Origin of the sequence: Micromonospora sp. NPDC047557, from assembly GCF_043205095.1 — a bacterium.
Taxonomy (GTDB): Bacteria; Actinomycetota; Actinomycetes; order Mycobacteriales; family Micromonosporaceae; genus Micromonospora.
This window is the reverse complement of sequence record NZ_JBIDDK010000004.1, coordinates 191,328-248,184: the sequence shown is the minus strand read 5'-3', so window position 1 is coordinate 248,184 and position 56,857 is coordinate 191,328. Positions and strand designations below refer to the sequence as shown.

At 72.4% G+C, this 56,857-nt stretch carries 50 protein-coding genes (1 of these 50 running past the window's edge); 27 read left to right on the top strand and 23 right to left on the bottom strand.

Features of this window, described 5'->3' with window-relative positions:
• The 4 genes from ACGGAQ_RS13945 to ACGGAQ_RS13930 form a co-directional block, all read right to left on the bottom strand.
• Positions 1–957, bottom strand: partial view of a lytic polysaccharide monooxygenase gene (locus ACGGAQ_RS13945; protein WP_393048415.1) — the 5' portion only. 177 nt of this gene lie to the left of the window's left edge; 957 of the gene's 1,134 nt are visible here — the first part of the coding sequence; its start codon is at positions 955–957; the stop codon falls past the left edge of the window.
• Positions 958–1,075: 118 nt separating this feature from the next.
• A complete protein-coding gene (locus ACGGAQ_RS13940; protein WP_393048414.1) occupies positions 1,076–1,531 on the bottom strand; it encodes a GNAT family N-acetyltransferase in 456 nt (151 codons plus the stop codon).
• Between the two features lie 24 nt (positions 1,532–1,555).
• Positions 1,556–2,500 (bottom strand): DMT family transporter, encoded by a 945-nt coding sequence (locus tag ACGGAQ_RS13935; protein ID WP_393048411.1) that lies wholly within the window; start codon positions 2,498–2,500, stop codon positions 1,556–1,558.
• A gap of 179 nt (positions 2,501–2,679) precedes the next feature.
• Positions 2,680–2,940 carry a hypothetical protein gene (locus tag ACGGAQ_RS13930; protein WP_007456992.1) on the bottom strand — a complete coding sequence of 87 codons (261 nt, stop codon included), beginning with the start codon at positions 2,938–2,940 and terminating at the stop codon, positions 2,680–2,682.
• Positions 2,941–3,096: 156 nt separating this feature from the next.
• On the opposite strand from ACGGAQ_RS13930, the gene ACGGAQ_RS13925 reads away from it, so the two are divergent.
• The 3 genes from ACGGAQ_RS13925 (at position 3,097) to ACGGAQ_RS13915 (ending at position 4,878) form a co-directional block, all read left to right on the top strand.
• On the top strand, positions 3,097–3,372 hold the full coding sequence (locus ACGGAQ_RS13925; protein ID WP_393048409.1) for an isoamylase early set domain-containing protein: 276 nt from the start codon (positions 3,097–3,099) through the stop codon (positions 3,370–3,372).
• A 109-nt stretch (positions 3,373–3,481) separates the two neighbouring features.
• Positions 3,482–4,228: a lytic polysaccharide monooxygenase gene (locus ACGGAQ_RS13920; protein WP_393048406.1), complete on the top strand. Its 747-nt coding sequence runs from the start codon at positions 3,482–3,484 to the stop codon at positions 4,226–4,228.
• 62 nt (positions 4,229–4,290) lie between these two features.
• Entirely contained in the window at positions 4,291–4,878 is a 588-nt protein-coding gene (locus ACGGAQ_RS13915) for a DUF305 domain-containing protein (RefSeq protein WP_393048403.1), read from the top strand.
• Positions 4,879–4,887: 9 nt separating this feature from the next.
• Here ACGGAQ_RS13915 and msrB read toward each other — a convergent pair whose 3' ends face one another.
• Positions 4,888–5,292, bottom strand: coding sequence for a peptide-methionine (R)-S-oxide reductase MsrB (gene msrB, locus ACGGAQ_RS13910; RefSeq protein WP_139582112.1), 405 nt, complete (start codon positions 5,290–5,292; stop codon positions 4,888–4,890).
• Between the two features lie 47 nt (positions 5,293–5,339).
• Between msrB and ligD the strand changes: the two genes are divergently transcribed.
• Complete coding sequence (gene ligD, locus ACGGAQ_RS13905) at positions 5,340–6,365, top strand: non-homologous end-joining DNA ligase (protein ID WP_354858123.1); 1,026 nt, start codon at positions 5,340–5,342, stop codon at positions 6,363–6,365.
• Between the two features lie 192 nt (positions 6,366–6,557).
• Positions 6,558–7,808: a DUF222 domain-containing protein gene (locus ACGGAQ_RS13900; protein WP_393048400.1), complete on the top strand. Its 1,251-nt coding sequence runs from the start codon at positions 6,558–6,560 to the stop codon at positions 7,806–7,808.
• A gap of 150 nt (positions 7,809–7,958) precedes the next feature.
• Here ACGGAQ_RS13900 and ACGGAQ_RS13895 read toward each other — a convergent pair whose 3' ends face one another.
• Positions 7,959–8,471 carry a DUF402 domain-containing protein gene (locus ACGGAQ_RS13895; protein WP_393048397.1) on the bottom strand — a complete coding sequence of 171 codons (513 nt, stop codon included), beginning with the start codon at positions 8,469–8,471 and terminating at the stop codon, positions 7,959–7,961.
• Between the two features lie 96 nt (positions 8,472–8,567).
• Between ACGGAQ_RS13895 and ACGGAQ_RS13890 the strand changes: the two genes are divergently transcribed.
• The 7 genes from ACGGAQ_RS13890 to ACGGAQ_RS13860 all read left to right on the top strand — a co-directional run bounded on the left by ACGGAQ_RS13890 (position 8,568) and on the right by ACGGAQ_RS13860 (position 18,393).
• Positions 8,568–9,047 carry a DUF2975 domain-containing protein gene (locus tag ACGGAQ_RS13890; protein ID WP_393048394.1) on the top strand — a complete coding sequence of 160 codons (480 nt, stop codon included), beginning with the start codon at positions 8,568–8,570 and terminating at the stop codon, positions 9,045–9,047.
• The gene (locus tag ACGGAQ_RS13885) at positions 9,047–9,262 is read left to right on the top strand and encodes a helix-turn-helix transcriptional regulator (protein WP_030336216.1); all 216 of its coding nucleotides are present in this window, start codon (positions 9,047–9,049) and stop codon (positions 9,260–9,262) included. The genes ACGGAQ_RS13890 and ACGGAQ_RS13885 overlap by 1 nt, the downstream gene beginning before the upstream one ends.
• A gap of 143 nt (positions 9,263–9,405) precedes the next feature.
• A complete protein-coding gene (locus ACGGAQ_RS13880; RefSeq protein WP_393048391.1) occupies positions 9,406–12,603 on the top strand; it encodes an FtsX-like permease family protein in 3,198 nt (1,065 codons plus the stop codon).
• A complete protein-coding gene (locus ACGGAQ_RS13875) occupies positions 12,600–15,305 on the top strand; it encodes an FtsX-like permease family protein (RefSeq protein WP_393048388.1) in 2,706 nt (901 codons plus the stop codon). Before ACGGAQ_RS13880 ends, ACGGAQ_RS13875 begins: the two co-directional genes overlap by 4 nt.
• A 1-nt stretch (position 15,306) precedes the next feature.
• Complete coding sequence (locus tag ACGGAQ_RS13870) at positions 15,307–16,302, top strand: ABC transporter ATP-binding protein (RefSeq protein WP_393048385.1); 996 nt, start codon at positions 15,307–15,309, stop codon at positions 16,300–16,302.
• Between the two features lie 11 nt (positions 16,303–16,313).
• On the top strand, positions 16,314–17,039 hold the full coding sequence (locus tag ACGGAQ_RS13865) for an ABC transporter ATP-binding protein (RefSeq protein ID WP_393048881.1): 726 nt from the start codon (positions 16,314–16,316) through the stop codon (positions 17,037–17,039).
• Between the two features lie 142 nt (positions 17,040–17,181).
• On the top strand, positions 17,182–18,393 hold the full coding sequence (locus ACGGAQ_RS13860) for an acyltransferase family protein (RefSeq protein WP_393048383.1): 1,212 nt from the start codon (positions 17,182–17,184) through the stop codon (positions 18,391–18,393).
• 46 nt (positions 18,394–18,439) lie between these two features.
• Here ACGGAQ_RS13860 and ACGGAQ_RS13855 read toward each other — a convergent pair whose 3' ends face one another.
• From ACGGAQ_RS13855 to ACGGAQ_RS13840, 4 genes are all read right to left on the bottom strand, one after another.
• Positions 18,440–20,449, bottom strand: a complete 2,010-nt coding sequence (locus tag ACGGAQ_RS13855; protein ID WP_393048381.1) for a PIG-L family deacetylase — start codon at positions 20,447–20,449, stop codon at positions 18,440–18,442.
• A gap of 163 nt (positions 20,450–20,612) precedes the next feature.
• A complete protein-coding gene (locus tag ACGGAQ_RS13850; protein ID WP_393048378.1) occupies positions 20,613–21,065 on the bottom strand; it encodes a GNAT family N-acetyltransferase in 453 nt (150 codons plus the stop codon).
• Positions 21,066–21,087: 22 nt separating this feature from the next.
• Positions 21,088–22,659, bottom strand: a complete 1,572-nt coding sequence (locus tag ACGGAQ_RS13845; protein ID WP_393048878.1) for an alpha/beta hydrolase — start codon at positions 22,657–22,659, stop codon at positions 21,088–21,090.
• A 58-nt stretch (positions 22,660–22,717) separates the two neighbouring features.
• Positions 22,718–23,833, bottom strand: coding sequence for an ATP-dependent DNA ligase (locus ACGGAQ_RS13840; RefSeq protein ID WP_393048375.1), 1,116 nt, complete (start codon positions 23,831–23,833; stop codon positions 22,718–22,720).
• Between the two features lie 135 nt (positions 23,834–23,968).
• Between ACGGAQ_RS13840 and ACGGAQ_RS13835 the strand changes: the two genes are divergently transcribed.
• A complete protein-coding gene (locus ACGGAQ_RS13835) occupies positions 23,969–24,181 on the top strand; it encodes a hypothetical protein (protein WP_039905709.1) in 213 nt (70 codons plus the stop codon).
• A 134-nt stretch (positions 24,182–24,315) separates the two neighbouring features.
• Positions 24,316–24,738, top strand: a complete 423-nt coding sequence (locus ACGGAQ_RS13830; RefSeq protein WP_393048372.1) for an SRPBCC family protein — start codon at positions 24,316–24,318, stop codon at positions 24,736–24,738.
• On the opposite strand, the gene ACGGAQ_RS13825 is transcribed toward ACGGAQ_RS13830, so the two are convergent.
• Entirely contained in the window at positions 24,713–25,207 is a 495-nt protein-coding gene (locus ACGGAQ_RS13825) for a GNAT family N-acetyltransferase (protein WP_393048369.1), read from the bottom strand. The genes ACGGAQ_RS13830 and ACGGAQ_RS13825 overlap by 26 nt on opposite strands.
• A 95-nt stretch (positions 25,208–25,302) precedes the next feature.
• Here ACGGAQ_RS13825 and ACGGAQ_RS13820 point away from each other — a divergent pair, with 95 nt between their 5' ends.
• Entirely contained in the window at positions 25,303–25,806 is a 504-nt protein-coding gene (locus ACGGAQ_RS13820; RefSeq protein WP_393048367.1) for a DUF1990 family protein, read from the top strand.
• 27 nt (positions 25,807–25,833) lie between these two features.
• Here the strand turns inward: ACGGAQ_RS13820 and ACGGAQ_RS13815 are convergent, their stop codons facing one another.
• Positions 25,834–26,754: a DNA-3-methyladenine glycosylase 2 family protein gene (locus tag ACGGAQ_RS13815; protein WP_355139207.1), complete on the bottom strand. Its 921-nt coding sequence runs from the start codon at positions 26,752–26,754 to the stop codon at positions 25,834–25,836.
• 488 nt (positions 26,755–27,242) lie between these two features.
• Between ACGGAQ_RS13815 and ACGGAQ_RS13810 the strand changes: the two genes are divergently transcribed.
• The 4 genes from ACGGAQ_RS13810 (at position 27,243) to ACGGAQ_RS13795 (ending at position 34,951) form a co-directional block, all read left to right on the top strand.
• Entirely contained in the window at positions 27,243–29,042 is a 1,800-nt protein-coding gene (locus ACGGAQ_RS13810; protein ID WP_393048364.1) for a stealth family protein, read from the top strand.
• 69 nt (positions 29,043–29,111) lie between these two features.
• Entirely contained in the window at positions 29,112–30,884 is a 1,773-nt protein-coding gene (locus ACGGAQ_RS13805; protein WP_393048362.1) for a stealth family protein, read from the top strand.
• A 177-nt stretch (positions 30,885–31,061) separates the two neighbouring features.
• Complete coding sequence (locus tag ACGGAQ_RS13800; RefSeq protein ID WP_393048359.1) at positions 31,062–32,111, top strand: hypothetical protein; 1,050 nt, start codon at positions 31,062–31,064, stop codon at positions 32,109–32,111.
• Positions 32,108–34,951: a stealth conserved region 3 domain-containing protein gene (locus ACGGAQ_RS13795; protein ID WP_393048356.1), complete on the top strand. Its 2,844-nt coding sequence runs from the start codon at positions 32,108–32,110 to the stop codon at positions 34,949–34,951. Before ACGGAQ_RS13800 ends, ACGGAQ_RS13795 begins: the two co-directional genes overlap by 4 nt.
• Before the next feature lie 87 nt (positions 34,952–35,038).
• Here the strand turns inward: ACGGAQ_RS13795 and ACGGAQ_RS13790 are convergent, their stop codons facing one another.
• The 9 genes from ACGGAQ_RS13790 to ACGGAQ_RS13750 form a co-directional block, all read right to left on the bottom strand.
• Positions 35,039–35,689 (bottom strand): hypothetical protein, encoded by a 651-nt coding sequence (locus tag ACGGAQ_RS13790; protein WP_354863145.1) that lies wholly within the window; start codon positions 35,687–35,689, stop codon positions 35,039–35,041.
• 207 nt (positions 35,690–35,896) lie between these two features.
• The gene (locus ACGGAQ_RS13785; protein ID WP_354863144.1) at positions 35,897–36,679 is read right to left on the bottom strand and encodes a zf-HC2 domain-containing protein; all 783 of its coding nucleotides are present in this window, start codon (positions 36,677–36,679) and stop codon (positions 35,897–35,899) included.
• Positions 36,676–37,365, bottom strand: a complete 690-nt coding sequence (locus ACGGAQ_RS13780) for a sigma-70 family RNA polymerase sigma factor (RefSeq protein WP_355063923.1) — start codon at positions 37,363–37,365, stop codon at positions 36,676–36,678. Before ACGGAQ_RS13780 ends, ACGGAQ_RS13785 begins: the two co-directional genes overlap by 4 nt.
• A gap of 136 nt (positions 37,366–37,501) precedes the next feature.
• Positions 37,502–38,359: a fused MFS/spermidine synthase gene (locus ACGGAQ_RS13775; protein WP_354863142.1), complete on the bottom strand. Its 858-nt coding sequence runs from the start codon at positions 38,357–38,359 to the stop codon at positions 37,502–37,504.
• Positions 38,360–38,375: 16 nt separating this feature from the next.
• Positions 38,376–39,335 carry a hypothetical protein gene (locus ACGGAQ_RS13770; RefSeq protein WP_393048352.1) on the bottom strand — a complete coding sequence of 320 codons (960 nt, stop codon included), beginning with the start codon at positions 39,333–39,335 and terminating at the stop codon, positions 38,376–38,378.
• A gap of 55 nt (positions 39,336–39,390) precedes the next feature.
• Positions 39,391–41,865 carry an AAA family ATPase gene (locus ACGGAQ_RS13765; RefSeq protein WP_393048349.1) on the bottom strand — a complete coding sequence of 825 codons (2,475 nt, stop codon included), beginning with the start codon at positions 41,863–41,865 and terminating at the stop codon, positions 39,391–39,393.
• Positions 41,865–43,013, bottom strand: coding sequence for an exonuclease SbcCD subunit D (locus tag ACGGAQ_RS13760; protein ID WP_393048346.1), 1,149 nt, complete (start codon positions 43,011–43,013; stop codon positions 41,865–41,867). The genes ACGGAQ_RS13765 and ACGGAQ_RS13760 overlap by 1 nt, the downstream gene beginning before the upstream one ends.
• A gap of 18 nt (positions 43,014–43,031) precedes the next feature.
• Positions 43,032–44,792: an ATP-binding protein gene (locus tag ACGGAQ_RS13755; RefSeq protein ID WP_393048344.1), complete on the bottom strand. Its 1,761-nt coding sequence runs from the start codon at positions 44,790–44,792 to the stop codon at positions 43,032–43,034.
• A gap of 148 nt (positions 44,793–44,940) precedes the next feature.
• The gene (locus ACGGAQ_RS13750) at positions 44,941–45,687 is read right to left on the bottom strand and encodes a pyrimidine reductase family protein (RefSeq protein WP_393048341.1); all 747 of its coding nucleotides are present in this window, start codon (positions 45,685–45,687) and stop codon (positions 44,941–44,943) included.
• A gap of 150 nt (positions 45,688–45,837) precedes the next feature.
• Here ACGGAQ_RS13750 and ACGGAQ_RS13745 point away from each other — a divergent pair, with 150 nt between their 5' ends.
• The 6 genes from ACGGAQ_RS13745 to ACGGAQ_RS13720 all read left to right on the top strand — a co-directional run bounded on the left by ACGGAQ_RS13745 (position 45,838) and on the right by ACGGAQ_RS13720 (position 52,529).
• Positions 45,838–46,383 carry a plasmid pRiA4b ORF-3 family protein gene (locus ACGGAQ_RS13745; protein ID WP_393048338.1) on the top strand — a complete coding sequence of 182 codons (546 nt, stop codon included), beginning with the start codon at positions 45,838–45,840 and terminating at the stop codon, positions 46,381–46,383.
• A 266-nt stretch (positions 46,384–46,649) separates the two neighbouring features.
• On the top strand, positions 46,650–47,957 hold the full coding sequence (locus ACGGAQ_RS13740; RefSeq protein ID WP_393048335.1) for an ABC transporter substrate-binding protein: 1,308 nt from the start codon (positions 46,650–46,652) through the stop codon (positions 47,955–47,957).
• A 110-nt stretch (positions 47,958–48,067) separates the two neighbouring features.
• Entirely contained in the window at positions 48,068–49,054 is a 987-nt protein-coding gene (locus ACGGAQ_RS13735) for a carbohydrate ABC transporter permease (protein WP_393048332.1), read from the top strand.
• Between the two features lie 13 nt (positions 49,055–49,067).
• Positions 49,068–49,970: a carbohydrate ABC transporter permease gene (locus ACGGAQ_RS13730; protein WP_387184078.1), complete on the top strand. Its 903-nt coding sequence runs from the start codon at positions 49,068–49,070 to the stop codon at positions 49,968–49,970.
• Positions 49,967–51,400 (top strand): GH1 family beta-glucosidase, encoded by a 1,434-nt coding sequence (locus tag ACGGAQ_RS13725; protein WP_393048329.1) that lies wholly within the window; start codon positions 49,967–49,969, stop codon positions 51,398–51,400. The genes ACGGAQ_RS13730 and ACGGAQ_RS13725 overlap by 4 nt, the downstream gene beginning before the upstream one ends.
• A gap of 82 nt (positions 51,401–51,482) precedes the next feature.
• The gene (locus ACGGAQ_RS13720; protein WP_393048326.1) at positions 51,483–52,529 is read left to right on the top strand and encodes a LacI family DNA-binding transcriptional regulator; all 1,047 of its coding nucleotides are present in this window, start codon (positions 51,483–51,485) and stop codon (positions 52,527–52,529) included.
• A gap of 10 nt (positions 52,530–52,539) precedes the next feature.
• Here the strand turns inward: ACGGAQ_RS13720 and ACGGAQ_RS13715 are convergent, their stop codons facing one another.
• Together ACGGAQ_RS13715 and ACGGAQ_RS13710 are read right to left on the bottom strand one after the other, a co-directional pair.
• Positions 52,540–53,748: an acyl-CoA dehydrogenase family protein gene (locus ACGGAQ_RS13715; protein ID WP_393048323.1), complete on the bottom strand. Its 1,209-nt coding sequence runs from the start codon at positions 53,746–53,748 to the stop codon at positions 52,540–52,542.
• Positions 53,748–54,827, bottom strand: a complete 1,080-nt coding sequence (locus ACGGAQ_RS13710; RefSeq protein WP_393048320.1) for a phosphotransferase family protein — start codon at positions 54,825–54,827, stop codon at positions 53,748–53,750. Before ACGGAQ_RS13710 ends, ACGGAQ_RS13715 begins: the two co-directional genes overlap by 1 nt.
• Positions 54,828–54,972: 145 nt before the next feature.
• On the opposite strand from ACGGAQ_RS13710, the gene ACGGAQ_RS13705 reads away from it, so the two are divergent.
• On the top strand, positions 54,973–55,674 hold the full coding sequence (locus ACGGAQ_RS13705; RefSeq protein ID WP_393048317.1) for an amino acid-binding protein: 702 nt from the start codon (positions 54,973–54,975) through the stop codon (positions 55,672–55,674).
• Between the two features lie 90 nt (positions 55,675–55,764).
• Positions 55,765–56,829: a GNAT family N-acetyltransferase gene (locus ACGGAQ_RS13700; RefSeq protein WP_393048311.1), complete on the top strand. Its 1,065-nt coding sequence runs from the start codon at positions 55,765–55,767 to the stop codon at positions 56,827–56,829.
• Positions 56,830–56,857: the final 28 nt, after the last annotated feature.

The following is a 56,857-nucleotide window of genomic DNA, read 5'->3' as shown; positions in this document are numbered from 1 at the left end:
CCCGTTGTTGAAGTTCCAGCTCACCGACCAGCTCTGGGTCGGCGAGCTGGCCCCCGCTGTCACCTTCACCTCGGCCTGGAAGCCGCCGGCCCACTGACCGGTGATCGTGTACGTGGCGTAGCAGGCGCCGGCCGGCGCGGGAGTGCCCGGCGGCGGCGTGCTCGGGGGCGGCGTGCTCGGGGGCGGGGTGGTGGGCGGCGGCGTGGTGGGCGGCGGGGTCGTCGGCGGCGGCGTGGTGGGCGGCGGCGTGCTCGTGCCGCCGGAGAAGTCCACGTCACTGCACAGGTAGTAGGACTGGTCCAGGTGGCTGGCCTGCCAGACGGTGTAGACGATGTGCCGCCCGGTGCGGCCCGGCGCGCTGACCGGGATCTGGATGGAGACGCCACCGGTGTCCGGGTTCCACTGCGACGCCGGGGTGTTGCCGATCTGGCCGGCCAGCTCGAGGTCGTCCCAGCCGAGCGCCTCGGTCGACGAGTTGAAGCCCTGCTTGGTCACGTACACCCGGATGTAGTCGGCGCCGTGGCTGGCCTGGTCGAAGAAGCGCAGCCGGAAGTTGTTCGACACCGGGGTGGCCTTCCACGCGCCGACGGTGTCGAGGGCGTTGTAGCGACCGTTCTGTGTGCGTCCGCCGCTGCACAGTTGACCGTTGGGGACGGCGGCCTGGTGGTTGCCGGCCACACCCTCGCGGAACAGCCCGTTCCAGTTCCACATGGCCTGCGGGTCGGCCTGCCAGGCCTGCCAGCACATCGGGTCCTCGGTGGCCATCCGGGGATTCTGGAAATCGCTGCCCCAGCGTTGCCAGCAGCTGTAGTTGCGCGAGGCCGGGTCGACGACCGAGCCGTGCGCGGAGGCGGGCTGGACCAGCGCGACGCTCAGCGCGGTGGTCAGCAGGAGCGTGGCGGCCGCCGCGATGGCGAGTGGCCGGAGCACGCGTGGTGATCGGGCGAGAGTGGACATGGAGCCCCCGGGGGGATGAGGTCGGACGACGACACCCGGACAGCCGGGAGTTGCCCGCTCCCGTGCCTACTGCGTTGCTCCCGCGCTGGCTCTACCCGGCACGATGCCAGGTCGATCGTCAGACGTCAATGACCTTGCGGCGCATCGGGGTGTGCCCGATGCCGTCCTCGACGTACTCCGGGCCGCTCACCGCGAAGCCGTGCCGGGCGTAGAAATCGACCAGGTGCGACTGGGCGTCCAGCACGCAGGGCCGGTTGCCGACCAGATCCAGCGCCGCCGTCATCAGCCGGCCCGCCTGCCCGCCGCCGCGCGCCTGCGGGGCCACCACCACCCGACCGATCCGGGCGGTGCCGTCGGGGTCGGCGAGGATCCGCAGGTACGCCAGCGGCGCGCCGCCGTCGGTCAACCAGAGGTGGCGGGTGCCCGGCTCGACGTCCCGCCCGTCGAGCTCGGGGTAGGGGCAGTTCTGCTCCACCACGAACACGTCGATGCGCAGCTTGAGCAGGTCGTGGAAGGTGCGGGCGTCCAGGTCGGCGAACCCGGCCGCCCGGATCTCGGTGGTCTGCTGGGGCACGCACCGATGGTAGGCCGGGTCGGCTCACGCGGCGTCCCCGCGGGTCGGTGCGAGGTACGTGGCGGCCACGGCGGTGAGCAGCAGCGCGCCGCCGACGAGCACCGGCAGCGGCAGTGGCTCGTGCAGCAGCGCCACGGCCAGCGCCGCCGCCGTCAGCGGTTCGAGCAGGGTCAGGACGGCCGCGACGCTGCCCGCGGTCGTGCGCAGCCCGGCGTAGAACAGCGCGTACGCCACGGCGGTGGTGACGACGCCGAGGTGCAGCAGCAGCGCCAGGGTGTCGAGGCGTACGTCGACGGCGACGCCGGCGACAAGTGCCATCGGCGCCAGGGTCAGCGCGCCGACCACGGTGGAGATGGTGGTCAGTGTCATCGGTGCGGTGTGCTGCGACACCTGGCGGCTGATCAGGGTCGTCACCGCGTACCCGAGGCCGGACCCGGCGGCCGCGAGCAGGCCCAGCAGCGGGGCCGGCGCGGCCGTGGTGGGCTCGGCGGTGGCCCCGGTGATCAGGGCGAGCCCGGCCACGGCGGTGACCAGGGTGCCGAGGCGTACCGGGCCGGGGAGCCGGCGGGCCCGCAGCGACTCCCAGGTCGCGGCGAGCACCGGCGCCAGGCCCAGGCTCACCACGGTGGCCACGCTGACCCCGGCGAGCGCCACGGCGGCGAAGTAGAGCGCCTGGTAGAGGCCGAGGCCGACGCCGGTGAGCAGCAGCGGTACGGGTGCCGCGCGCAGGGCGGCCGGGAGCGTGCGGAGCCGGCCGGCGGTGCACGCCAGCAGGACGAGCGCGGCGATCGCGAGGCGGAAAAAGCCGATGCTCACCGGGCTGAGCCCGGTGCCCTCGCGCAGCAGTTGCACCGCCACGCCTGTGGTGCCCCACAGGACTCCGGTGACGGTGATCTGGATCAGGCCGGTGCGGGCCTTCAGGGCGGCCGGGGCCGGGGCGGCCGGCGGCGCGGTACGGGACGTGGACACGGGTGCGCTCCGGTGGGGTGACGTTGACGGGGACGACGTCGACGGAGCGCGTACGGCGAACTGGCCGGCCCGGGTCGGTCACCCGGTCGGCGTGGGGCGCGGCGCTCCGCTCAGGAGCGCGGCGGGGGCAGGACGCCCAGCAGTGGCCGCATCGGGCGACCGTACCGCAGGACGCGCGGTCAGGCGGGGCGGGCGCCGACGGCGTCGCGGATCTCGGCGCCCTCGGCGCCTTCGACCGCGCGGGCGCAGTGGCCGCAGCAGAAGAACCGGCCGTTGACCTCCACGCCGTGCCCGACGATCTTGATCTGGCAGTGTTCGCAGATGGGTGCCATGCGGTGGATCGCACACTCGAACGAGTCGAAGGTGTGCACGTCACCGCTCACGGTGTGCACCTCGAACGCCATCCAGTAGTCGTTGCCGCAGACCTCGCAGGTTGCCACCGAAAAACCCCCCGTATCAGGACATGTGTCCCCAGAGTGCCCCAGGGAGGGCGGCGGCGGGCGAATTACCGCCAGCTGGTCGGGCCTGGCGGCGTGTCGGCTCCGGCGTGTCGTCCGTTAGGTCCGATGAACCGCCGTGACCCCCGGAGGATCGCCATGATCAAACGCAACAAGCTCTTCGGCAGCCAGACCCGGGTGACGTTCTGCCTCCCACGGGACGCCCCGCCCGGCCCGGTGAGCGTCGTGGGCTCCTTCAACGACTGGGAGCCCGGCCGGCACGAGTTGGTGGCCCGCCGTGACGGCACCCGGACGGTGACGGTGAAGCTCGGCCCGGGGGAGTACCGGTTCCGCTATCTCGCCAGCGGCGGGGTCTGGCTCGACGACGAGACGGCCGACGTGGTCGACGACGGCGGCAGCCTGCTACGACTCTGAGGAGCGAAGTCGTCACCATCGATGTATTTATCGACGGCGCTCTTTACTGTTAATAAAGTTTAAATTACCTTGGGGGCACCTCACCGCACCTGGAGAAGGAGCTGCCCCCATGCGTCGAAGAATCACCGTCCCGCTGGTGGCGGCGGGCGCTGTCGCCGCCACCCTCACCGTCGCCGCGCCCGCCCAGGCGCACGGCTACGTCTCCGCCCCACCGAGCCGCCAGGCGCTCTGCGCGCAGGGCCGAGTGCCCGACTGCGGGCAGATCAAGTACGAGCCGCAGAGCGTCGAAGGGCCCAAGGGTCTGAAGAGCTGCAACGCCGGCATCGCCCAGTTCGCCGTCCTCAACGACGACAGTCGGGGCTGGCCGGCCACGTCGGTCGGCAGCTCACTGACCTTCACCTGGGTCAACACCGCCCGGCACGCCACCAGCAACTGGGAGTACTGGATCGGCAACACCCGCGTCGGCGTGGTCAACGGCAACGGGCAGCAGCCGGGCGCGACGGTCTCGCACACCGTCAACCTGGGCGGCTTCTCCGGCCGGCAGAAGATCCTCGCCGTGTGGAACATCGCCGACACCGCGAACGCGTTCTACTCCTGCATCGACGTGCAGATCGGCGGCGGCGGGTCGACGCCCACCCCCACGCCGACCACCTCACCCACGCCGCGGCCGACCACCAGCCCGACCACGGCGCCGACGACCCCGCCCCCGGCGGGTGGCACCTGGGCTGCCGGCCGGGCGTACCAGGTCGGCGACCAGGTCACCTACGGCGGACTGACGTACCGCTGCCGGCAGGCCCACACGGCGATCCCCGGCTGGGAGCCGCCGAACGTGCCGGCGCTCTGGCAGCAGGTCTGACCGCACGGGTGCGGCCCCGGCCGCACCCGTGTCGCCGTCCCCGGATGATCGGAGCCCCCGGCATGCCCCGCGCAATCCTGCTGACGTGCCTGGTCGCCGCGTCGCTGCTCACCGCCTGCGCCGGGCCGTCCCCGGTCCCGCCGGCCCCCGCGTCCCCGGCCGCGTCGGCGGCGGCCGGGCCCGCGGCGGCCGGAGCACCGCCGGCCGGAGCCGAGATGAGCGGCATCGACGTGGTGTTCCTGAGCACGATGATCGGGCACAGCGAACGCACGGTGCAGATCGTCCGGCTGGTCCGGGACCGGCTGCGCGACGACGCGCTGCGCACCCTGGCCGCCGCCATCGAGGCGACCGAGGCCGACGAGCTGTCGGCCATGCGCGGTTGGCTGCCCACCAGCGGGCCGGGCGTCAGCGCGGCCGGGCACGACCACGCCGGGCACGGCGACGACACCGCGCTCGACCGGCTGCGGGCCGCGTCGGACGCCGACGTCGACCGGGTGCTGCGCGAGGTCCTCGCCGACCACCAGCGGGCCGCCGCCGACCTGGCCCGGGCCCAGGTCGGCGTCGGCCGCAACGAGCGGGTCCGCGACCTGGCCCGGCGGATCGACAAGTCCCGCAGCGCCGAGGTCGAGCTGCTCAGGGGTACGCCCTGAGCGCGCTAGTCAGCGCGGTTCCAGCCGTACCGAGATCGAGTTGACGCAGTGCCGGGTGTCCTTCGGGGTGAAGCCCTCGCCGTGGAACACGTGCCCGAGGTGGCTGTCGCAGCGGGCGCAGCGGATCTCCGTACGCGCCATGCCGAGGCTGCGGTCCTCGATCTCCTTGACCCGGCCCGGGATGGCGTCGTCGAAGCTCGGCCACCCGCAGTGCGAGTCGAACTTCGTGTCGCTGGAGAAGAGTTCCAGACCGCAGGCCCGACAGTGGTAGACGCCCTGGGTCTTGGTGTCCACGTACTCGCCGGTCCACGGGCGTTCGGTGCCGGCCTCCCGCAGGACGTGGAACTCCTCGGGGCTCAGGCGGACACGCCACTCGTCCTCGGTCTTGGGCAGGTTGTTGTCGTCGAGACTCACCCGTCAACGGTACGTCGAACGTCGGGGGCGTGGCATATGGTCGCGGGATGGGTGGCACCAAGGCAGCGGTCGCCGAGGTCGAGGTGGCCGGGCGCAGCGTACGGCTGAGCAGTCCGGACCGGGTGATCTTCCCGCAGCGGGGGTTCACCAAGGCGGACGTCTTCCACTACTACCTGGCGGTCGGCGACGGCATCATGCGCGCCCTGCGGGACCGGCCCACCACGCTGCAACGCTTCCCCGAGGGCATCGAGGGTGAGGCGTTCTTTCAGAAGCGGGTGCCCACCCGGGGCGTGCCGCCCTGGGTGACCACCGCCCAGATCACCTTCCCGAGCGGTCGCAGCGCGGCCGAACTCTGCCCCGCCGACCTGGCGCACGTGGCCTGGGCGGCGCAGATGGGCACGATCGTCTTCCACCCGTGGCCGGTGCGCGCCGCCGACGTGGATCGCCCCGACGAGCTGCGCATCGACCTCGACCCGCAGCCCGGCACCGACTTCGCCGACGCGGCGCGGGCCGCTGGGGAGGTCCGCGCGCTGCTCGACGAGCTGGGCGCGACCGGCTGGCCGAAGACCTCCGGGGGTCGCGGCGTGCACGTCTACCTGCGCATCCAGCCCCGCTGGACGTTCACCGAGGTGCGTCGCGCCACCATCGCGCTGGCCCGGGAGGTGGAGCGCCGCAACCCCGACCTGGTGACCACCGCCTGGTGGAAGGAGGAGCGCGGCACCCGGGTCTTCGTCGACTACAACCAGATGGCCCGGGACCGGACGATCGCCTGCGCGTACTCGTTGCGGGCCAACCCACGGGCCACCGTCTCCACCCCGGTCACCTGGGACGAGCTGCCCGACGTCGACCCGGACGACTTCGACCTGCGCAGCGTCCCGACCCGCCTCGCCGAGCAGGGCGACCCGCACGCCGGCATCGACGACGCCCCGTGGGACATCACGCCCCTGCTGGAGTGGGCCGAGCGCGACGCCGCGGCCGGCCAGGGCGACCTGCCGTACCCACCGGACCACCCCAAGATGCCCGGCGAACCCAAGCGCGTGCAGCCCAGCCGCGCCAAGCGCGAGAGCGCCTGACCAGCCACCGGAACTTCCCGGAGCCGGTGGCCGATCTGGTGCAGAGAAAGGTCTGGCGGACGTCGGACGTGATGGCCTGGATCCGGGAGCATCGGCCGGGGTTGGCCGACGGCTGAGGACGTTGCTCGCTCGGGCGGCGTTCGGTCCGGCGAGGAACCCGAAGTTGTCGTACACCCGTTCTAAAATTTGCGGGTGATCGATGAGTTGGCGCGGGCGGAGAGTGCGGTGGCGACCTGCACCGACGCCGCCACGTGGGCTCTCTCCGAGCACGATCTGATCGCGGCGCTCGATGCCGCGCACCGGCTCGCGCAGCGGCTGGCGTCGGTGCAGTTGGCGGTCGTGCGGGAGTTGGACGGTCGGGGCACCCCGGTAGCGCAGGGCGCGTCCTCGACGGCGGTGTGGCTGCGCCACCGCCTGCGCCTCGACGTCGCCGCCGCCCGTCGACTGGTCGGGCTCGCTGCCTCGCTCGACGTGGCACCGCCCGGCGTGCGGGCCGCCCTGGCGGATGGGGCGGTCAGCGTCGAGCAGGCCCGGGTCATCGTCGACACGGCCGCGACCGTGTCGGCCTCGGCGGGCGTGGAGGTCGCCGACAAGGCCGTCGGCGTGCTGGTGGAGTGGGCCGAGCAGTTCGATCCCACCCTGCTGCGCAAGATGGGCACTCGGATCCTCGACCACGTCGCCCCCGACCTCGCCGATGCCGCCGCTGCGGCGGCCTTGAAGGCCGACGCCGCCCGAGCCGCCCGCGACCGGCACGTCACCATCTCCGAGCAGACCGGCGGTCGGCTGCGGGTCGCCGGCACGCTCGACGCGGAGGCCGCCGCGCTGCTGCGCGCCGCCATAGACCCGCTCACCGCGCCCTCCGGGCCCGACGACAGCCGAAGCCCCGGGCAGCGCCGCCACGATGCTCTCGCCGACGTGTGCCGGCTCGCACTGCGTACCGGTGAGTTGCCCGAGCACGGCGGCGATCCCGCCCAGGTCGTCGTCACCACCACTTACGACGGCCTGACGCGGCAACTGGATGCCGGTGCCCTCGACATCGGCCCGCACCTCACCCCCGAGTCAGTGCGTCGACTCGCCTGCGATGCCGCCATTCTGCCCGCCGTGCTGGGCGGCGCCGGCCAGGTTCTCGATGTGGGTCGACAGCGCCGTCTCATCTCTGGTCCGCTGCGTCGAGCCCTGGTCCTCCGGGACGGCGGCTGCGCGTTCCCGGGCTGCGACCGACCACCGCGCTGGTGCGCCGCCCACCACATCCGGCACTGGGTCGATGGCGGCCCGACCAGCCTCGACAACGCCGTCCTGCTCTGCGGCCACCACCACCGACACGTCCATCAGAGCGACTGGGCCGTCCGCCTCGGCGGCGACGGGCACCCGGAGTTCGTGCCGCCGGCCTGGCTCGACCCCGACCAGCTCCCACGCCGCAACCACTACCACCGACGAACGTAGCCAATCGGTTCCCACGGCTCCTCGTCGCCGCGAACGGCGGACGTGACGTCCGCGAGGCCGATGCGCGCGTCCCCTCGGGCAAGGGGGCAGATCCAGCACGCCGAGGCGGGTTCACGGCGGGTCGAAGCGCGCACACCGGATCGCGCGGATTCACGGCGACTGGCTAAGCATGTCCCACCCGCGCCTCAGCCAGGGATCCGTCCCCTGCCGAAGCACCTCCGCGCAGCGCTCGGCCGTGGTCTGCGCAAGCGTCGCGTCGTCCGGCGTCATCCAGCCATGCCGGCACGCCTGTTCGAACTCGTCCCAATCCTCGATCTCCACACGCCCGTCGCGCTCGTGACGCACGGGATCCAGCTCAAGATCGACATATCGCCAACCCGCTTCGACGGCCTCCGGCGGAAGGCACACGTCGATCTCCAGCCGCCGATCGGCGGGGTCGCCGACCCACCATGCCACCCACGGGCGACCCTCGGCCAGCAGCACCACTATCGGCACGGACAGGCCGCCACCGTCGCGTGGAGCGGCCCACGGCGAACCGACCGGGCCTCGTAGCCACGTTCCCGCATCGTCCTGCGCGACCTGTTGGAGATCGAACCAGAAGACCCCACCCGGACGCTTGACCTTGCTGAGCCGCACGCTGTCGCGGGTCTCTCCGATGCTCACGGACGCACCCTAGCTAGGTGACAGTGGTGCCGCCGGAAGCCGGGCGCGCGTGCGCGAACGATTGACTTTCGATAGGTAACGAGCGAAACTCGATGCATGGCTGTTGAACGTCGAGCGGTAGCGGCTCTCCGAGTCGTCCTTGTGGTGCTGTTCGTGGTCCTGATCGGATTCCAGACCTTCTCGCTGCCCGGGCAGTTCGCGCACCTGGCCCAGGAGTCGCCGGAGCACGCCTACCTGCGGTGGCCGCTGACCGCCGTGGCGGTGTTCTGGGTGCTGTGCGTCCAGGTGGTGATCGTATGCACCTGGAAGTTGCTCAGCCTGGTCAAGGACGACCGGATCTTCACCGAGGCGTCCCTGAGGTGGGTCGACCTGATCGTGTGGGCCATCGGCGCGGGCTGGTTGGTGCTGGTGGGCGTCTTCCTCTACGTCGGGTTCAACGCCGACGACCCGGGCGGCCCGATCCTGCTGTTCCTGTTGACGATGGGCGTCACGGTGCTCGGGCTCCTCATGGTCGTGATGCGCGCGCTGCTGCGGCAGGCCACCACGCTGCGCACCGACATGGAAGCGGTGATCTGATGCCCATCGTCGTCCGCATCGACGTCGAGTTGGCCAAGCGCAAGATGAGCGTCGGCGAGTTCGCCGAGCGCGTCGGGCTCACCCCGGCGAACGTGGCGGTGCTGAAGAACGGCCGCGCCAAGGCCGTCCGCTTCAGCACCCTGGAAGCGATGTGCCGAGTGCTCGACTGCCAGCCCGGAGACCTGCTCGAGTGGGTCGAGGAGGAGACCCCATGAGGTACGTCATCGCCGCTGTCTTGTGCGGAACGTGACCGCACCGACCGTACTCGTAATAACGATCATGTAACGGGCGCGAACCTTTCCCCGTAGGTGACCTGTCTTGAAGGTCGTCGGCCCGCCAGGGCCCGGGGAGGCGTCGGATGAAGCTGGTGTGGAGGCGGGCCCGCGAGGCGCGGGGTCTGCTGGTTGCCGCGGTGATCGCCGCCCTGGTGGCCGTAGCGTTGGTCACCGGCCTGTCCGACTACAACCGCCGGGCGGTGGACGCCGGGCAGCGGGCGCTGGTCGCCGCGTCGCCGGCCGAGGAGCGCGGCCTGTTGATCAGCGGCGCCGGCGGGCGTGACGCCGCCGAGTTCGCCACCCGCGACCAGGCGGCACGGGCCGAGTTCGCCGACGGGCTCGCCGGGGTCCCGGTCACCGTCGCCGGGGCCCGGTACGGCACCGGCCGGGAGCTGACCGGCGACCTCGGCTCGGTGCCGCGCACGGGCGACGAGCCGATCTTCGCGAACCTGGCCACCCTCGACGACCTGGCCGCGCACGCCGAGTTGACCAGCGGAGCGTGGCCGCGTCCCGGAGTGAAACCCGTCCAGGTGAGTCTGCCGGAACGGGTCGCCACGACACTTGGCTTGACCACCGGCGAGCGGATCCCGCTGCGGGACCGCTCCACCGAGAAGGCCAGCGAGGTGGTGCTCGCCGGCACCTGGCGGCCCCGCGACCCGACCGAGGCGTACTGGCTGCTGGCCCCCGGTGTGGGTGCGGGCAGCGCCGGGTCGGCCACCTCGTACGGGCCGTTCGCGCTGGACCCGGCCGACTTCGCGACCGCCTTCCCAGGCTCGGTGACGGCGTCCTGGCTGGCCGAACCGGACCTCGGCGGCGTCGACGCCGGTGACCTGCCCGCGGTGCGGGCCGCCGTGAACGCGGCCTCGACGGCGGTGCCGGAGGCCGCCCAACTCGGCAGCTCGGCGCAGTCCCTGACGAAGATGGACCAACTGCTCGACCGGATCGCCCGCGCCGACCTGGTGGGACGCTCCGCGTTGGCCACCCCGCTGCTGCTCATCCTGGTGCTCGGCGGCTACGCGCTGGTGCTGGTCGCCGCACTGCTGCACGAGGACCGTCGGCCACAGACCGCGCTGCTGCGCGCCCGGGGCGCTGCCCGGAGCCAACTCGCGGGCCTGGCCGCCCGGGAGGCGACCCTCGTGGTGGCTCCGGCCGCCCTGCTCGGGCCGGTGATCGCCGGGGAGGCGCTGCGGTTCGTCCGGCCCGGCGGGGCGGCGGAGCTGTCTGCCGCGGGGGGCAACACCACCCTGATCTGGGCGGCCGCCGCGGCGACCGCCGCCGGATGCCTGGTGGCCATGGTCGCGCCGACGCTGCGGGGGGCCGGCACGTACGTGGCCGACATGGCCGCCCGGTCCCGACCAAACCGGTCGGCGAGCATCCAGCGGGCCAGTGTCGACCTGGTGCTTGTCGCACTCGCCGTGCTCGCCTGGGTGCAACTGCGCCGGTACGCCTCACCGCTGGCCGGCTCGAACGGCCGCCTCGGGCTCGACCCGCTGCTGGTGGCCGCCCCGACCCTCGGTGTGCTGGCCGGGGCCGTGCTGGCGCTGCGGGTGCTCCCGCCGCTGACCCGGTTCGCCGAGCGGTTCGTCGACCGGCGGCCGTGGACGGCCACCATGTTCGGCATGTGGCAGGCCGGCCGTCGTCCGCACGCCGGGCCCGTGCTGCTGCTCGCCCTCGCCGTCGGCGGGAGCACCCTGGCCTGGTCACTGGTCAGCACGGGGGAGCGGTCCCAGGTCGAGCAGGCCGGCCACACGGTCGGTGCCGACCTGCGGGTGACCGAGCGGGCCGGCGCCGCCCCGTCGACCCGGGCCGGTCAGCTCGCCGCGCTGCCGGGTGTGCATCGGGCAGTGCCGGCGTGGCGCGACGAGGTACGCGTCGGCCGCGCGGACCTGCCCGTCACCGTGATCGGATTCGACCCGGCCAGCGCGGCAGGCGTCGTCCGGCTCGCCGACCGGCTCAGCGACGAGCCGGTGTCGACGCAGTACCAACGGATGGTCGCCGCCCGCGGCGCCCCCGCCGGCGTCGAACTGCCAGTCGGCACCCGTGCGATCACCGGCACGGCTCGCACCCCCGTCGACCAGGCCGTGCGGCCGCTGCAGATCGCGGTGGCGCTGCTGGTCACCAGCACCGACGGGCTGGCCTTCCGGCTGCCGGCGGTCAACGCCACAAGCGACGGACGGGCCGCGCCGTTCACCGTGCGGTTGCCCGACGTGGGCCCGGCACGGCTGCGCCTCGCCGGCTTCGAGGCCGACGGCGGGGCGGCGGCCGGGAACTCGTACCGGCTCCAGGTGGACGGGCTGACGCTCGTCGCTGCGGACGGCACCAAGCGACCCGCCGAGCTGACCGGGGACTGGAGCACGACGACCGGCCGTCAGGATGGCAACCAGGCGCCCGCTGCGGCGCGGGTCACCGCGACGGGGGTCGCCGCGAGCTTCCCGGTGGAGGTGATCCCCGGCGGGCAGTTCGCCTACCAACCGCCCACCCGGTTCGCCATCGTGCCCGCCGGGCAGATCGCACCCGTTCCGGTGCTGATGACCGCCGGAGTACGGGACGCGTTGAGCCTGCACACCGGCGACACCTTCACCCTGACCCTCTCCGGCGCGTCCGTGCCGGCCCGGCTGCTCGGTGAACTGGACTCCGTGCCGACCACCACCGGCGAGGGCGTGCTGCTCGACCTGCCCACGGCGGTCGACGCGCTGATCCGCTCCGGCGGAACCATCCGGCCGGTGCCAGAGTGGTGGATCGGCGCCGACGACCCGGCGGCTGCGGCCCGCGCCACTGGTGAGCTGGCCGGCGTCACCGTCCTCGACCGGCGTGCCGTGATCGAGGCCGCCGCCGACGACCCGTACTGGCGCGGGTCGCGGACGGGGATGCTCGCCGCCGCGCTCGGGGCGGTGCTGCTCGCCCTGGTCGGTCTCATGGTCGACGTGTGGGCCACCGCCCGGCGCCGGCTCGGCGAGTTCGCGGTGCTGCACACCCTCGGCGCGACACCTCGGCTGCTGGCCCGGGCGTTGCTGGCCGAGCAGACCTTCCTGGCCGGCATCGGCGTCGGGGTTGGGCTGCTGCTCGGCGCCGCGGTCGGGGCCACCATGGCTCCGCTGGTCATCCTCACCCCGGCCGCCGGCCGGCCGGTGCCCCCGGCGGCCTTCGCGCTGCCCTGGGTGCCCATCGGCCTGACGGCGGTCGGCCTGCTGCTGGCGGCGCTCGCCTTCAGCGCGTTCATCGCCGCCGGCATCCGTCAGCGGGTGGCGGCGGTGCAGCTGCGAATCGGGGGAGAACGATGAGCGTCGGCGCGGCCGCCCGCCGGGTCCGGGCGTACGGCGGGCAGTTCCTGCTTCTGGCGGTGCTGACCCTGGTGGTCACCCTGCTGGTCAGCGGAGTGCCCCGACTCGTCAACCGGCTCGCCGAACAGGGGTTGCGGGCGCAACTCACCAGCGAGCCTGCCGCCCGCCGGGACCTTTCGTACACGTCGAACTCCGCCGTTCCCACGACGAAGACGGCACTGGCAGAAGCGCAGGAGCGATTCGACGCCCTGGTCGCGGCGATGCCGCCGCAGGTGCGCTCGGCGGTCACCGAGCGGTGGTACCGGGTGGACCTTCCGCCGACCCGCCTGGTCGGGCCGGACCTCGCGGCCCGCAACCTGCTGGTCGACCTGGGCCTGCGGGCCATGCCCGGCGTTCAGGACGCCAGCACCCTCGTCGAGGGCGCCTGGCCCAGTGAGACGTACATCCCGGACCGGCCGATCGAGGTCGCGCTCGACGTCGACGTGGCCCGCAAGCTCAACCTGCGTGCCGGCAGCCGGCTGCGCATCGGCACGGTCGACCTCGCGGGTACCTTCGGCAACCCCAAACCTCTGGTGGTGTCCGGCTTGTTCCGACCCGTCGACAGCGCGGGCGGGATGTGGGACGGACTGCCGCAGCTGCTACGGATCATCGAACCGGAAGGCGACGGTGACCCGTTCACCATCACCGGCGTGATCGCCCAGTCCGCCATGAACAAGCGGGCCACGGAGGGCTGGCCGATCCAGTCCGAGTGGCGGTACCGACTGGGCGTCGACCGGATCGACGCACGCGCTCTGGACCAGCTGATCGGCGGCCTGCAGGAGATGCAGCGCACCGTTCCGCCGGGCTTCGCGTTGACCATCGGCGTCGACGTCCCGCTGCGGGCGTTCGCCGCCCAGGTGGACGCCGCCCGCACCCTGCTCGCGGTCATCGGCGCGGGTGTGCTGGCCACCCTGGCCGGTTTGATCGTGCTCGCGGCCATCCTGGCCACCCGCCGGCGCCGCTCGGAGTTCGCGTTGATCCGTGCCCGTGGTGGCGCCGCCACCGCCGGCGCCCGGCGCAGTCTGGCCGAGTCACTGCTGGTGGTGCCGGTCGCCGCCCTGGTCGGCTGGTTGCTCGGCACCCTGTTCCCCGGCGCTCCGGATCCGACCGCCCGGTACGCCGCGGCGGCGACCGTGCTGGTCACCCTGGCGCTGCCGCTGGCGACGCTGGCGACGCAGGGCGGCGGTGTCGCTCGCCGGGACCTGGTCCGGGTGCGCCCGTCGGCGCGCCGGCTCACCGTCGAGGTCTTCCTGCTGCTGCTGGCCGGGCTCGCCGCGGTGCTGTTGCGCCGACGCGGGCTCACCCTCGGCGAGGTGGACCCGCTGCTGGTGTCCGTGCCGGTGCTGCTCGCGGTCGCCGCGGCGGTGCTCGCGCTGCGCGCGTACCCCTGGCCGTTGCGGTTGGTCAGCCGGCTGGCCGCGCGGACGCGCGGCAGCGTGACCTTCCTCGGCACCGCGCGGGCCGGGCGATCCGCCGTCGCCGCGCCGCTGGTCGTCGTGGTGCTGGCGATCGGCACCGCGGCGTTCTGCGCGGTCGTCGCCGCCGGCGTCGCCGCCAGCCGCGACCGGGCCGTGGAGCGGATCGTTCCCGCCGACGCGGTGATCCGAGGGGAACGTTTCGCCCCGGACACGGTCGAGGCGCTGGCCGGTCTGCCCGGCGTCCAGGCCGCCACCCCGGTGCTGATCGAGCCGGACCAGCGGCTGGCGACCGACGAGGCCGGCACCGACGCGCGGGTCGGGCAGACCACGGTGCTGCTGGTCGACGGCCCCGGACTGGCCAGGGTGGCCGGCGACGCAGAGGTGGACGTGACGGTGCCGGACGCGTTGCGCGCCGCCCGGGCCGAACCGGGGCCGCTGCCCGCGATCGTGTCCCCGGCCGTCGCCGCCGACCTGTCGCGGACCGGCCTGCAGGGCTCGGCGTTCGTGTCGGTGCAGGGGCAGCGGTACGAGTTCCGGGTGGCCGGCGCCCAGGACAGCTTCCCGCTGTTGGCGGCGAGCACCAGCCGGTTCGTCATCCTGCCCTGGCAGGCGTTGCCGCCGCGGAACACCACACCGGTGCCGACCAGCCTGCTCGTCGCCGGGGACCGGCTCGACGCGGAGGCGCTGCGCCAGGCCGGTGACCAGGGCCAGCTGCGCTACCAGCAGCAGGGTGCGGTGACCGGCCGGGAACGGCCGCTCGGGGTCACCGTCGACACCCGAGCGGGCGTACGACGGGACCTCGGTGACGGTGGCGCCAACGGCGTGCTGGCCTTCGGGTTCGTGGCGGGCGCCGCCGGCGGCACCGTGCTCGGACTGCTGGCCATCGCGTTCACCGTGCTGGCCGGCGCGCGGGCCCGGGGGCAGGTGCTGTCCCGGCTGCGCACCCTCGGCCTGTCCCGCCGGCAGTGGCGAGGGCTGCTGCTGGTCGAGCTGGCCCCGCTCGTCGGGGCGTCGGTGCTGACCGGCGCGCTGGTCGGCGCGGTGCTCCCGCTGGTGCTCAATCCGGTGCTCGGCCTGTCCGCGTTCACCGGCGGAGTGCCGGTCCGGGTGGCGTTCGAACCCGGCCTGGTCGTCGCGGTGTTCGCCCTCGGGGCGGTCGCCCTCGGCTTCGCGGTCGCCGTCGAGGCCCTGAACAACCGCCGGCTGCGCCTCGGTGAGGTGCTCCGGCTCGGAGAGGAGAGCTGAGATGACCGTTACCGCACAGACTCCACTGGTGCCCGACCTGGCCGCCCTGCAGCAGCGGGCCGCGCAACGCGCTGCCGAGCGGGCCGGCGGGCAGGACCGACTGCGCGGACACATCGTCTGCGATGGTCTGGTGCGCATCTTCAAGACCGAGGGGGTGGAGGTCGTCGCCCTGCAGGGTCTGGACCTGGTCATCGACCGGGGTGAGCTGGTGGCGATCGTCGGCGCGTCCGGCTCGGGCAAGTCGACCCTGCTCAACATCCTCTCCGGTCTGGACACGCCGACCGCCGGCATCGCCCGGGTGGCCGACTACGACCTGCTCTCGCTGTCGGCCAAGCGGCGGCTGAGCTACCGGCGGGAACTGGTCGGTTTCGTCTGGCAGCAGACCGGCCGCAACCTGCTGCCGTACCTGACCGCGCTGGAGAATGTCGAGTTGCCGATGCAGTTGGCCGGCAGGCGCGGCGGTAAGGCCCGCCGGGAACGGGCCCGGGAACTGCTCGACATGGTCGGCGTGGGCTACTGCGCGGACCGCCGGCCGGGTCAGCTCAGCGGCGGTGAGCAGCAGCGGTGCGCGGTGGCGGTGGCGGTGGCCAACGACCCGGAGGTGCTCTTCGCCGACGAGCCGACCGGTGAACTGGACGAGGCCACCGGTGCGGAGGTCTTCGCGGCGCTGCGCACCATCAACGCCGAACTGGGCGTGACCATCGTCGTCGTCACCCACGACCACGCCGTGGCCACCCAGGTCCGCCGGACCGTCGCGATCCGCGACGGCCGAACCGCCTCCGAGGTACGCCGGACCGCGCGCGTCGGCGCGGACGGCAACACCGAACTGGTCAGCGAGGAGTACGCGGTGCTGGACCGCAACGGCCGGATGCAGTTGCCGGCCGCGTTCGTCGACGCGCTGTCGCTGAAAGAGCGGGTCCGGCTCGATCTGGAGCCCGACCACGTGCAGGTACGGCCCGGTGACCGGGCCTCGGACGAGCGGGAGGCACGGGCGTGAGCCCTCGGGACATGGTGGTGGCCGGAGCGGCCGGGTTCAGCGGTGGCTCCGGAACGCCTGCGGACGAGGTGGTGCGGGTCAGCGGCGTGAGCCGGACCTTTGGCCGAGGCGAGCACGCCGTGCAGGCGGTACGGGACGTCTCGTTCAGCGCCAACCGTGGTGAGCTGGTCGCCATCCGGGGTCGCTCCGGCGCCGGCAAGACCACGTTGCTGAACATCATCGGCGGGTTGGACCGGCCGGACAGCGGCCAGGTCATGGTGGCCGGGCACGAGGTGACCTCGGCCGGGGAGGCCGAGCTGCTGCGGCTGCGCCGAGGCACCGTCGGCTTCGTCTTCCAGACCTTCGGGTTGGTGCCGATCCTCTCCGCCGCCGAGAACGTGGGTGTGCCGTTGCGACTGGCACAGGTGCCGGCCGCCGAGCGGGAGCAGCGTGTGGCGGTGCTGCTGGAGCTGGTGGGTCTGGGCGGGCACGCGGCGCAGCGCCCGTACGAGTTGTCCGGCGGGCAGCAGCAGCGCGTGGCGGTCGCCCGCGCGCTCGCCAACGAGCCGGACCTGCTCATCGCCGACGAACCCACCGGACAGCTGGACTCGGAGACCGGCCGCTCCATCATGGACCTGCTGCGCGCGGTGGTGCACGCCCGTGGCATGACGGCCCTGGTGGCCACGCACGACCCGGCCCTGATCGACCTCGCCGACCGGGTGCTCGTCCTGCGCGACGGCCGCCTGGTCGACGCGTGACCCGACTGCGGCGCACGCGGCGGCTCGCGCGGCGCGGCTCGGGGCGCGGGCCGTGGACTCGGGTTCGGCTATCATGTCGAAACTTCAGCGCCCACGATCGATGGGGCCTCAGGGAAACACCTCACGGGGAGCTCCGCGAAACGTGCTCGACGCCAGCAGTCCCACCAGTTCAGCGGCCCCCTCGACGCCGCCACCGGCGAAGCGCCCTCGCCTCGCCGTCCTCGACGGCTTGCGCCTGGTCGCCGCCGTCGCTGTGGTGTTCTGCCACTACACGGCGTCCAATGACGCCTGGGACCAGAACGCCAAGCAGCTGTTTCCCTTCCTGCACCGGTTCTCCCAGTACGGGTGGCTGGGCGTCGAGGTGTTCTTCCTGATCAGCGGATTCGTCATCTGCATGACCGCCTGGAACAAGTCGCTCGGTGACTTCGTGGTGTCCCGGGTCGCCCGGCTCTATCCGGCGTACTGGATCGCCATCGCCCTGGCGGTGACGGTGATCAGCATCTGGCCGTCCGTGCGGTACGTCCGGTCCTGGACCGACGTCGCGGTGAACCTGACGATGCTGCAGGAGGGCCTCGGCGTGAAGAACGTCGATGGCGTCTACTGGACCCTCTTCGTCGAGCTGAAGTTCTACCTGCTTTTCGCGATCGTGGTCGCCTTCGGCGTCACCTATCGGCGCTGCGTGCTGTTCTGCGGCCTGTGGACTGTCGCTTCGCTCGCGGCTACGGTGGCGGGCGGTGACCTGCTCGTCATGTGGGCCGAGCCGCTCTACTCGCCCTACTTCATAGCGGGAATCGCCCTCTACCTGATCTACCGCTTCGGGCCGACCGCGGTGCCGGTCGGAATTCTCGGGCTCTCGTTCATCCTGGCGGAATTGACCGTGACCCGTCGGGTAGCGCGGCTGACGTTCGACACGACGAACGAGCACCACCCCATCGCCAGTTGGCCGGCGCAGGCCATCGTCGCCGTGGCGTTCTGCTTCATGACGCTGCTCGCTCTCGGCGCCTTCAACCGCATCCAGTGGCGTTGGCTGACCGTCGCCGGCACGCTCACCTATCCGCTGTACCTGCTCCACCAAAACATCGGGTTGACGGTGCTGCACGCGCTGCGCGACGACGTGCCGCCGTATGTCCTGGTGTTCGGCACCCTGCTCGCCATGCTGCTGCTCGCCTGGCTGGTGCATCGGTTGCTGGAGCGGCCGTTGGCCCGCCTGGTGGAGCGCGTCATGCGCAACGGCATGGCGGATCTTCGCCGCCACTCCACCGATCCGGCGCCCCGGCGCGACCGCGTCACGGTGCCGCCGGTCGCTGTCCCGCAACCGGAGCCGGTCGGCTCCGGATCGAGCCTCCGGTCCTGAGCAGCCGGCGCCCAGGCCGACATGCCCCGGGCGCCGGCCGTTCTGGTCAGGCGGTGACCCACTCCTGTGGGGTGAGCACACCCTTGGCCACCGAGAGGCGGATCGAGCGGAGCCGCCCGTCGGCGCCGACCACCGCCACGGTGGGCAGCCCCGTCGCGTCCGTCTCGATCGCCGGTGTACGTAGCACGGGGCCGCCGCCCAGATCGACCCATCGAGTGTGGAAGGCGTCGCCGGACGCGGGCTGCAGGCATACGCTGATCCGCCCGGCATCGTTGCGCTGCGCGATGACCACGCCCTGGTCGTCGTTCAGCGACAGGGCAGCCAGTAGTCCGATGCCGCCGTCCCCGCCGAGGAAATGCGCCGTCGGGTCCCAGCGGCCGCCCGGCCTCTCCTGGCGGTACGCCACGACCCACGCGGTGTTCGGCTGCCGTACCAGCAACAACAGTCGGCCGTCCGGCAGCTCGACCACGGTCGGCGGCCCGGCCGGCGCCGGCAACAGCGTGTTGTACGCGGGTTGGATGTTGTCCTCGGCGTTCTGCTGACTCCATCGCACGATGCCCGGCTGGACGCCGTCGCCGACGGAGCCGCCGTAGAGCTCGATGGTCCCGCGACTGGTCCGGATCGCGTGGTAACCGTCCTGGGATCGGCCACCGTGATCCAGCCAGGGACCCCAGGTGCCGTCGAGCTCGCGGACCCGGGCGCTCATCCCGGAACCGAAATTGCGGACGAAGAAGCGAAGCCGGCCCTTACCGTCCACGACCGCCGCCGGTGAACCGATCTCGCGGCGCTTGATCGGATTGGTGCCCGAGCCGTTGTACGGGTTACCGAGGTTCTCCCAGTCGGCGAACTCGCCCGGACGGTCCGTCTCGCTGGCCAGCACGACGTCACGGACGTGGCCGTAGATGTTCGCGGAGAAGGTCGCCCGAATCCCGAAGGCGTGCAGTCTGCCGTCGGTGTCTCGGACCACCTCCAGCAGCGGGAGAAACGCCTCCTGGTCGGCTCCGGCGGAGCCGCCGAATGTTTCCGGACCGGTCCAGGTCCCGGAGCCGGCGGCCGACTCGAGCCAGCGGGCCGGGCGCCCGTCGAGCACGCCGAATGCGGCCAGCCGACCGTCGCGCATGCGGCGCAGCCAACTTGTCGAACCGTGGTACCGGTAGGTGGTGCTCTGGCCGTAGCCGCGGTTGTACGAACGGTCGCCCAGCTGCCGGTCCCCGCACAGCAGGGGCTGGCCGCACTCGTGGCCGTCCTCACCGCCGTAGATGCTCAGGTACTTCACCTTTTCGGCGAACGCCGCGCCGCTGAGGTTGAACGGCCACAGCTTGTTCCAGTAACCGCGGTAGCTCTCGGTCGTCACCCGCTGGGGATGGCCGGCCACGTCGTAGCGCCGCAACGCTTCCATGGCGAACAACGCGGCGGCCGTGTGGTCCTCGTTGTCGCAGTAGTGCGTCGGCCCGTCGCCGTACTTGGTGTGATCGGGATCAGGGTCCATCACCCGGACCACGCTCGGCTGGTTCGCCTCGAGCAGGTCGACAAGCGTGGTGAGCAGTCCTTCGCGGGTGAAGCGATAGGAACCGCTCGCGGCCGGAATGGGGCTGTCGGTCGGCCGCAGGGTCTCCTGTGCCTCAGAGTCGCCGGTCCACAACGTCCGCAGGCGAACCCGCGCGTCCCCCGGACCCATGCGCAGATTGAGGAAGATCAGAGTGACCGGCGCGCAGCCCTCCTCAAGGGTGTTCACCTCGGCGACCACGCCGTCGCGGACATCGAGCGTGGTGCGCTTCCAGACCGCGTCCCGGTGACCGGTGACGATCGCGGAATAGGCAGCTCGCAGGCCACTCTGGCGGCCCGTCGTGTAACCCTCAAAATCCTGCGGGTAGTCCAGCCGGTTGGGGTCCGAGGTCGGCGCGTTGCGGCCGTCCGCCTCGCCGGCCGTAAGATAGACGCAGACGACCGCGATGCCGGACCGAAGCGTCTGCAGCAGGTCGGGGACCATGAAATACAGGTCGTCGTCGGTGTGGGCGAGGATCTGCAGGTGGGTCAGCTGGCGCGCAGGGCTCACCGGAGGTTCGCCCTTTTTCGATGCGCCTCGAAACAGCCTCATCGAATTCCCCGCAATCGTCGGTGGCCGGCCAGCTCCTACGGCCCGGGAATCTACCAGCCGACCGGATCTTGGTCCTTGACCAACCGTCGATGCGACAGCAGCAGCGGACTCCGGCGGGCGGTCAGATCGCGAGCTTCATGCCCTCGTGGCTGGCCACGAATCCGAGCCCCAGGTAGAAGCGGTGCGCGTCCGCGCGGGACTTGTCGGTGGTGAGCTGCACCAGGGCGCAGCCGCGCTGCCGGGCCTGGTCGACGGCCCAGGTCATCAGGTCCCGGCCCAGCCCTTGGCCGCGCCGGTCGGAGCGGACCCGGACCGCCTCGATCAGGGACCGCTCGGCGCCGTGGCGCCCGAGCCCGGGGATGTAGGTGATCTGGAGGCAGCCGACCAGCTCACCGCCCTGCTCGGCGACGATCAGGTGGTTGCGCGGGTCCGCGCTGATCTCCGCGAACGCCCGCTCGTACGCCTCGTCAACCTCGGTGAAGTCGCGGGTCTTGCCCAGGACGTCGTCGGCGAGCAGGGCGATGACGGCGGGCAGGTCGGCCCGCACCGCCTCTCGGAAGATCACGTCGGTCATGCCGGTCAGCCTGGCACACCGGTCACTTGGCCGGACAGCGCAGGCCCTCCCGGGGCACGGTCAGGTCGAGCAGGTACGCGTCGACGGCCCTGGTGATGCAGGAGGTCTGCGGGTACGCGGTGTGCCCCTCGCCCTCCCAGGTGAGCACCCGGCCGACACCCAACATCGAGGCGAGGCGGCCGGTCTGCTCGTACGGCGTGGCGGGGTCGCCGGTCGTGCCGACCACCACGATCGGCGGTGCGCCATTCGCCCGGCCGGTCGGGTACGGGTCCCGACCACCCGGCCACTCGACGCAGCTCAGCATGCCGACCGCGAGCGCCGGCCCGAACAGCGGGTACTTCGTCCGCCACTGCGACTGCAACTGGCGGATCTGCTCCCGGCTCGGCTTCTCGGTCTCGTCCGCGCAGTTGATGGCGAGGTTGGCGTCGAACAGGTTCGAGTAGTGCCCGTCGCTCTCCCGGCCGGCGTACGAGTCGGCGAGGCGGAACACGTCCTTCGGGTCGCCCTCGGCCAGCCGGTCGATGGCCCGGGCCAGTTCCTGCCAGCCGGCCTCGGTGTAGAGCGAGGAGATGACCGCGTAGAAGACCCAGCCCGGCGTGGCCTCCCGCCCGTCGTCGCCGCGGACCGGGGAGACCTTGGCCTTGTCGATGGCCGAGGTCACGGCGGCGCGGGCGTCCGGGGCGATCGGGCAGCGCGCGGCGTTGGCGGCGCACCAGCGGGTGAAGTTGTCGAAGGCCCGTTCGAACCCGCGGGCCTGGCTCTCCGAGCCGGCGATCAGCCGCTGCTGCGGGTCGACGGCGCCGTCGAGCACCAGCGCGCGCACCCGCTGTGGGTAGAGCTGGGCGTAGATGGCGCCGAGCAGCGTGCCGTAGGAGTAACCCAGGTAGGTGAGCTTGTCGTCGCCGACCGCGGCGCGGACCGCGTCCATGTCCCGGGCGGCCTGCTCGCTGCCGTACAGCGGCAACTGGTCGCCGTAGCGGTCCCCGCAGCCCCGCCCGATGCGCTGGCTCAACCCGGCGAAGCCGTCGAACGCCGCCTGGCTCGCCGGATCCGGGTCGTAGCCGAAGCTGGCGTCCAGGTCGGCGTCGGAGATGCACTTCACCGGACTCGACCGGGAGACACCGCGCGGGTCGAAGCCGACGATGTCGAAGCGTTCGGTGATTGAGGCGGGCAGCCCACCGAACTGAGGGCCGAAGGAGAGGTAGACGGCGGTGTCCACACCGGAGCCGCCGGGGCCGCCGGGGTTGACCACCAGTGAGCCGATCCGGTCCCGCTGTTTGGTGGACCGGGCCCGCAGCAGGGCGATCTCGAAGGTCTGCCCGGCGCCCGGCCCGGCGGTCGCCCCGCCGCCGGTGCCCCAGTCCCGGGGAACCGTGATCCGGGCACACTCGTAGCGCATGTCCGGCGCGCTCCGCCCGACCAGGTCCTCGGCCGCCTCCGGGCAGGCCCGCCAGTTCGCCGACGAGCCGGCCGGCGCCGCCGCACCCTCCACGTCGGTGCGCGGCGCGAACGCCGGCAGCGTGCAGCCGGCGGTGAGCAGCGCCGCGACGGCGAAGGCGACGAGGCTGCGACGGACCCGGCGAGTGGTCGCCATCCGAGGCTGGTCGGCGGTGCGGCTCACGTGATCCTCCGGGGTCGGGTCGACGGCCAGGCTACGCCGGACCGGTGGCGGCCCGATCGAGGGTGACCGCCGGATCGCCGCGCAGCACCTGGTCCACGTCGAAGCGGATCGGGCGGTCGAGCTGGTCGTAGCGGCAGGAGCGGGGGTCGCGGTCCGGCCGCCAGCGGACGAACTGGGCGGTGTGCCGGAACCTCTCGCCCTCCATCGCGTCGTAACCCACCTCGACCACCAGCTCCGGGCGCAGCGGCTCCCACTCCAGGTTCTTGGTGCCGGTCCACCGGCTCACCCCACCCGGAATACGCTGGCCACGCTCGTGGTCGCCGTGCACCCACGGGTGCTCGCCGCCGGTGTCCCGGTATGGGGCCAGCTCGTCGAGCAACTCGGCGCGACGGGCCATGCTGAACGACGCGCTCACCCCGACGTGGTGCAGGACGCCCGCGTCGTCGTAGAGGCCGAGCAGCAGCGAACCCACCACCGGGCCGGACTTGTGCCAGCGGAAGCCGGCGACCACCGCGTCGGCCGTTCGGGCGTGCTTGACCTTGAACATCAACCGCTTGCCCGGCTCGTACGGCAGGTCGGCCGGCTTGACGATCAGCCCGTCCAGCCCGGCGCCCTCGAAGACGTCGAACCACCGGCGTGCGGTCTCCGGGTCGGTGGTGACCTGGGTGACGTGCACCGGCGGGCGCATTCCGGCCAGCGCCTGCACCAGGCGCTCCCGGCGGCGCGGGTACGGCTGGTCGAGCAGCGCCTCGTCACCGATCGCCAACAGGTCGAAGGCGACGAAGTCGGCGGGGGTGGTCTCGGCGAGCAGCTTCACCCGCGACGCCGCCGGGTGGATGCGCTGGGCCAGCAGCTCGAAATCAAGCCGGGGTTGGCCGGACGGCCCGTCCCGCCGGATCACGATCAGCTCGCCGTCGACGGCGCACCGCTCGGGCAGCTGACGGCGGGCCTGCTCGACCACCTCGGGGAAGTAGCGGGTCATCGACTTGCCGCCCCGGCTGGCCAGCTCGACCTCGTCACCGTCACGGAACACGATGCACCGGAACCCGTCCCACTTGGGCTCGTAGGTCACCCCGGGGGTGGTGGGCAGCTTCGCCACGCTCTTGGCCAGCATCGGCTCGACGGGCGGGTTGATCGGCAGGTCCACGGCGACCAGTCAATCAGACCAGGCCGACAGTCGTGAGGCAGATCACCGTGGGTACGGCGGTGGCGTGTCCGCCCGCGCGCCGCTCGTCCTGCCTGGGCGAATCAGATAACCCCAGGTCAGAGCTACTTTCGCGAGGTGTCCGAGTGGGTCTGCGACTGCTGCGGGCGGTGGCGGGTGAGCGTCGAGCTGATCCGGGGCCGCTACCGCTACCGGCTGACCCGCCGTTACCCGCAGCGGTTCGGCGGTGGCCGCAACGTGCTCGGCGAGGTCGGTTCGGTGGCGGAGCTGGAGGAGCTGCTGCGTCGGCGTACCCCATTGAGCCTGGCGGACCTGCGCGAAGCCGCCTGATCCCGCGCGGCCGGCGGACCCACGGCCCGATCGACGGATCGGACTGGCCGGTGGATGCCGCCGTCACATTCCACCGGGCAGCGTCGTCGGCAGGGCGTGGCGGCGCCGGCCGGCGCCGCCGGGGAGGGGATGCGATGCGGTTCGAAGCGGACACGGAGATCGCCGCCGATGCCGAGCGGGTCTGGGCGCTGCTGGTCGACGTGGCGCGGTGGCCAGAGTGGACGGCCTCGGTGAGTCGGGCCGACCGGGGTGAGTCGGGGCCCCTCGCGGTGGGCGCGACCGCCCGGCTGACCCAGCCGAAACTGCGGCCGGCGGTGTGGCGGGTCATTGAGCTGACCGAGGGGCGGGAATTCACCTGGGTCTCCGACACCCCGGGCGTGCGCACCCGTGGCGAGCACCGGTTGCTGCCGCTGCCCGACGGGCGTACCCGGGTCGAGGTGGCCATCGAGCAGGCCGGGCCGCTCGCCGGGCTGATCGGCCTGCTGTACGGCGGCCTGCTGCGCCGCTACGTCAGGCTGGAGGCCGACGGACTCAGGGCCCGAGCTGAGCGGAGCTGACGGCCGGCTTCTCCAGCACGGCCAACCGGACGCCGTTCGGGTCCGGGCGGTGCGCCACGACCCGGTAGCCGCGCCGTTGGTAGAGCCGGAGATTGCGGGTGCTGTCCGCGCCGGTGAACAGCGTGAACAGGGCCACCTCGGCCGGGCAGGCCGCCTCGATCGCGGCGAGCAGCCGAACGCCGATGCCCCGTCCCTGCTGGTCGGGGGCGACCGACAGACGCCCGATGTGCGAGGTGTCCCCGTCCAGGCGGGCCCGCACCGAGCCGACCAGCCGGTGGCCCAGCCGGGCGGTGAGGACTGTCATCGGGCCGGCCAACACCGCCCGGACCTCGTCCAGCGTCTCGGTCAACGGCGGCAGGAACGGGTCGGCGTAGTGCTGCGCCTCGGTCAGGTACGCGGCGCGCTGCACGGTGAGGATCTCGCCGGCGTCCGCGACGGCGGCCGGGGCGATGCGGGGCTCGACGCTCATCCATGCAGCACACCACAGCGGCCCGCCTCGTCCACCGGCGACCCGTTCGCGCCGGCCGTACCCTGGCCGGTGTCCGACGATGGTGAGGGGGAGCGGTGGCCGAGCTGACGTACCCGGAGGTGGGACGGACCCGGCATGGCGCCCTGCCCGGCGGATACCACCACCTGCGCCACCGGACCCCGTTGCCGAACGGCTGTTTCGAGACCGCGGCCGAGGCGGTGCTGAGCTGGCGGCTGCACCGCGCCGCCGGGGTCCGGATGCGCACCGACGCGGCACGGGCCACCGAGGGTGTGCTGGTCACGGCCGGTCTCGGGATCGGGTCGGCCCGCGTGTGGGGGCCCTGCCGGGTGGTCTGGAGCGACGAGTCGCCCACGCTCGCCGGCTTCGGCTACGGCACCCTCGCCGGTCACCCGGAGCGGGGCGAGGAGGCGTTCGTGGTCGGCCAGGACGACAGCGGCGCGGTCTGGTTCGAGGTACGCGCGTTCAGCCTCCCGGACCGCTGGTTCACCCGCGCCGCCGGCCCGGCCGTCCGGGCGGTGCAGCACGCGTACGCCTGGTGGCTCGGTCGCACTCTGCGCCGGCTCTGCGCCGGCCACTGACTCGGCCGGCCGCTGACCCGGCCGGCGTCAGAAGCGGGCGAACGAGCGGATCGGGGCGCGCGGGCCGTACTTCGGCGCCTGGATGCCGGCGGCCTCCAGCAGCAGACACACCCGACCCCGATGCCCCCGGAACGGCTCCAGCAGGGCCAGCATCCGAGCGTCGTCACCCCTCGGTTCGCCGGCGAGCGCCCAGGCCACCGTGTTCGGGATGTGGTAGTCGCCGACGCTGACCGCGTCCGGGTCACCGTAGGCGATCCGGACCACCTCGGCGGCGGTCCACGGGCCGATGCCCGCGATCGCGGTCAGCCGGCGGGTGGCCTCGGTGGCGTCCACGCAGCGCTCCAGCCGATCGGCGAGCGCGGCGGCGCGGCGCAGCGTGTCGGCCCGGCGCTGCTCCACGCCGAACGGGTGGAACACCCAGTACGGGGTGGCGGCCACCGCGGCGGCCTCGGGCGGCAGCAGCAGCGGTTGCAGCGGGCCGGGCGCCGGCTCCCGGAAGTGCCGCACGGTCGCCGCGTACGCCCGGTACGCCTCCTTGCCGGTGACCTTCTGCTCGAAGACCGCGCGCAGCAGCCGGGGGAAGACCTGCCCGGTGGTGGGCATCCGCAGCCCCCGGTGCTCCCGGGCCAGCCGGGCGACGAGCGGGTGCGCCGCCGCCAACTCGGCGAAGCCGGTCAGGTCGTCGTGCAGCCCGGCGATCTTGTCGGCGCGGGCCACCACGTGCTCGGCGCCCGGTCCGTAGCCCTCGGCGAGCAGCTCACCGCCCGCCGGCCGCAGCGCGAGGGTGGCCGGCCCGTCCGGGGTGCGGGTCGCCCACCAGAACGTGCCGGCGGCGACGCGCGCGCACGGGTCGTACGGGCTGAAGGTCAGGCCGCGGACCGACGCGGCCAGCCGGTAGCCGACGGGCGGGTGCAGCACCCTCGTCGCGGCGGGCTCGGTCTCGGTCACCCTCCCACTCTGCCAGGTCACGGTGCCGTGCCGGTCACCCCCGTACCGGGTCGGCCGCCGGTTGGGCAGATCCAGCCAGCCCTACCGGTGTGGTCTGACCGCCTGAACGGCCAGGATTCTTACCGAATACCGGGGCAGAACATACTTATGCGACTCTCGCCGGTAGGCCAGGTATCGATCATGTGGTTGTTTGATTGCCTGCAGGTAAACGCACTGCTTCGGGCGCACCTGCGGCGGCCACCACCTTCGCTGCGCGCGAGCGTGTGCGCCGGCCCGGAGATCTGGCCCACCACCGCCCGCCGCCGCGGGGCGCGTGGTCGGAGCGCCAGATCGTCGCGCGGTGCCAACGGGGGATAGCGAAAGGCATTCGGTGATGGCTGCACCAGTGTGTGTCACATCCGCGCGCGTGGGGCTCCACGACGCCGCTCACCAGCAGAGCTGACGGTGGCCGCCGACGAGCGGGCCGTCCCGAGCGGACGGCCGGGCGCGTGATCGCCCTGAAGATCTACCGACTGCTGCCCCCACCCGTGCGACGACGCCTGCTGGGTCTGCTGCCCGCACACCGCCGCATCGGCCTGGTGCAGACGTTTTCCCGCCCACGTGGCGGCGACACCGTGCACCCGTTGGGCGCCCGGGTGACAGTGCCCGACGGTGGTGTCCGAACCCGGGCCGAGGTGGTCGCCAGCGCCACGCCGTTGCAGCTGTGGCACCGCAACCTCGCCGCGGTCACCGCCGCCCTGGAGGCGGCCGGCATCGACTACCACTGCCTGCGTAACGACGACTACCTGCGCAGCACCGTCGCCGTCCTCGACGACCAGCGGTCGGCGGTGCGCCGCCTGGTCCGGTCCGCGCCGGCGCTGTCCGGCGCGCACGTCCGGGTGGTCACCGTCCAGCCCGGCCGGAATCAGCCGGATGCCGCCCCGGCCGAGGTGTTCCAGATCTGGTTCCCGGTGACCGACGCGAAGGCGGGTGTGGTTCTCGGCGCGCAGTTCGCCTGCGAGATCGAGTTCTGGACCCGGCACGGCGACGTGGTGCGCGCCCCCCGGCACAACGCGGTAGTCGACGAGGCACCGGCCGAGGCGGAGAAGGTCCGGGTCGCCGCCGCTCTCATCAGCCATTTCGTTCCCGAGGCGGACGACCACACCTACCGCACCCGCCGTGACCTCACGGTCCGGGCCCCCGACCGGGTCGGCTTCCCCATCGACGCCGTCTACACCTGGGTGGACGGGTCGGACCCGGAGTGGCTGAAGCGCAAGATGGCCGCGCTGGGGGCGCCCGACGGCCCGCTGCACGCGGTGGCGGCGAACACGTCGCGCTACCACAATCGGGACGAGCTGCGGTATTCGATGCGCTCGCTGCACAGCTTCGCGCCGTGGCTACGCCGGATCTTCCTGGTCACCGACAGTCAGTTGCCGAGCTGGCTGGACCCGCACCATCCGATGGTCACCGTCATCACGCACTCCGAACTGTTCGCCGACCTCGGCGGCCGTTCGTCGTTCAACTCGCATGCCATCGAATCCCGGTTGCACCGTATCGAGGGCCTGGCCGAACACTTCCTCTACCTCAACGACGACGTCTTCCTGGGTCGGCCGTTGCTGCCGACGCACTTCTTCCACGCCAACGGGATCGCCAAGTTCTTCCTCTCCCCGGCGCAGTTCGGGCTGGGCGAGGCGAAGCCCGACGACCCGCCGGTGAACGCCGCCGGCAAGAACAACCGCCGGCATATCCAGCGGCAGTTCGGTGTCACCATCACGCAGAAGATGAAGCACACCCCGTTCGCGCTGCGGCGCAGCATCATGCAGCAGATCGAGGGCATGTTGGCAGCGGATGTGCTGGCCACCGCTCAGCACCGCTTCCGCCACCAGGGCGACCTCTCCATTCCGTCGTCCTTGCACCAGTACTGGGCGTATCTGACCAGCCAGGCGGTGCCGGCCGACATCGAGTACGAATACGCGGACCTCGGCCACCCCTCGACGCCCGCCCGCCTCGCGGAGCTGCTGGCCCGCCGGCATCGCGACGTGTTCTGCCTCAACGACACCGACTCGGACTCCCGGGCGTTCGAGGAGCAGGAGAAGATGCTGGCCGGTTTCCTGCCGCGCTACCTGCCCTTCCCGGCGCCCTTCGAGCTGCCCGATGACGTCGTGGCCGAGCGCCGGCGGTTGGGTGCCACCGCCCTGTGGCGGACCTCCTTCCGGCCGGTGCCGGGAGTCCGTCGGGCCGCTCCCGTCGACGCCCCGACCCTGCCGAACAACCGGCTCAACACGGCCGCCGGCCGCACATCGCTATGACGGGGCCGGACGGCTGATCGGCCGCGTCTCTCCGCCCGTGTTCCCGTAACCATCCCCAGTGGAGCCCAGTTGGTACGCCCCGCACCCGAGCCGTCCCCGTCCGAGTCACCCTCGGCGCTCGCCGAGCCGTCGGGGCTCGTCGACGTCTACCGTCGGGTGCTGAGCGCGCAGACCCGTCGTGCCATCGCGACGAAGGTGAGCCCGCGAGCGCGCCACCAGCTGAAGCAGTGGGTCGCGCGGGCTTCCCGGGACGCCCGGGGCGCGGGGCGTCGGGGGGAGCGGCTGACCCGGCGGCAACCGGAACTGCTCGCCGGCGGCGACCGGGCCGTGGTGACGGCCGACCGTGGAGCACGCATCGCCCGCGTCGATCCGGCCGCCACCGGGCTGCGGGCCCGCGCGGCGAACCTGGCGGCCGTCACGGCGGCGCTGGACGAGGCCGGGGTGGAGTACTTCCGGGTCCACGGGCGCTCACACCGTACGTCAGTGGTGGCCGTCGACGCGGCCGACCGCACTCGGGTGTACGCCGCCCTCGCGGCGGCCTGCGCCGGGGTGCCCGGCTACGTCCACGTACCCCGCCGCGACGGCGAGCGGCCACCCGCCGCCGGGTTCGAGCCGAGGACCTGGGACCGGCTGGCGGACGCCCGGGTGGTACGCCTGACCTGGTACGTGACGGACCCCCGGCACCGTCTGGTGCTGGGCCCGGAGTACGGCTGTGACGTCGAGTTCTGGACCCGGCAGGGCGACACGCTCGTCGCCCCGCGCCGTAACCCGGTGGCCGAGCAGGTGCAGGTGTCCTTGCCCGTGGTCCCCGTGCCCGAGTCGTCGTTCACCGCGCTGGTGCCACCCACCCACAGCGCGACCGTGCGCAGCCGGCCGGAGTTCGCGGGACGGCGTCCCGAGGACGTGGCCTTCCCCATCGACATCGTCTACACGTGGGTCGACGGCACCGACCCGGACTGGTTGCGCCGACGCGCAGCCGTGACCGGGGACCCGTACCACGCCGAGGCGGCGAGCCCGGCGCGGTTCCTCAGCCGCGACGAGCTGCGCTACTCACTGCGGTCGGTGCACCTGTTCGCGCCCTGGGTCCGCCACATCTACCTGGTGACCGACGACCAGGTGCCGCCCTGGTTGGAGCAGTCGGCACCCGGAATCCGCGTGGTCAGCCACCGGGAGATCTTCACGGACCCGTCGGTCCTTCCGACCTACAACTCGCACGCGATCGAGAGTCAGCTGCACCACATCGACGGGCTCTCCGAGCACTTTCTCTACTTCAACGACGACGTCTTCCTCGGCACCGAGGTGCTGCCCCAGGACTTCTTCCTGGCCAACGGCATCTCCCGGTTCTTCCCGTCGCCGGCGCTGGTGCCGCCGGGCGCCCCGAGCGCCGACGACATCCCGTCGTCGGCTGCCGGCAAGAACAACCGGGCACTGATCGCCGAACGCTTCGGCACCGTGCTCAACCAGAAGATGAAGCACATGCCGCACGCGCTGCGGCGCAGCGTCCTTTACGAGATCGAGCAGGAGTTCCCGCTGCCGCACCACGCGACCGCCGCCAACCGGTTCCGCGGCCTGACGGACATCTCCATCGCCTCGTCGTTGCACCACTACTACGCCTTCCACACCGGCCGTGCGGTGCCCGGCGAGTTGGAGTACGCCATCGCCGAGCTGTCCCACCCGGACACTCCCGCGCGCCTCGCGCATCTGCTGGCCCGCCGGGACCGGCACGTCTTTTGTCTGAACGACGCGTTCTCCGCCGAGGCGGACCTGGCCGCCCAGGTCGCGCTCCTGACGCCCTTTCTGGACACCTACTTCCCGGTGCCCAGCCCGTGGGAGAAGTCCTGACATGGTCATCGCCCCCGTTCCACGCCGCGTCGCGGCGACCCGTCGTCGTTCTCCCGAGTCGGGGGTGACGGCTGTCGTCGGGGCGGACGGACGGCTCTGGACGGCCCGGCAGCGTCGGGCGGGCAGCGGTGCGCAACTCGGCGACTGGACGGCCGCCGGCACGGAGCGGAGACGGGCATGAGTGGGACGGGCATGGACAAGGCGCACCTGCGCGATCTGGCGTCCGACGCGTTGCGGCGCTGGCCCCGGCTGCGGGTCGCCCTGCGCCGGGCCGACCGGCAACTGACCCGTCAGGTGACGCAGTTGAAGGGCACCGTGCGGACGCAGGCGCCCAAGAGGCTCTTCCGGGCCACGGTGCCGGCGGGGCCGGTGATCCAGGCCCGCTTCGTGGGGGTGCTCGACGGTCACACCCTCAACCTGGACCTCGCGGTGCCGGCCGCGCTCGCCGTCGACGTGATCGGCGCGGAGCTGCACCTCGTCCGCGGCGCGACCCGGCTCACCGCGCCCGCCGAGCTGCGCCACGCGGGCGCCGACCTGTTTGTGTCCGCCGCCGTCCTGCTCTGCGGTCGGCCGGGCGGGCTGGCCCTGGCCGTGGGTCCCCCCTGGCGGGTGGAGTGTCGTCTGCTCCGCGCGCCCGGCGGCGGAGAACCGGTCCGGGTGTTCGGCGGGGTGACCGATCGACCCGCCGGCCCCACCGTGGCGGCGCCGCCCTGTCCCGACTCGGGACACCGATACCGACCGCTTGCCGACCAGGCCGGCCGACTCGCGCTCGCCGTCACAGCTCCCGGGGCGCTGGCCGAGCTGACCGACGTCCGGCTCGACTGGACCGGGGCGAGTCTTGAGGTGCGCACGGTCGGTTGGCGGGCCGACGGGCCGGTGGAGGTCGGGCTGGAGCCGCGTGGCGGCGGCGAGTCTCTCCGCGTGCGTGGTGAGGCGGTCGGCCCGGACCTGCTGCGGTTCGCCCTGCCGCTGTCGCCGATGACGGAGGCCGGGTACGACCGGGAGAGGATCTTCGACGTCCGTCTGCACTCCGGATCGCGTCGGCTGCGGGTGGGCACGGTGCTGCACGACCTCGCCAACCCCAAGAAGTCCCTGCGGCCGCCGGCGGCGATCGTCTGGGCCGCGCCCGGCCGGTCGGCCCGCGTACGTCCCTACTTCACGCCGGCCGGCAGCCTCGCTCTGGCCTGCCTCCCCATTCGATCCCGCCCGACGGACGGCAACTCATGAAGATCACCTATCTGCTCACCTGGGCCGACGCCATCGGTGGCACGGAACGCACCGTCCTGCGCCAGGCGAACTGGTTGGCCCACCGCCACGAGGTGGAGGTCATCGGTGTCCTGCGCACCCGTGACGAGATGCCATTCGAGGTGGATCCCGCGGTCCGGCTGGTGCACCTGCTGGACACCCGGGGCGGCGTGCCCCGACCGGTGCGGGGCGGGATGCCCGACGCCGTCGCCGACGCGCTCGCCGCCGAGCCCAGCGTGCTGGTGCAGCGGGACTGGGAGGGCGCGTTCTCCGCGCTGTCCGACCTCGAACTCGAACGCGTGCTCGGCGAGACCGACGCCGACGTGGTGGTCGCCACCACCCCCGCGCTGCTCGCCGTCGCCGCGAAGCTGCTGCCCCGCCGCGTCGTGCTCGTGGCGCAGGAGCACCGCGTCGCCGAGCTGCGCGGCTCCTCCGGCGAGCCGTTCGGGCTCTTCGCCCCCCGGGCCGACGCGATCGCGTTGCTCTCCCGGCCCACCCGGGACTGGTTCGCCGACCTGCTGGCCGATGCCGCGCCCCGGTTGGTCGTGCTGCCCAACCCGATCGAGGATGGCTACCGTCCGCAGTCGACGCGGGAGACCCGCACGGTCGTGATGGCCGGTCGGCTGAGCCCGGAGAAGCAGTTCGAGCACGCGATCGCCGCCTTCGGCCAGCTCGCCCCGGACCACCCCGACTGGCGGTTGCGGATCTTCGGTGGCGGGTCCCGTACGCGCCTGGAGGAGCGGATCGCCGGCCTCAAACTCGGCAACCAGGTCCAGCTGCTCGGCCCGACGGAGAGCATCGAGGACGAGTGGGCCAAGGCATCGGTGGCGATGGTGACGTCCCGCGTCGAGTCCTTCGGTCTCACCCTGATCGAGGCGATGAGCGCCTCCGTGCCGGTGGTGGCGTACGACTGCCCCAACGGGCCGCGTGAGGTGATCGAGGACGGCGAGACCGGGTTCCTGGTCGCCGCCGACAACATCGACGAGCTGGCCGCCGCGCTGCGCAAGCTCGTCGAGGACGACGATCTGCGGCACACGATGGGCCGCGCCGCGCGGCGCGACGTGGAGCGCTTCTCGGTCGATCGGGTGATGCCGCAGTGGGAGCAGCTGTTCACCGAGCTGCTCGCCGACCGGGGCCGCCCGGGATGGGCCGACCGACGCCTCGCCGCGGTCGCGGCGCACCAGGCCCGCCGGGCGGCGCCGAACGTGGTGCCGAGCAAGGCCGCCGCCCGCAGCATCGGTTCCGTTGACGTGGAGGCCTGGGCGGCCGGAGTCGAGGCGGGACGCGATGATCTGCTGTGGACGCGGGGGCAGCTGACCCGCCTGCGCGACTCCACGCCGTACGAGGTGGCGCGGGACAATCTCGACCTGACCGTGGACAGCCTCGACGCCGCGGGCATCGACTACTTCCTCGTCCGGCAGATGTCGCCGACCTTCCGGGTAGCGGTGCGGGAGGAGTCACGGCAGTCCGTGGTGGCCGCCCTCGCCCGCCGACACGCCGACCGGCCGGTCTACGTGGAGGCTTTCGACAAGCGCAACCGTACGATGGGCGTCTGGCCGGCGGCGGCCACCACCGCCGTCCCGGCCATGACCACTGCCGCGTGGCTCCGGGTCTTCGAACCCGCGATGACCCTGTCGCAGACGCTGCGGCTGGGCACCATCTACGGCTGCGCCGTGGAGTTCTGGCAGACCGCCGAGGACAGCGGGGACCTCTGCGGCCCATCCCGGACGTTGGTGGGGGAGCGACTGACCGCCGAATCCCTCACCCCCGCGGTGCTGACGATCGGGGGACGTGACTACCGGTCCGTCGAACCGTTCGCCCGACGGCTGGCCGACGAGATCACCTTCCCCATCGACCTGGTCTACACGTGGGTTGACGGTGCGGACCCGAACTGGGCACGCCGCCGGGCGCAGGCACTGGGAACGGGGTACGCCGAGGACGGCGCGCTGCAGGGCTCCGAGCGGTTCCGCAGCCGGGACGAGCTGCGGTTTTCGCTGCGGTCGGTCGACCTCTTCGCACCGTGGGTGAACCGGATCTGGATCGTCACCGACAACCAGGTGCCGGACTGGCTCGACACCGGGCACCCGAAGATCCGGATGGTCGACCACCGGGAGATTTTCACCGACCCGGGCATGCTGCCGACGTTCAACTCCCACGCCATCGAGACCCAGCTGCACCACATCGAGGGGCTGTCCGAGCACTTCGTCTACCTCAACGACGACGTCTTCTTCGGTCGCCTCTTCGGGCCCGACATGTTCTTCAACCCGGGTGGGCTGCCCAAGTCGTTCCGCAGTCCCACACAGATTCCGCTCACGCCCCCCGGCCCGACCGACGAGGCCTTCGCGGTGGCCGCGAAGAACAACCGGCGGTTGTTGGAGGAGACGTTCGGCAAGACCCTGATCCACGCGTTCCTGCACGCACCGCACGCGCACCGGCGCAGCACCCTCTACGAGGTCGAGTCGGCGTTCCCGGAGGCGGTCCGGCGTACGGCGGCAAACCGCATCCGGTCGACCGACGACGTGTCCATGCTGTCGTCCCTGGCACATCACTTCGGGTGGATGAGCGGACGTACGATGGCGGGGTCGGTGCGCTGCACCTTCGCCAACGTTGGGCTCGCGGCGCACCTGCCACGGCTGGACAACCTGCTGGCGAGCCGTGGCTTCGACGTGTTCTGCCTCAACGACTACCACGAGGGCGACGTGCCGGCCGAGGACCAGGCACGGATCATCGAGGCGTTCCTCGGCGCCTACTTCCCCATCGCCAGCCAGTTCGAACGGGGCAGCGAGCGCAACCGCCGGCTGTCCACAGCCGTGTGGCGGTGACAGCGACCCACCCGCGCCGCCGGGCATGACGGTGGCCGGCCGCGCCCTCCCCGGCTGCGACCGGCCACCGTGCCCTGGCGGATCGGATCAGTACGAGTAACCCGAGCCACCCGCGTCGCTCGACCCGCTGTCCGCCGGCGGCGCGACGGCCTTCGGCGTCGAGGTGGGCAGGCAGGTCAGGTTCTTCTTGCCGTTCTGGTCGACCACGAACCAGGTGCCGCCGACGGCCTGGCCCTTCCACTGGCCGGGCTTCTTGTCGCCGATGTAGCGGTACACCGGCCAGCCGCCGATGGTGAGCTGTCGGGTGCCGTCCTGTCGGGTGACGCTGCCGACCTTGTCGTCGGAGAGGCCGGTGAGCTGCGGGTTGCCGTCCGTCAGCGCCGGCGGCCACACCTGCGCGCACTTGTCGACGCAGTTCGACGCGGGCGGGTCGGCGGTGTCCTTGTCGAAGCGGTACAGGACCCAGCCGTCCTGGTCGGTCACGACGTTGCCCATCCGGGCGATCTTCTTGCCGATCAACTGCTCGGTCAGGTCGACGTCCGCGGGCGGCGGCGCGTCGGCGACCGGCGCCTCCGCGGATGCCGACGCCTCGGGTTCAGCCGACGCGGTGGGCTCGGCCGCGGCGACGGCGACCGGCTCGGCCGCGCTCGAGTTCGCCCCGTCGTAACCCGCGGGAGCGCAGGCCGTTAGTGCGACCATCGCGCTCGCGACGATGACGGTCCGCTTCATCTGTGCCACGTGCCCTCCTCATTCTTGGCAGTTCACCCATAGGTACGGCGGGCAGGCTGTCAAGGTTGAAGAAGTAACAGTGGTCAATTTCACGCGAATGGATTGAACCGAATCGAGCTTCCATCCGTATGGCCCTCCACACGGGACCTTCGGTCACCCAACAGATCGACGCCGGCCATTGAGACAATGACCGGCGTCGAGGATGGTACGCGATCCTTACATGGGCACCGTGACCAGCGGACTGGCCACCCCGTTGCGGTCGACCGACTGCACCTGGAGCTGCTTGATGTCACTCGCCAAGGCGGACGTCGACGCGCTCAGCTCGAGGCCCTGCGGGCGATTGTTCGTGCCGTAACCGCCATCGGGCACCGACCAGGTCGAAATCACCTCCGTGGTGCCGTTCGTGCGCACCACCATCAACCGGCAGATGCGTGGGCCGGGCAGTTTCCGCAGACTGAAGTTGATGCGGGTGCCGTACTCCCGCTCGACCAGGAACATCGTCGTCTGCACGCCCGTCGTCGGGTCCGTGGCGTCGACCTGGTCGCCCTCCTCCTCGGTGCCGCCGACACCCGGGCCGCTCGGCGGCGCGGTCGGCGCGCTCGTCGGCGGGTCGTTGGCGGCGGCGCTCTGCGTCGGCTCCGCGAGAACCCCCGGCGCCTCGTCCCCGGCCACACTCACGAAGCCGTAACCCGTCAACCCGCCGAAGACCACCACCGCCGCGGCGGTCGCGAGCAACTGACGAAACCGGGTACGCCGTCGGTCGGCCCGGACCGCGACCAACGTCCGGTCCAGCAGCGCCGGATCGGTGGCGGTCTGCTCCAGCGCCATCATCGTCTCGCCGTCGATGCCGGAGAGCAGCCCCACCACCGGCACCATCGTCTCCAGCTCGGCCGCGCACGCCCAGCACGCGGCGAGATGCTCCTCGAACCGCTCAGTGTCCTGCTCGTCGAGCACGCCGAGCGCGTACGCGGCGACGTCCATGTGGTCTGGCCGGCTCATTCTGTCACCCCCCGCTCCTGCAGAGCCGTGCGCAGCGCGCGCAGCGCGTAGTAGACCCGCGACTTTGCGGTCCCCAGCGGAAGCCCCAACTCCTCGGCAGCCTCCGGCACCGTCCGCCCCCGGAAGTATGTCGCGATCAGGATCTCCCGATGCGACTGACTCAGCGTACGCAGCGCGTCCGCCACCGTCATCGTGCGCAGCACCCGGTCGGTGCTGTCCGCCTCGGCGAACGCGGTCAGGTCCCGGTCGTACGTCTCCGGCGGCCGGGCCTCCTGGCTGCGGTGCTCGTCGATGGCGATCCGACGGGCCACCGTGACCAGCCACGGCCGCAGCGAACCCTGACCCTGCGCACCGAGGCGGTGCGCGTTACGCCAGGCCCGCAGCAACGTCTCCTGCACGATGTCCTCCGCGCGCTGCCGGTCCCCCCCGGTGAGCCGCATGACGAACATCAGCAACGGGCCGGCGTGCTCGGCGTAGAGCAGCCGGATCAACTGGTCGGAGTGGCTGGCCTCGGTTGTCGTCGCCTGGTGGCGCCCGGGCGCCGGTTGGGGCGTCACCGGACCATTTTGGCGAGACATGGCTCGGGCGTCGACCCCCCGGGCAGACGAGGTCGGCCGCGACGACCGCGCGGACAACCAGTCCGCGCGAACCGCGTCGCCATGCCAACCGGCCGCCACCGCATGCATGCAGACCTCCGGGATGTCCGTGACCAACGCCGCCCCCACAAGGCGGGCCGCCCGGTGGTACGCAGCGCCGCCCCGAGCGGATCAACAAACCGCGAAAAAAGTTCGACGGAGCGGTCGGCGGGCTCGGATCGACAGGTCAGCGGCGGACGGAGAACAACCCCGGCGGCGGCGGATCCGAGCCGGTGGCGTCCGCGTCGCGCACCACCGCCGCGCCACCGACGAAGCGGTCCAACTCGTCGCCGGCCACCACCCGGCCGGGGAACCAGTCCCCGGCAGCCCGCCGGGTCAACGCGGGCACCGGGGGAGTCGTCCGCCCGGCGACCAGCACCAGATTGCCGTACCGGCGACCGCGCAGCACCGCCGCGTCACCGACCAGGCACGCCTGAGGCAGGACCGAGCGCACCGTGGCGACCTGGCCACGGGCGTACCGCAGCGGCGGGCCGTCGGCCAGGTTCGCCAGCAACCAGCCCGCCGGGCGGAGCACCCGCGCCACCTCGGCGGCGTACTCCACCGACGTGAGGTGCGCCGGCGTGCGGGCACCGGCGAACACGTCGGCGACCACCACGTCGTAGCTGGCGTCCCGCGTCGAGGCCAGCACCGCCCGCGCGTCCTGCACACGAACCCGCAGCCGGGCGTCCGCCGGCCAGGGCAACGCGCGGCGCACCAGCTCCACCAGAGCACCGTCCACCTCGGACACCCGCTGGGTCGACCCGGGCCGGGTGGCCGACACGTAGCGGGGCAGGGTCAGCGCGCCGCCGCCGAGGTGCAGCACCCGCAACGGCTCGCCGGGCGGCGCGACCAGGTCCAGTGCGGCGGCCAGCCGCCGGACGTACTCGAACTCCAGATGCGTGGGATCGGTCAGGTCGACGTGCGACTGCGGCGCCCCGTCCAACAGCAGCGTCCACGAACCGGCCCGGTCCGGCGACGGCACCAGCTCGGCCCGCCCGGTGTCCACCTGCTCGACCACCCGGTCATCCGCTCGTTTGCGACCCACCGCGACCGATCCCCGCTCAGCGGCCGACGCGCGCCGCGGTGGTCAACGCGCGGTGCAGCAGACGGGAATCGCCGAGCAACGCCCGCAGGCGGCGCTCCAGACCGGCGATCGGGATGAGGTTCTGCGGCGCCCGCGGATCCTTGTACGGAGTCGACGCGAACCGGGGCAGCGTGACCAGCGACAGGTCGGCCAGGTCGATCGCCGCCTCGACGGGCAGGTCGGCGGAGCACTCCACCCGGACGATCCCGGCCCACGGCGCACCCACGGCCACCGGCAGCCGCAGATACCACGACCACCCGCCCCAGGCCGTGCCGAGCCGGAACACCGGTGACCGCTCACCGGACGCCAGAGAAGTCACCACCGCCGTCAGCCGGGCGTCCAGGTACTGGCTGTGCTGGGTCTTGATGTAGCCGAGCGTGCGCGGCAACTGGCGGCGACTGCGCAACGGACCGTCCACCACCAACAGGTCACCGTCGACCCGGGCAGCGTCGGACACCGCCACCTCCAGCGCGGTCAACGGACCCTGCACGGCCGCCGGCAGCTTCGCCAGCTCGCCGGTGCCGCCCACCCGGTGCACCGGGTAGCGGATCGCGCCCGCCACCACGTCCTGCGCCGACGGGCTCGCCGTGAACAGGCCCCGGCCCACCCGCGTGCCGGCCAACTGGGCCGCACCCCGACCGAGGTCGCAGCGGACCACCCCGGCCGCGTACGACGCCGCCAGCCCCGGGAAGGACCCACCGTCCGCCTCGGCCGTCCAGATGCTCGCGTCGATCCGGCGGACCCCGTCGACAAGCAACACCACGTCCGGGGCCCGCACGTCCGCGCGTACCCCGATCGCCCGCCAGTCGACGGCCGGCAGCTCCACGTCGGCGTCGACCTGCGCGCTGCTCGGCGTCGCCGGCCCGGACGCGGACGCCTCGAACGACGCACCGTACGCCGGATCCCACGAGTCGACGAAGAACGCGGCGTCGCTCACCCGGCCGACCTCTCGTTCGCGACTGCGGGGCTCCGCTGCGCTGCACTCCTCGCGCTCACCGGCCCGTCCGTTCGACGCGCGCCGAGCGGGCATCCTTGCGCACCTCGAAGCGGACCGGGATCCGCTCGGCCAGCGCCGCTACGTGGGTGACCACGCCGACCATCCGGTCACCCCGGGCCGCCAGGTTCTCCAGGGTCGCGGCCACCGTGTCCAGCGTGGCCGCGTCCAGCGTGCCGAAACCCTCGTCCAGGACGATCGACTCCAGACTCGCCGCGGTCGTCGACATACCGGCCAGCTGTTCAGAGAGCGCCAGCGCCAACGCCAGCGACGCCTGGAACGTCTCGCCACCGGAGAGGGTGCGCACCCCCCGGCGCAGCCCCGCGTCGTGGTGATCGACCACGAAGAACTCGCCCTTGTCGTGCACCAGCTCGTACTGGCCCGAGGACAGCTCCCGCAGGATCCCCGACGCGCCGTCGACCAGCAGGTCCAACGCCTCCGCCAGCAGCCACCGTTCGAAGTTGTTTGCCCGCAGGTGCCCGGCCAGGGCCCGCGCCACCTGCGCCTCGCGCTCGTGCCCGGCCCGCTGCTCACGCAACGTGCCAGCCTGCTCGCGGCGCTCGGCCAGCCGGCGACGGTCGGCCTCGGCCCGCTCGACCGCCACGGTCGCGGCGTGCACCGGGTCCTCGCCGACGGGCACGTCGGCGGCGGCGAAACGGTCGGCGATCTGCCGCTGCACCGCGTCGGCCGCCGCCTCGGCGTCGGCGACGACGGTGGCCCGGCCGGCCCGGTCGGCGCGGCGGCGCTGGGCCTCGGCCGCCGCCCAGTCGGTCAGCGCCGCCCACGACGCCGCCACGTCGTCCCGATCCGCTGCCGGCGGACCGAACCGCGCCAGCGCGTCGCGGGCCGTGTCGAAGCCCCGCCACGCCGACCGCAGGCGCTCCTCGGCCGCGTCCACACCCGCGCGCGCCTGGCGGGCGCTGTCCCGGCCGGCCCGCACGGCGGTCGCCGCCTCCTCCAGGGCACGTCGCAGCCGGGCGTGCTCGGCCAACTCCCGGCGCAGCACCGCCGGCTCGGCCGCGCCCGCGAGCTGCCCGTCCAGCTTGGCCAGCCGGGCGTCCACCTGCTCCTGCCGGGCGCGGGCCTGCACCAGCAGCCGCTCCAGCTCACGCGCCGCGGCGTCCCGCTGCTGCACCACCGCCTGCGCCGCCTTGGTGGCGGCCCGCGCCGCCTTGCCGGCGGCCGTCGCGGCGGCCACCGCCGAGTCCGCCGGAACCGCCGGCACCTCGGCCACCGGGTGCTCGCACACCGGGCAGGGCGCACCGGGATGCAGGTGCACGCGCAGGCTGACCGCCAGGTCGGTGGCCTTCGCCTCCTCGTGCGCCCGGAAGGCCGCCTCCAACTCGGCGTCGGCCCGCTCGACGTCCACGCGGGCGGCGGCCAGCGCCGCGACCGCCGTGGCGTGCTCCTCGTCCGCCGCGCGCACTGCCGCGCGGACCGTGTCGGCCTCGCCGGTCAGCCGATCCCGATCGTCGTACGCCCGCAGTTGCAGTCGCAGCGCGCTCTCGTCACCGGCGCCGGCCAGCTCACCGCGCAGCTTCTCCTCCCGGTCCTCGGCCAGCGACACCGCCGTGGCCGCGGCGTCGGCCTCGGCCCGCGCCGCGCTCACCGCGCGGGCCACCTCGGCCACCCCGTGCGGGGCACGCACCCCGGACAGCACGCCCAGCTCGTCGTCGAGCGCGGTCAGGGCAGCCGCCGCCTCCCGCGCGCGTGCCCGGGCCGCCGCCAGCTCCGGCATGGCCCCGGTCACCGCCTCGGCCAGTTCCGCCATCCGGCCCACCCGGGCGTCGGCCTCGGCCAACGCCTCGTCGTCCACCCCCGTCAGACCGGCGAGCACCTGATCGACCGCGTCCAGCCGGGCTTCCGCCTGCGCGGCGCGCGCCGTCGCCCGCTTCTGCACGTCCTCGTAGACGCCGAGGCCGAGCAGGTTGACCAGGATCTGCTGCCGGGTCGCCGGCTTGGCGTGCAAGAAGTCCGCGAACTGACCCTGCGGCAGCACCACGCAGCTGGTGAACTGCTCGTACGGCAGCCCGACCGCCTCCAGCACCGCCTGTTCCATCTCGGCGGGCGTCCCGGCGATCACCTCGCCAAGGTCGTCCGGGCTCAACCCGGTGTCGAGTTTGGTCACGTCGAAGCCGGCCGGCATCACCTGCAGCCCGGCGTTCGCGGTCTTCACGTTGCCCCGGCCGTCCCGGCGCACCACCCGGGTCGCCACGTACCGGGCGCCGCCGGACTCGAAGACCAGCCGCACCCGGGCCTCGGTCGCCGACGGCGCCAGCGCGTTGGCCAGCCCGCGGGCGCCACCCCAGCGGGGCACCGTGCCGTAGAGGGCGAAGCAGATGGCGTCCAGCACTGTGGACTTGCCCGAGCCGGTGGGGCCGATCAGCGCGAAGAAGTCGGCGTCGGTGAAGTCGACGGTGGTCTCGTCCCGGAAGACCGTGAAGCCGGCCATGTCCAACCGCATCGGCCGCATCAGTGCTCGACCTCCTCGAAGAGCTCGTCGAAGAGTTCCCGCACGCCCTCGTCGGCGTGGCCCCGGCTGTCCAGGTAGTCGGCGAACAGCTCCCGGGGCGAACGCCCCGACCGCTGCGCGATGCGCGCGCCGCTGCCCGGCGCGGCGAGCAGCTCCGGGTCGATCCGGATCTCCAGCGCCCGGGGCAGCAGCTCCTGGACCTCCTCGCGCAGGCCGGCGCGGGGCTGCTCCCGGACGAACACCCGCAGCCACGCGTCCGGCGCCTCGATCTCGGCGAGCTGGGCCAGGGTGCCGCGCACCGTCCGCAGCGCGCTCGCGGCGGTCACCGGCACCTCGCGTACCCGGGCGGCCGTGCTGGCGGTCACCTCGACCACCGTCACCGAGGGCACGTTCTCCTGCTCGCCGAAGTCGACGGCGAGCGGGCTGCCGCTGTAGCGCACCGGGCACGGGCCCTCGACGCGCTGCGCCCGGTGCAGGTGACCCAGCGCCACGTAGTGCGCGGTCGCGGGGAAGACGGTGGCCGGCACCGCGTAGCCGAGCACCGTGTGCGCGTCCCGCTCACCACCGCCGGCCGCCGCGCCGGTCACCGTCAGGTGCGCGGTGACCAGGTGCACCCGGTCCGGGTCGGCGAAGCCCTCGGTGAGGCGGCCCAGCACACGGCCCAGGTGGTCGGCGTACGTCTGGTTGGCCTCCGCGGCGGTCAGCTCGTACATCTCCAGCGCGCGGATCGCGTACCGCTGGGACAGAAACGGCAGCGCGGCCAACTGCCACCGCTCCCCACCGGCGGTGGTGCCGTCGATCACGTGTTCGGCCGGGTTCTCGCGGACGCCCCCGCGCAGCGTGATGCCGGCGGCCTCCGCCCACGGCCGCAGCGCGTCCAGCGCCGGGCCGTTGTCGTGGTTGCCGCCGATCGCGACCACGTCCGCGCCGGTCCGACGCAGCGCGGTCAGCGCACGGGTGACCAGCCGGGTCGCCTCCGAGGTCGGCGCGGCCGTGTCGTAGAGGTCACCGGCGACGATCACCAGATCCGGCTGTTCGGCACGGGCGATGTCGATCACCCCGGCCAGTACGGCCTTGTGTTCCTCGGCCCGGGACTGCCCCTTGAGCACCTTGCCCACGTGCCAGTCGGAGGTGTGCAGGATCTTCACAGTTGCACCGGCCCCTGCCTAGAACGGGATGTCGTCGTCGGTGCCGCCGCCGGAGCCCACCACGGCGAACGGGTCGGCGGACTGGGTGATCGAGCGCAGCGTCTCCGAGGGGGCGCGGCCCGCCTCGGAGACCCGGGTGGCCCACGCCGGGAACGGGAACTCCAGGCAGAGCGGCACCGGGATGTCCGGCTGGTTGACGAACATGGTGCCCGGCTTGGCGAGCAGCGCCCGCTGCCGCTGCGCGGGCGGCAGGAAACCGTACTCCGGGCGGGACGCCTCGGCCGGGTCGAGCCGGCCGACCACCCGGATCGCCGAGTTGGTGACGATGCGCCGCTCCACCTCGCTCGCCGTCTGCTGCGCGCCGATCAGGATGACCCCGAGCGACCGCCCTCGCTCGGCGATGTCGAGCAGCACCTCCTTGATGGGGGAGGAGCCCTCGCGGGGCGCGTACTTGTTGAGCTCGTCGAGGACGACGAACAGCAACGGCTTGGCGGTGCCGGACTTCTCCTTGCGCTCGAACTCGCTCTTGAGCGTCACGCCGACGACGAACCGCTGGGCCCGGTCCGGGAGGTTGTGCAGGTCGACCACCGTCACCTGCGCCGACTCGCTCGTGTTGATCGAGTGCGGGCGACGGGTCGCCAGGTCGCCGCGGATCAGCCGGGCGAGATCCTTCTTGCTGCCGATCAACCGGCGGGCGAACGCGTTGACGGTGCCCAGCCCGACCGCGCTGCCCGCCCAGTCGGAGCGGGTCTCGTCGTCGTTGAGCGCCTCGACGATGTGGTCGACGAGGTCGCCGTAGGAGCCGAGCCGGACCCCGTCGATGCTCACCCCACCGTCGGCGGGCTGGGCGTAGCGGGCCAGGTGCGCGGTGACCGAGTGCACGACCATCGTGTACTGCTGGCGCTCGTCGTCGGCGTCGGCGAAGACGTACGGCAGCAGGCGGTCGGCACAGAACTCGCTCAGCGTCCAGTAGAAGGCGTCCACGCCGGTGAGCCGGCTGCTCACGTCCGGGGTGCCGGCCGCGTCGCCGACCCGGGGCGGGGCGTACACCCGCACGTCGGGGAAGGCGCCGGCGCTCAGGCCCAGCTTCGCGTACGCCGCCCGGGTCGGCTCGTCGAGGCGCGTGTTGGGGTGGTCGAGGAACAGCAGGTCCTCGCCCTTGACGTTGAAGATCAGCGCCTTGGCGTTGACCGCGTCGCCGCCCAGCACGCCGGAGCGGAACACCGAGTAGAGCAGGAAGGTGGCGAAGCTCGTCTTGGTGGCCACCCCGGAGATGCCGGAGATCGAGACGTGCGCGCCCCGGCTGCCGTCGAGGAAGTCGGCATTCAGGTAGACCGGCACCCCGTCGCGACCCATGCCCATCGGGATGCGCCGCTCCATCCGGTCGAAGTGCAGTGCCCGGGCCCGTGCGTCGCCCTCGGCCCGGTGCACCACCGCCCCCGGGGTCGGCGGCACGTAGAACTCCGGGTCGACCCGGGTGGTGGTCACCTCGGCCGCCTCCTGCACCTGGGCGGGCAGTGTGCCGTCGGCGATGGCGAACACGTCGGAGTCGAACTGGGCGCCCTCGTGCCGGGCCCGGACCTGGGTGACCACCCCGGCGATCGTTACCGGCTCGCGGTCGGGCAGCTCGCGGCGGGTGACCACCACGTCGTCGAGCTGGAGGTAGCTGCCGGGCGCCACGGCCGTCCAGAACTGCAACGGGGTGGCGTCGGCGGTGCCGAGCACCCGGCCGACCGGCTGGCCCGGGCCGTCCAGGCCGTCGTGTTCGGCGTCGCTCATCGGGCGGGGTGGGTCGGTCGGGCAACGCGGTCGGGGCACATGCCCTGCATCCTGCCCGAGGAGTACGACAGGTCGCCACGCGACGCGGCGGAGGACACGATGCCCGGTCACACTCGCGACGCTCGGTGTGTGACCGGGCGACGGTTCGTCACCCTCGGGCGTGGCGGAGCAGGAGGACGCCGTCGTCGGCGGCGAGCACGTGCCGCAGCGGCAGGTGCCGGGGCGCGCTGGCGTCGCCGGCGGTGATCCGGCCCGCGCCGGGGCCGGCGAGCAGCGGCGCGACGGTGAGGCACAGCTCGTCCACCAGGTCGGCGGCGGTGAGCGCGCCGAGCAGGTGCGGGCCGCCCTCGCAGAGCAGTTGGGTCAGCCCGCGCCGGTGCAGCTCGGCCAGGCCGGCGGCGAGGTCGACCCGCTCGGTCCCGCAGCGCAGCAGGTCGGCGACGTCGGTCAGGCCGGGCGGCGGGTCGGCGTCGGTGCGGGTGAGCACGATCGGCCGGACCGGGGCGTCGGCGAAGGCGGCCTGCGCCGGGTCCAGGTCGAGGGAGCCGGACACGACCACCAGCGTCGGGTACGCGGCCAGCCCGTTCTCCCGACGCCAGGCGCGTCGAGCCTCGTCGAGTCGGACCGCGCGGTAACCCTCGTGTCGCAGGGTGCCGGCGGCCACCACCAGGGCGTCGCAGACCATCCGCAGCAGGCCGAAGACCCGCTTGTCCGGCTCGCCGGACAAGCCGGCGGAGTAGCCGTCCACACTGACCGCGCCGTCCAGGCTGGCGACGAAGTTCACCCGCAGCCGGGGCTGGTCCGCGCGATGGTAGAGCGCGGTCAGCGTGGCGTCGTCGAGCGGTTGGGTGGACGGCTCGGGCCAGAGCCGCCGGATCGGGATTCCGACCGTCATTCGCTGGCCGGACCGGTGACCGGAGGGGTCGGTTCGGCGGTACGGTGCTGGCAGTCGCACCAGTTCCGGCCCGGGCAGTCATCGTGCCGCCGGGCCCGGCACGCTCGGCAGATCATGCTCGCAGCCTAAGCCGCCAAAGGACAGGACAGCATGCCGCGTCAGATCTTCCAGTTGAAGATGTCCCTCGCCGGCGTACGTCCGCCGGTGTGGCGCCGGGTGCTCGTTCCGGCCGGCTACACGCTGGACCGACTGCACCGGGTCGCCCAGCACGCGATGGGCTGGCGGGACTGCCACCTGCACTCGTTCGAGATCGACGCGGTCGCGTACGGCGAGCCGGACCCGGACGGGGGCCTGGCGCTGCACGACGAGCTGGACGTCCGGCTGGACGCGGTTCTCGGCAAGGGCAGCAGGTTCTCCTACACGTACGACTTCGGTGACTGGTGGGAGCACGACCTCGTCGTCGAGGACGCGTTGACCGCCGATCAGGACGAGCGGTACCCGGTCTGCGTGGACGGCCAGCGGGCCTGCCCCCCGGAGAGCATCGGTGGGCCGTCGGGCTACCAGGCGCTGCTCGCGGCCCTGGCCGATCCGACCCATCCGGAGCGGGCCGTGCTGCGGGGCTGGGTCGGTGAGGGCTTCGATCCGACGTTCTTCGACCCCACCGTCGCCACCACACTGCTGCGTCGCTTCTGCTGACCCCGCCTGGCGTACGGGTCGACGTCCGTCACTGGCGGTGCCGGTCTGAAACAGGGCGGTAACGATCTGGGAACGCTCCCATTGGTCTATTGACACCCTGGTAGCGCCCCGGCAATCTCATGGGAGCGCTCCCGGGGGAGTGGCGGAAGTCTCCTTCACAGTTCTCCCCAGATCGTCCACGACCACCGGTCCGGCGGCGGCAGGGGCGCTGCAGCACCCCCCACCACGCACGACACACCAAGCCTCACCACTTGAGAGGGGTCAGGATGAGCGTCACCTCACGTCGTCGCTTTGCGGCGATCGCGCTCGCGTCCGTCGCCGTACTCGCCTCGGCGACCGCCTGCGGCGACGACTCGTCGTCCGATTCGGACGGCGGCAAGGTCACCCTGGTCGTCGACGTCTTCGGCGACCAGGGCTTCGGATACGAAGATCTTTACAAGCAGTACCAGACTGAGCACCCGAACGTCACCATCCAGGAGCGCGGCAAGGGTCTCGGCCTGGGTGACTACAACACCCGGCTGACGCAGCAGATCACCGCAGGCGCCGGCGCCGGCGACGTCGTCGCTCTCGAAGAGGGCACGATCGTGCAGTTCTTCGCGCAGGCCGACAAGTTCGTGAACCTGGCCGACCACGGCGCCAACGACCTGAAGAGCAACTTCCTGCCCTGGAAGTGGGAGGGTGGCCTCACGCCGGACGGCAAGGTGCTCGGTCTCGGCACCGACGTCGGTGGCATGGCCGTCTGCTACCGCAGCGACCTCTTCAAGGCCGCCGGCCTGCCGACCGACCGCGAGCAGGTCGGCGCCCTCTGGCCGACGTGGGACGCCTTCATCGCCCAGGGCCAGAAGTTCGCCGCCGCCGACAAGAAGCACAAGTTCGTCGACTCGGCCACCAACTTCTACAACATCGTGCTGATGCAGACGGCGGGCGCCGGCAGCGGCTACACCTACTTCGACAAGAGCAACAAGCTCGTCGTCGGCGAGAACCCGGACGTGCAGTCCGCGTTCCAGCAGACCACCAAGATGATCAGCGCGGGTCTGTCGAACAACCTGCGGAGCTTCTCCAACGAGTGGAACGCCGGCTTCAAGAACGGCAGCTTCGCCACCATCGGCTGCCCGGCGTGGATGACCGGTGTCATCAAGGGTCAGGCCGGTGACGCGGCGGCCGGCAAGTGGGACGTCGCCAAGGCGCCGGGCAACGGCGGCAACTGGGGCGGTTCCTGGCTGGCCGTGCCGAAGTCCAGCAAGCACCAGAAGGAAGCCGCCGAGCTGGCCAAGTACCTGACCACCGCCAAGAGCCAGACCGAGGCGTTCAAGAAGGTCGGCAACCTGCCCTCGTCGCCGCAGGCCCTTGAGGACCCGGCCGTGCTCGCCGCCACCAACGAGTACTTCAGCGGCGCGCCGATCGGCAAGATCTTCGCCGCCGGCGCTAAGGAGCTGAAGCCGGTCTACCTCGGCCCGAAGAACCAGGCGGTCCGGGACGCGGTCGAGAACGCGCTGCGCAGCATCGAGCAGGGCAAGGCCGCCGACGCCGCTTGGCAGGACGCGGTGAAGAACGGCCAGGCAGCAGGCAAGTAACGGCTGTGACGCGCTCACGGGTGGTGCCGCTGCGGCACCACCCGTGAACCCGCGTCGGAACGCCCTGCCGCGGCGCCCAGGACGGCGTCGCCGAGTGTGAAGGACCGCTCATGAGCTCCCTGAAGACCCCCGCGCCACCGGGTGCGTCGGCCCGCCGGTCGCGTCCCGCTCCGCGGCACTCACCGACGCGCCGCCGGCAGCTGAACCGGCTGGACCTGCGCTTCACCCCGTACGTCTTCGTCCTGCCGTTCTTCGTGCTGTTCGCGATCTTCGGCGTCTACCCGATCGTCTACACGTTCTGGATCGCGATGACCGACCGGTCACCGATGAACGCGACGATCAGCTTCGTCGGTCTGGACAACTTCGTCGAGTTGTTCACGAACGATCCGCAGTTCTGGAACGCGGTGGTGAACACCTTCGGGATGTTCGCGCTCTCCACCATCCCGCAGCTGATCATCGCCCTGCTGCTGGCCAACGCCCTGAACCGGCGCATCCGCGGTCAGATGTTCTTCCGGCTGGCCATCGCGATGCCGATCATCACCTCGACCGCGGTGGTGGCGCTCATCTTCTCGATGATCTACGCCCGCGATTTCGGCCTGATGAACTGGCTGCTCGATCTGGTCGGCGTCGGCCCCATCGACTGGCGGGCCAACCGCTTCGCCTCCTGGTTCGCCATCGCCACGATGGTCGACTGGCGGTGGGTGGGTTACAACGCCCTGATCTACCTCGCGGCGATGCAGTCGATCAACAAGGACGTGTACGAGGCGGCCGCCCTCGACGGCGCCTCCCAGCGCCGGCAGTTCTGGTCGATCACCATCCCCCAGCTGCGTCCCACCATCATCTTCACGCTGATCATCTCGACCATCGGCGGTCTGCAGCTCTTCACCGAGCCGCTGATGTTCACCAGCGGCTCGGGTGCGCTCTCCGGCGGCACGGAGGGTCAGTTCCAGACGATCACGATGTACCTGCTGGACGTCATGAACCAGCGGTTCCGGTGGGGGTACGCGGGTGCCGTCGCCCTGGTGCTCTTCCTGCTGATCGCGTCCGTCTCGTTCCTCAACTACCTGCTGGCCCGCCGAATCAGCTCCGACAAGTGAGGGTGGCCCACCCATGACCAGTACTACTCTGCGACCGCCGGCGGTCCGGCCACCGGCCGGGCGCACCGGCATCCGCCACCGGGCGGAGAAGCTCTGGACGGCCAGCCCACTGACCTGGTTCGGGCTCGTCCTCGGCGTGATCCTGTCGCTCTTTCCGTTCTACTGGATGATCGTCATCGCCTCGCGGACCAGCGACGCCGCGAACTCCTGGCCGCCGCCCTTCCTACCGGGCGGCAAGCTGGGCGAGAACATCCAGCGGGTGCTCGACAACGGTGACGCGAACATCGTCAAGGGCCTGATGAACTCGTTCCTGGTGTCGGGCACGATCACGGTGGCGACCGTGTTCTTCGGCTCGCTCGCCGGGTTCGCGTTCGCGAAACTGCGCTTCCGCGGCAAGAACGCGCTGTTGTTGATCATCCTGGCCTCGATGATGATTCCCATCCAGCTCGGCGTGCTGCCGCTGTACATCCTGATGGCGAAGCTGGAATGGCTGAACACCATGCCGTCGGTGACCGTGCCGTTCCTGATCGGCGGTTTCGGCATCTTCATGATGCGCCAGTACGCCGAGCAGGCGGTGCCCAACGAGCTGATCGAGGCGGCGCGGGTCGACGGCTGCTCCACCTGGCGGGTCTACTGGCACGTGGTGGTGCCGGCGCTGCGACCCGCGGCGGCCGTGCTCGGGCTGCTCACCTTCATGGAGCAGTGGAACCAGTTCTTCTGGCCATTCGTGGTGCTCGCCGACCCGGCCAATCCGACCGTGCAGATCTCACTGCGCAGTCTGAACACCGCGTACTTCGCGGACAATTCTCAGATCTTCGCGGGGACGCTCATCGCGACCCTTCCGTTGTTCATCGTGTTCGTTCTGTTCGGCCGCCAGATCATTGGCGGGATCATGGAAGGTGCCGTCAAGTCGTGAGCAACCCCGCCAGCCCACCCGCCGTCGACGTCCTCGACGAGCGCCCCGGGCTGACCTTTCCACCCGGCTTCCTGTGGGGCGCCGCGACCGCGGCCTACCAGATCGAGGGGGCGGCGGCCGAGGGCGGCCGCACCCCGTCGATCTGGGACACCTTCAGCCACACCGAGGGCCTGGTGGTCAACGGACACACCGGTGACGTGGCCTGCGACCACTACCACCGGGTCCGTGACGACGTCGCCCTGATGGCCGAGCTGGGTCTGAAGTCGTACCGTTTCTCGGTCTCCTGGCCCCGGGTGCAGCCCGGCGGCTCGGGCGCGGCCAACCCACAGGGCCTGGACTTCTACCGTCGGCTGGTCGACGACCTGCTGGCCCACGACATCGAGCCGTGGCTCACCCTCTACCACTGGGACCTGCCGCAGGAGCTGGAGGACGCCGGCGGCTGGCCGTCGCGGGACACCGCGGCGCGCTTCGCCGACTACACCACGCTCGTCGCCGACGCGCTCGGCGACCGGGTGCGCTACTGGACGACGCTGAACGAGCCCTGGTGCTCGGCGTTCCTCGGGTACGGCTCCGGAGTGCACGCCCCGGGCCGGTCGAACGGCGCGGACGCGGTCCGCGCCGGACACCACCTGATGCTCGGGCACGGCCTGGCCGTGCAGGCGCTGCGGGCCGCCCGACCCACCGCCGAGGTGGGCGTGACCGTCAACCTGTACCCGGTCGACCCGGCCAGCGACGCCCCCGCCGACATCGACGCGGCCCGGCGGATCGACGCTCTGGCCAACCGCTTCTTCCTCGACCCGCTGCTGCGCGGGTCGTACCCGGCGGACCTGGTGGCCGACCTGCGCACGGTGACCGACTTCGACCACGTCCGCGACGGCGACCTGGCGACCATCGCCACGCCGCTGGACCTGGTCGGAATCAACTACTACAGCCGGCACGTGGTCGCCGCGCCGGTCGAGGGCGCCGAGCCCGAGCCGTACTGGCGGGCACCGTCCTGCTGGCCGGGCAGCGAGGACGTCCGCTTCGTCACCCGGGGCATCCCGGTCACCGACATGGACTGGGAGATCGACGCCCCGGGCCTGGTCGAGACGCTGCGGCGGGTGCACGAGGAGTACACCGACCTGCCCCTGTACGTCACCGAGAACGGCTCCGCGTTCGTCGACGCGGTCGTCGACGGACAGGTCGACGACCCGGACCGGCTGGCCTACTTCGACGCCCACCTGCGCGCCTGCCACGAGGCGATCAACGCGGGCGTGCCCCTGCGGGGATACTTTGCCTGGTCACTGATGGATAATTTCGAGTGGGCCTGGGGTTACACGAAGCGCTTCGGCATGATCCACGTCGACTACGACAGCCAGCTTCGCATCCCCAAGTCCAGCGCCAGGTGGTACGCCTCGGTGATCCGACGCAACGGTCTGGCCGCACAATAGGCTCGGGCCAGCCATCAGGGCGGTCCCGGTGTCCACCTTTCTCGGGTGGCGCCGGGCCCGCCCGCCGTCGGAGGAGCAGACGATGACAACGCAGCGCACCCGGTCGCTCGGGCGCCCGACCCTCGACGCGGTCGCGGCGCGCGCCGGCGTGGGTCGAGGCACGGTCTCCCGCGTGGTCAACGGCTCGCCCCAGGTCAGCCCGGAGGCCCGGGCCGCGGTCCAGCAGGCCATCGCCGAGCTGGGGTACGTGCCGAACCGCGCGGCCCGTGCGCTGGTCACCCAGCGCACCGACTCCGTCGCCCTGGTGGTGTCCGAGTCCGGCGAGCGGGTCTTCACCGAGCCGTTCTTCGCCTCGATCGTGCGGGGCATCAGCTCCGCGCTGCTCGAGACACCGATGCAGCTCTGGCTGGCCATGGCCCAGTCGCCGGTCGAGCGGGAGCGGGTCGAGCACCACCTGACCAACCAGCACGTCGACGGCGTACTGCTGCTGTCGTTGCACGACTCCGACCCGCTGCCGACCCTGCTCGAGGAGCGCGGCCTGCCCGCCGTGCTCGGCGGTCGGCCCGCCCGCATGCTGCAACCCGGCGCCCAGCCGGCCTGGTTCGTCGACGTGGACAACGTTGGCGGGGCCCGACAGGCGGTGGAATACCTGACCGGGCTGGGGCGCCGACGCATCGGCACCATCGCCGGTCCGCAGGACATGGGCGCGGGCCTGGCCCGCCTGGCCGGCTACACCGAGGCGGTCAAGGCCACCGGGGGCGGCGTCAACCCCGACCTGATCGCGTACGGCGACTTCAGCGAGGGCAGCGGCGCGGCCGCCATGCGCCGGCTACTGGACTCCTGCCCGGATCTGGACGCGGTCTTCGTGGCGTCCGACCTGATGGCGTTCGGCGCGCTGCGTACCCTGCGCGAGGCCGGCCGGCGTGTCCCCGAGGACGTCGCGGTGATCGGTTTCGACGACGCGACGATCGCCCAACAGGCGGAGCCGCCGCTGACCACGGTCTTCCAGCCGGTGGAGGAGATGGGCCGACAGATGGCCCGCCTGCTGGTCGCCCGCATCCGCGGTGACGACCTTCCCGCCCCGCACATCCTCCTGGACACCCAACTGGTCCACCGAGCCTCCGCCTGAGCGGCGGGGGTCAGGCCCAGCGGCGGAGTTCCCGTTTGGCGAGGGAGTTGCGGTGCACCTCGTCGGGGCCGTCGGCGAGGCGCAGGGTGCGGGTCTGCGCCCAGAGGGCGGCCAGTGGCGTGTCCTGGCTGACGCCGGCGCCGCCGTACCCCTGGATGGCCTTGTCGATCACCCACTCCGCCATCGCCGGCGTGCCGATCTTGATGGCCTGAATCTCGGTGTGGGCGCCCTTGTTGCCGACGGTGTCCATCAACCAGGCCGTCTTGAGCACCAGCAGGCGGGCCTGCTCGATGCGCACCCGGGACTCGGCGATCCACTCCCGGACCACGCCCTGCTCGGCGAGCGGCCGGCCGAACGCGACCCGCTCGTTGGCCCGGCGGCAGAGCAGCTCCAATGCCCGCTCAGCCATTCCGATCAATCGCATGCAGTGGTGGATCCGGCCCGGGCCCAGTCGCGCCTGGGCGATGGCGAAGCCGCTGCCCTCGGCGCCGATCAGGTTCTCCGCCGGCACCCGGACGTCGGTGAAGTCGATCTCGGCGTGCCCGCCGTGTGAGCCGTCGGTGTAGCCGAAGACGGTCATGCCCCGGCGGACGTGCACCCCGGGGGTGTCCCGGGGGACCAGCACCATGCTCTGCTGGCGGTGCCGATCGGCGTCGGGATCGGTCTTGCCCATCACGATGAAGATCTCGCAGCTCGGGTCCATCGCGCCGGACGACCACCACTTGCGGCCGTTGATGACGTACTCGTCGCCGTCGCGGACGATCCGGGTGGCGATGTTGGTGGCGTCCGAGGACGCCACGTCCGGCTCGGTCATGCAGAACGCGGAGCGGATCTCGCCCTCCAGCAGCGGCATCAGCCAGCGCTGCTGCTGCGCCTGCGAGCCGAACTCGGCCAGCAATTCCATGTTGCCGGTGTCCGGCGCCGCGCAGTTGACCGCCTCCGGCGCCAGGTGCGGGCTGCGCCCGGTCAGCTCGGCGAGCGGCGCGTACTGCAGGTTGGTCAGGCCGGCGCCGTAGCGCGCGTCGGGCAGGAACAGGTTCCACAGGCCGCGCTTGCGGGCCTCGGCCTTGAGCTCGGCCAGCACGGGGGTACGCGACCACGGATCACCGGCGGCGACCTGCTCGGCGTGCACCGCCTCGGCCGGGTAGACGTGTTCGGTGAGGAACCGGGTCAGCTCGTCGCGCAGCTCCTCGGTCCGGGTGTCGTACGAGAAGTCCATCACCGCTCCCTGGCGGCGGTCAGCCCGTGCGCGACCAGCGGTGCCACCATCTCGCCGATCCGGTCGAAGCCCTCGCCGAGCGTCTGCCCGAGCGTGTGGCGGTAGTGGATGCCCTCGCAGATCACCGCGAGCTTGAAACAGCCCAGCGCCACGTGCCAGTGCAGCGGCCCGACGTCCACGTCGCTGCGCCCGGCGTACCTGTCGATCAGCTCGGCGCCGGTGGGGAAGCCGGCGCGCGGCCCGAGCCCGTCGGCCACCGGGTTGCCCTCGGCCGTCTCGCTGCCGCCGAGGACATCCCAGTACGTCAGGAGCAGCCCCAGGTCGGCGAGGGGGTCGCCGAGGGTGGCCATCTCCCAGTCCAGGACGGCGTGCACGGCCACCGGGTCGGCCGAGGCGAGAAGGTTGTCCAGCCGGTAGTCGCCGTGCACGATCCGGCCGGCGTTCGCGCCCTCGGGGGCGGTCGCGGCAAGCAGGTCACGCAGCTCGTCGATGCCGGGCAGGTCGCGGCTGCGTGAGCGGTCGAGCTGCCCGGCCCAGCGGCGGACCTGTCGGGCCAGGTAGCCCTCCGGGCGGCCGAAGTCGCTCAACCCGACGGCGGCGGGCTCGACGGTGTGCAGCGCGGCGAGGGTGTCCATCATCGCCATGGCGAGCGCCCGTCGTCGTTCGTCGCCGAGCGGGTCGGTCTGCGCGCGGGTGCGGAACACCTCGCCGGGCATCCGCTCCATCAGGTAGAACGGGGCGCCGATCACCTCGGGGTCGGTGCAGAGCAGCAGCGCGCCCGGCACCGGCACCTCGGTCGGCGCCAGTGCCGAGATGACCCGGAACTCGCGGGCCATGTCGTGGGCGGTCGCCAGCACGTGCCCCAGCGGCGGCCGGCGCAGCACGACCTTCCGGTCGCCGAGGCGCAGCAGATAGGTGAGGTTGGACTTGCCGCCCGCGATCAGGTCGGCCCGCGCCCGTCCCACGGCGAGCTCGGGTCGGTGCGCCGCCAGATAGCCGGCGAGTCGATCGAGGTCGAGCCCGGCGGGGGACGCCGGAACAACGCCCGGCCGGAGCGCGTGGACGGCCGGATCGGTCATCCGACTAGTTCATGGCAGCCCGCTCACGTTGTCAAGGTCAGATTTTCCTCTCGGGACATGCCTCTGCAACAGGGACGAAATGGTCAACATTCAGGCTGTGAGCAGCCTGCCGGCCGTCGCCGGCCCGCCGAGCGGAGGGACAGACATGTTGCTGCGAGTTCGGGTCACTCTGCCGGACCGTCCGGGCACCCTCGGCCAGGTCGCCCGCACGTTGGGTGTCTCCGGCGCGGACATCGTCCAGGTGGTGGTTCTCGAACGTCTCGGCGGGCGCGCGGTGGACGACTTCACTGTGGTGTGGCCGGGGGCGGCTCGGGTCGAGCGTCTGCTGGCCGGCCTCGCGGCGATTCCGGGCGTACGGGTGGACGGCGTGTGGCGGGCGATCGGCGCGCCCACCACCACCGGCCAGGACGCGGAGCTGCTGGCGCAGGTCGCGGCCAACCCGGCCGACGGGCTGGCGACCCTGGTCGACGCGGTGCCGGGGCTGCTGGCGGCCGACTGGGCGGTCGCCGCGGTGGTCCCGGTGGACTGGGCGTCGCGCTCCGGGGGCGGTGGCGCCACTGTGGGTCACGCGAGCTGGCGTGCTCCCGTACCCCCGCGGTTGCCCGAGGTGACCCCGCTACGCGGCCGCTCGATGACGACGCCCGACGGCACCCACCACGCGATCGCCCCGTTCGGTCGGGCCGGCCTGGTGCTGGTGGTGGCCCGCGAGCACAGCGACACCCTCAGCGCGGCGGGTTTCCACAGCACGGAGGTCGACCGGCTCACCCAGCTCGTCCGCGCCAGCGCGGTGATTCTCGGCGACCGACTGGACCTGGTCGGCGCGCCACCGGTCGTCGCCGGCCCCTGAGCGGTCCGAGGAATTCCCGGGCCGACACGGCGGGGCAACCGGGCCGCAACAGCCGTGGGCGAGGCTCTGACGTGGGGAAGGGAGCCAACCATGACGTTGTGGCGGATCCGGGCCACTGTGGACGACCGGCCGGGTTACCTGTCGGTTCTCACGGCGAGCCTCGCGCTGCGTGGGGTCAACATCCTCACCGTGCAGGTGCAGCCGACCGAGCAGGGCGCGGTGGACGACTTTCTGGTCGACGCTCCGGACGCGCTCGACGAGGCCGAGTTGGTCGCGGCCGTCGAGCGGGGTCGTGGGCGGGACTGCTGGGTGGCCCGCAGCGAGGCGCGCGGCCTGGCCGACCAGCCGACCCGGGTCCTCGGTCTGGCCAACCGGCTGGTGCGTGACCCGGACGCGGCGGGTGAGGCGCTGCGGACCTTGCTCGGCGCCGACTCGGTCAGCTGGCGGCCGGCGTCGGTCGGCGTCGACCGGGGGATCATCGGCACGAGCATGTCGCTGGCGGACCCGGCGGGTGGTTCCTTCGCGCTGCGCCGGGCCGCGCCCGCGTTCACCCCGGCGGAGTACGCGCGGGCGCAGGCCCTGGTCGAGCTGGCCGCCACCGTGGTCCGTCGCGCCGCCGAGCAGGTCACACTGGTGCTGCCGGACGATGTCGAGGTGGTTGTGCGCCCGGCCTGCGCCGACGACCTGCCCGGCGTACGGGAGCTGCACGAGGGGTGTTCGGCGCGCAGCCGGCAGCGGCGCTACCTGGGCGGGGCGGCGCTGCCGCGGCCGGACCGATTGCGTCGGTTGCTGGAGCCGAATCGGGGACTGACCCTGGTCGCGGTGGCCACCGGCTCCGACGGTGCGGCCGAGTCGGTGGTCGCTATGGCGAACCTGCTCGGCGAGGGCGACGAGGCCGAGGTGGCACTGCTGGTGCGCGACGACTGGCAGCGGCGCGGGCTCGGCTCGGCGTTGCTGCGCCGATTGGTTCAGCACGCCGACCGGTCCGGGTACGCGGCGCTGGTGCTGCACGTGCAGGCGGAGAACGCCCCAATGCTGCGTACCCTGCGCCGGCTGGGCCGCCCCGCCGCCGCGGAGCGCGACGGCGCGCTGCTCACCCTCACCGTCCCGCTCGCCGCACAAAGGAAAGGCACCCTGCTGACGCCTGGCGCATAGGAAGGGGCCACCTTCTAACCGCGGGCGC

Bases quoted from the DNA above. Each gene is read 5' to 3' on its own strand.
- ACGGAQ_RS13745 (WP_393048338.1), top strand. From the start codon at position 45,838: ATGCCGCGTCAGATCTTCCAGTTGAAGATGTCCCTCGCCGGCGTACGT.
- ACGGAQ_RS13750 (WP_393048341.1), bottom strand. From the start codon at position 45,687: ATGACGGTCGGAATCCCGATCCGGCGGCTCTGGCCCGAGCCGTCCACC.
- ACGGAQ_RS13710 (WP_393048320.1), bottom strand. From the start codon at position 54,827: ATGACCGATCCGGCCGTCCACGCGCTCCGGCCGGGCGTTGTTCCGGCG.
- ACGGAQ_RS13785 (WP_354863144.1), bottom strand. From the start codon at position 36,679: ATGAGCCGGCCAGACCACATGGACGTCGCCGCGTACGCGCTCGGCGTG.
- ACGGAQ_RS13830 (WP_393048372.1), top strand. From the start codon at position 24,316: ATGCGGTTCGAAGCGGACACGGAGATCGCCGCCGATGCCGAGCGGGTC.
- ACGGAQ_RS13875 (WP_393048388.1), top strand. From the start codon at position 12,600: ATGAGCGTCGGCGCGGCCGCCCGCCGGGTCCGGGCGTACGGCGGGCAG.
- ACGGAQ_RS13755 (WP_393048344.1), bottom strand. From the start codon at position 44,792: ATGAGCGACGCCGAACACGACGGCCTGGACGGCCCGGGCCAGCCGGTC.
- ACGGAQ_RS13890 (WP_393048394.1), top strand. From the start codon at position 8,568: ATGGCTGTTGAACGTCGAGCGGTAGCGGCTCTCCGAGTCGTCCTTGTG.
- ACGGAQ_RS13920 (WP_393048406.1), top strand. From the start codon at position 3,482: ATGCGTCGAAGAATCACCGTCCCGCTGGTGGCGGCGGGCGCTGTCGCC.
- ACGGAQ_RS13845 (WP_393048878.1), bottom strand. From the start codon at position 22,659: ATGGCGACCACTCGCCGGGTCCGTCGCAGCCTCGTCGCCTTCGCCGTC.
- ACGGAQ_RS13715 (WP_393048323.1), bottom strand. From the start codon at position 53,748: ATGGACTTCTCGTACGACACCCGGACCGAGGAGCTGCGCGACGAGCTG.
- ligD (WP_354858123.1), top strand. From the start codon at position 5,340: ATGGGTGGCACCAAGGCAGCGGTCGCCGAGGTCGAGGTGGCCGGGCGC.
- ACGGAQ_RS13870 (WP_393048385.1), top strand. From the start codon at position 15,307: ATGACCGTTACCGCACAGACTCCACTGGTGCCCGACCTGGCCGCCCTG.
- ACGGAQ_RS13915 (WP_393048403.1), top strand. From the start codon at position 4,291: ATGCCCCGCGCAATCCTGCTGACGTGCCTGGTCGCCGCGTCGCTGCTC.
- ACGGAQ_RS13800 (WP_393048359.1), top strand. From the start codon at position 31,062: ATGAGTGGGACGGGCATGGACAAGGCGCACCTGCGCGATCTGGCGTCC.
- ACGGAQ_RS13795 (WP_393048356.1), top strand. From the start codon at position 32,108: ATGAAGATCACCTATCTGCTCACCTGGGCCGACGCCATCGGTGGCACG.
- ACGGAQ_RS13700 (WP_393048311.1), top strand. From the start codon at position 55,765: ATGACGTTGTGGCGGATCCGGGCCACTGTGGACGACCGGCCGGGTTAC.
- ACGGAQ_RS13825 (WP_393048369.1), bottom strand. From the start codon at position 25,207: ATGAGCGTCGAGCCCCGCATCGCCCCGGCCGCCGTCGCGGACGCCGGC.
- ACGGAQ_RS13850 (WP_393048378.1), bottom strand. From the start codon at position 21,065: ATGACCGACGTGATCTTCCGAGAGGCGGTGCGGGCCGACCTGCCCGCC.
- ACGGAQ_RS13925 (WP_393048409.1), top strand. From the start codon at position 3,097: ATGATCAAACGCAACAAGCTCTTCGGCAGCCAGACCCGGGTGACGTTC.
- ACGGAQ_RS13740 (WP_393048335.1), top strand. From the start codon at position 46,650: ATGAGCGTCACCTCACGTCGTCGCTTTGCGGCGATCGCGCTCGCGTCC.
- ACGGAQ_RS13880 (WP_393048391.1), top strand. From the start codon at position 9,406: ATGAAGCTGGTGTGGAGGCGGGCCCGCGAGGCGCGGGGTCTGCTGGTT.
- ACGGAQ_RS13720 (WP_393048326.1), top strand. From the start codon at position 51,483: ATGACAACGCAGCGCACCCGGTCGCTCGGGCGCCCGACCCTCGACGCG.
- ACGGAQ_RS13780 (WP_355063923.1), bottom strand. From the start codon at position 37,365: ATGCATGCGGTGGCGGCCGGTTGGCATGGCGACGCGGTTCGCGCGGAC.
- ACGGAQ_RS13765 (WP_393048349.1), bottom strand. From the start codon at position 41,865: ATGCGGCCGATGCGGTTGGACATGGCCGGCTTCACGGTCTTCCGGGAC.
- ACGGAQ_RS13885 (WP_030336216.1), top strand. From the start codon at position 9,047: ATGCCCATCGTCGTCCGCATCGACGTCGAGTTGGCCAAGCGCAAGATG.
- ACGGAQ_RS13735 (WP_393048332.1), top strand. From the start codon at position 48,068: ATGAGCTCCCTGAAGACCCCCGCGCCACCGGGTGCGTCGGCCCGCCGG.
- ACGGAQ_RS13865 (WP_393048881.1), top strand. From the start codon at position 16,314: ATGGTGGTGGCCGGAGCGGCCGGGTTCAGCGGTGGCTCCGGAACGCCT.
- ACGGAQ_RS13730 (WP_387184078.1), top strand. From the start codon at position 49,068: ATGACCAGTACTACTCTGCGACCGCCGGCGGTCCGGCCACCGGCCGGG.
- ACGGAQ_RS13705 (WP_393048317.1), top strand. From the start codon at position 54,973: ATGTTGCTGCGAGTTCGGGTCACTCTGCCGGACCGTCCGGGCACCCTC.